Source organism: Rhabdothermincola sp. (assembly GCF_036846205.1).
In the GTDB taxonomy this organism is placed as follows: Bacteria; Actinomycetota; Acidimicrobiia; order Acidimicrobiales; family Acidimicrobilacustridaceae; genus Rhabdothermincola.
In genome coordinates this window covers 1-55,582 of sequence record NZ_DAIUCK010000004.1, presented here as the reverse complement: position 1 = coordinate 55,582, position 55,582 = coordinate 1, and the positions used below count along the sequence as shown (strand labels likewise).

Genomic DNA, 55,582 nt, shown 5'->3' with positions numbered 1-55,582 from the left:
ACCGGGTCCTCGGCGCACGGGCAGGGCCACGCCACGTCGTTCTCGATGATCGTGAGCCACCTCACCGGCATCCCGCTGGAGCGCATCGAGGTGGTCCACGGCGACACCGACCGGGTGGCCGAGGGGAGCGGCACCTTCGGGTCGCGCTCGCTGCAGGTCGGTGGCTCGGCGGTGCACGAGGCGACGGCCCGGCTCATCGATCGGGCCCGGCAGGTGGCCGGCGGCCTGCTCGGCGCCCCCGCCGCCGACATCTCGCTCGACACCCGCACCGGGCGGTTCCACGTCGGCGGCCTTCCCGAGGTGGACTGCAGCTGGGCGGACGTGGCTGCCGCCGCCGGGCTCGACGCTGCCGCTGCCGCCGGCCCCGTGACCGGTGCCGGGCTGGCCGAGATCGTGATGTACTCGACCACCAGCCCCACCTTCCCCTTCGGCGCCCATCTCGCGGTGGTGGAGGTCGACGTCGAGACCGGGCGGGTGGAGCTGGTGCGCATGGTCACCTGCGACGACGCCGGGCGCATCGTGAACCCGCTGATCGTCGAGGGCCAGCGCCACGGCGGCATTGCCCAGGGCGTCGCCCAGGCGCTGCTGGAAGAGGTCCGCTACGACCCCGACGGCAACCCCACCACCTCGAACCTGGCCGACTACGGGATGATCTCGTCCGCCGAGCTTCCCTCGTTCGAGCTGGTCACCCTCGAGACCCCTACCCCGGTCAACGCCCTCGGGGCCAAGGGCATCGGCGAGTCAGGAACGATCGGCGCCACCCCGGCCGTGCAGAGCGCGGTCATCGACGCGCTGGCGCACCTCGGGGTGCGGCACATCGACATGCCCCTCACCGCCGAGCGGGTCTGGCGGGCGGTCGAGGAGGCGACCCGAGCGACCCAACCGATGGAGGTGCGTTGATGTCCCCAGTGGTCGAAGCGGAGCGGCTGGTGCGCCGCTTCGGCAACCTCGTCGCGGTCGACGGGGTGGACCTCACCGTCGAGCAGGGCGAGATCTTCGGGTTCCTCGGCCCGAACGGGGCCGGCAAGTCGACCTGCGTGCGCATGCTCACCACGCTGCTGACCCCCACGAGCGGGACCGCCCGGGTGGCGGGCTTCGATGTCGTGGCCCAAGCGCCCGCGGTACGTCGTTCGATCGGCGTCGCCCTCCAGGACGCGGCCATCGACCCGCTGATGACCGGCAACGAGTTGCTACGCCTGCAGGCGACCTTGCATGGTCTCAGCCGGGGTGAGGCAAAGGCCCGCGGCGCCGAGCTGCTCGAGCGGGTGGGGCTCGCTGCTGCCGCCGACCGGCGGGTCGGCACCTATTCCGGGGGCATGCGCCGGCGCCTCGACCTCGCGCTGTCGCTGATCCACGAACCGGCGGTGCTCTTCCTCGACGAGCCGACCACCGGCCTCGACCCGATGAGCCGCATCAGCCTGTGGGACGAGGTGCGCAAGCTCAACCGCGACCAGGGCACCACCGTGTTCCTCACCACCCAGTACCTCGAGGAAGCCGACCAGCTCGCGGACCGGATCGCCATCATCGACCGAGGTCGGATCGTGCGTGAAGGCGAGCCCGCCAAGCTCAAGGAAGCCGTGGGCGCGCCGACGCTGACCCTCAAGATCGACCCCACGCACCACGAGATCGCCCGCCAGCAGCTCTGTGCCCGCTTCGGCGCCGAGCGCCCCGCTCTGCGAGCCGGTGAGCTGGCCATCGGTCTGGTCGGCGGAGCCCAGCAGATGACCGAGGTGGTGCGCCTCCTGGACGAGATCGGGGCCTCGGTCGAGCACATGGAGCTCTTGCAGCCGAGCCTCGACGACGTGTTCGCCGATGCCACGGGGCGGCGCCTGGAGGGCGCGGAGCCCGAGGAGGCGGTGGCGCCGTCGTGACCGCCGCGACCATCTCCCCGGGGGCGCGGCTTCCGATACCGGTCGCTGCTGCCCAGACGGCGGAGCTGGCCCGCCGGTCGATCGTCGGCACGGCCCGCCAGCCCACCATGTGGTTCCCGGCGATCATCTTCCCCCTGCTCATCGCCGCGGTGAACGCCGCGGCGTTCAACCGGGCGCCGCAGGCGCTGGCGTCGCTGGGCTTCCCGCCGGTGGTGTCCTTCCTGCAGTTCCTCCTGCCCGGCACCCTCACCCAGGGGGTGATGTTCGGCGGCATCATCGGGGGGTCCGACGTGGCCCTCGACATCGAGAACGGCTTCTTCGAGCGCCTGCTCGCCTCGCCCGTGGCCCGCACGTCGATCCTCGTGGGGCGTCTCGCCGGCTCGGCAGTGCTGGGTGCGTGCCAGGCGCTGATCTTCGTGGGCGTGTTCGTGGCCTTCGGCGCACCCATCGAGGGCGGGTTGGCGGCCGTGGTCGTGCTGGTGGTGACCGCCATGCTGCTCGCCCTGGCGGTGGGTGGGTTCGCGGCGGCGATCGGGTTGCGTTCCGGTTCCCAGGAGGCGGTGCAGAACGCGTTCCCGTTGCTGTTCGTGCTGGTGTTCGTCAGCTCGGCGTTCTTCCCCACCGCGCTCATGAAGGGCTGGTACCAGTCGGTCGCGGAGCGCAACCCGATCACGTGGATGATCGACGCCTTGCGGTCGCTGGTGGTGTACGGCTTCGACTGGACCGACGCGCTCACCGCGGTGGCTGTCGCGGCCGGGCTCGCGGCGGTGGCGGCGGTGATGGCCACCCGGCAGTTCCGCCGCCGGCTGAGGTCGGCGTGATGGTGGCGGTGGTGCGCCAGCTCGCGTGGCGGGGGGTGATCGGGCTGGTGCGGGTGCCGGTCACCGTGATCCCGGTGGTGGTCATGCCCGTGTTCTTCACCATCGCGTTCAGCGGTGCGTTCAGCGCCATCACCAACATCCCCGGTTTCCCGACCGGCAACATCCTCGACTGGATGGTGCCCTTCGCCGTGCTGCAGGGTGCCGCGTTCGCGGGGTTCGGCGCGGCGTTCGGCGCCGGGCGAGACCTCGAGAACGGCTTCTTCGATCGCCTGCTCGCCGCCCCCGTGGCTCGCCCCGCGCTGGTCGTCGGGCCCCTGCTGTTCACGATGCTGCGCTCGCTGCTCCCGCTGGCGATCGTTCTGCCGGTGGGCTACCTGGGTGGGGCTCGCATCCACGGTGGGCCGGCGGGGTTCGTGATGTTGCTGGTGGCCACGCTGGGGGTGGCCGTGCTGGCAGGGCTGTGGGGGCTCGGCGTGGTGTACCGGGCTCGATCGCAGCGAGCCGGTGCGCTGGTGCAGGCGGGGATCTTCGTGGCGATGTTCCTCTCGGTCGGCCAGGTGCCCTTGGAGGTCATGACCGGCTGGCTGCACTGGGTCGCGGCCCGGAACCCCTTCACCTACGTGCTCACGATGGCCCGGCAGGGCTTCCTCGGCGAGGTCACCTGGCACGACACGTGGCCGGGCCTCATCGCGCTCGCCGCCAGCGCCGTGCTCCTCGGTTGGTTCGCACAGCGGGGGTTCCGCCGTCTCGTCCCCTGACCCGGTGAGTGTGGTGGATCGGGCCTAGATTGGCTGTGCGGTTCGCTCGCCAGCACCGGGAGTAGCAGCTCGTGCAGAAGTCGGCCAAGTACGCCCTGATCGCCTGCGTCGCCGTGGTGCTGCTCGGCGGTTTCGCCTTCTGGTGGTTCGTGTTGCGCTCCGATGCCCCCGAGCGGGCGAGTGTGCCCGTGCGCACGGAGTCGACCGTCCCGACCGATCCGACCGACCCTGGCGGTGCACCGTCGCCGGACGGCACGTGGCGCATCGCCCCCGCCGACGACGTGTTCGCCGGCTATCGCATCCAGGAGCTCTTCGCCGGCGAGACCATCAAGAACACCGCCGTGGGACGCACTCCTGCGGTCACCGGTACGATGACCATCACCGGCGGATCGGTGACCGAGGCCAGCATCGACGTCGACCTCACGAAGCTGGCCAGCGACCAGAGCCGCCGGGACTCGTTCATCCGCGGCAACGCCCTGCAGACCGACTCCTTCCCGACCGCCACCTTCCGGCTCACCGAGCCGATCGCGCTGCCCTCGGGGATCGTGGTCGGCCAGTCCGTCGAGGTCACGGCGGTGGGCGAGCTCACCCTCCACGGGGTGACCAAGCAGGTGGAGCTGTCGCTGCGAGCCACGTGGAACGGCTCCACCATCAGCGTGGCCGGCGGTACCCAGGTGATCCTCGCCGACTACGGCATCGACCCGCCCCGCCTGCCGATCGTCACCGCCGACGATGTCGGTGAGCTCGAGGTGCAGCTGGTGTTCGAGCGAGCGTGACCACCATGGCCGGGGACGCGACACCGATCGACGTGCGGCGAGCCGGGGAGCGATTCCACACCGACCTGGGCTGGCTCGATTCCTGGCACAGCTTCAGCTTCGGCGGGCACTACGACCCGACCAACACTCACCACGGGCTGCTGCTGGTGCACAACGACGACGTGGTGGCCCCCGAGGCGGGGTTCCCCCCGCACTTCCACCGGGACATGGAGATCGTCACCTGGGTGCTCGACGGGGAGCTCGAGCACGGCGACACGCTCGGGAACCGCGGCGTCATCCGCCCGGGAGTCGCGCAGCGCATGAGCGCGGGCACCGGCATCCGCCACTCGGAGATGAACCCCAGCGCGGCGCTGGCGGTGCACTTCGTGCAGATGTGGGTGCTGCCCGACACCGAGGGCCTGGAGCCCTCCTACGAGCAGGTCGATGTCGAGGCCGACCTGGAACGGGGAGGGCTGGTGGCGGTGGCGTCGGGTCGACCGGGGCGGGGCGCGGTGACCATCAACCAACGTGACGCCACCTTGTTCGCCGGCCGGTTGGCGGCCGGCACCACCGTGGTCGTCCCCGACGCGCCGCATGTGCACGTCTTCGTGGCTGTAGGGGGTGGTGAGCTCGACGGCGCGGGACCGCTGGCGCAGGGTGACGCCGTCCGGCTCACCGCAGCCGGGACCCGCACCTTCACCGCAGGGCCGAACGGCGCGGAAGTGCTCATCTGGGAGACCGCGTGACCGGAGGGACGTGCCGGTGAAGGGCCTCACCGGCGAACTGGCCCGCTGGCGGGCCGAGGGCCTGCGGGCCGCCCTGGTCCGGGTGGTGGAGGTGGACGGTTCGGGGCCGCGGCTGCCGGGCGCGGCGATGGCAGTGAGCGAGCGAGGGGAGGTGGCCGGCGCCGTGAGCGGCGGCTGCGTGGAAGCGGCGGCGGTCGAGGAGGCCCGGCGGGTCCTGGAGGATGGGCAGCCGAGGCTGGTGTCGTTCGGCTACAGCGACGACGAGGCGTTCGCGGTGGGCCTGACCTGTGGGGGCACGATCCGTGTGTTCATCGAAGTGGTCGACTGGTCGCTGGTCGATCGCCTGGCTGGCGCGCTCCACCAGGGTGGGGCGGTCGCGGTGGTGACCGTCGTGGACGGTCGTGGTCGCGGTTCGTCGATCGTGGTCACCCCTGACGCCGTCCACGGATCGCTCGGCGATCCGGATCTCGACCGGGTGGTGGCCCGTGACGCCCGTGGTGAGCTGGCAGCCGGGCGCTCGGTGGTTCGCCACTACGGCGAGCACGGCGAGGCCCGGGAATCCGCGGTCACGGTGTTCATCGACGCGCACACGCCACCGCCGCGCATGGTCGTCATCGGTGCGGTTGACTTCACCGCCGCGCTGGTCGCGCAGGCGAAGCTGCTCGGTTACCACGTGACGGTGTGCGATCCCCGGGAGGTGTTCGCCACCCGAGCGAGGTTCCCCCAGGCGGACGACGTGGTGGTCGACTGGCCGGACCGGCTGCTCGACCGCCTCGGTGCTGAGCTCGGCCCCCGCGACGCGATCTGCGTGCTGACCCACGACCACAAGTTCGACGTGCCCGCCATCGTGGCCGCCCTGGGAACGGAGGTGGGCTACCTCGGCGCCATGGGCAGCCGGCGCACGCACGCCGAGCGGGTGGAACGGCTGCGAGCGGCCGGGGTGCGCGCGGAGGAGCTCTCCCGGCTGATGGCCCCCATCGGGCTGGATCTGGGGGCCCGCACACCGGAGGAGACGGCGGTGGCGATCTGTGCCGAGATCATCGCCGCCCGCACCGGCGCGGTGGTCCCCTCGCTGCGCGACGGCAACGGCCCCATCCACCGCTGAGCACCCCCTCGTCTCCGAACTGTTCACGGATTCGCGGTCTGCGACCGCGTGTGGGTGGACAGTTCGCTGGGTACTTCCGAACTGTTCATCGGAGCGCGGCGTGTGACCGCGTTCGGCTGAACGGAACGGGTGGAGGTGCCGAACTGTTCACCGGAGCGCGGCCATGAGCCGCGCCCGGATGAACAGAACCGCTGGAGAGAGGCGGCGTGATCAGTCGTCGGCGACGGCCCGTCGCGCCGCCTCCTGCAGGGCGCGCCGCACGAGTACCCGTGCCAGGTGCTCCCGGTAGGCCGCCGTGCCGTTGCCATCCGTCGGGGCCTCGGTACCCACCGCGGCCAGCGCCGCCGCCTCCTCCGGGCTGGCCCCGCCCTCCAGCGCCTCCACCACGGCGTTGGCGAGCAGCGGTGTGGTTCCCATGTTGACCAGGCCGACCCCGGTGTGCGACTCGGATCGCACGGCGGCCACCCCCACGATGGCCCAATCCTGCGCTCGGCGGGTGAACTTCTGGAACGACCACCCGGCGCCGGCCAGCTTCGGGATCCGGATCTCGACGAGCATCTCCGTCGGCTCGAGCACCGACTCCAGGAAGCCCCGGAAGAACCCGCTCGCAGGGATGAGTCGCTCGCCGCCCGGCCCCCGGGCCACGAGCGTCCCGCCCAACGCCAGCACCACCGCAGGCAGATCGGAGGCTGGGTCCGCGTGGGCGAGCGACCCGCCGATCGTCCCCCGGTGTCGCACCTGGGGGTCGCCGACGTGGCTGGCCGCGTGGGCCAGCAGCGGGGCGTGCTCCGCCAGCACCGGCGAGACCTCGAGGTCCCGATGTCGGGTGAGCGCACCGATGGCCAGATGGTCCCCCGCATCGCGGATGAACGACAGCCCGTCCACCCGACCGACGTCGACCAGCACCGCGGGCGCCGCCAGGCGCATCTTCATGAGCGGGATCAGCGAATGCCCGCCCGCGAGCAGCTTCGCCTCGTCGCCGTGTTCGGCGAGCAAGGTCAGCGCGCCGTCGACCGTGTCGACCCGCTCGTAGTCGAAGGCGGCGGGGATCACCGCTGCTCCTTCGCGGCGCGCAGCACCGCCGCCACGATGTTGTGATAGCCGGTGCAGCGGCAGAGGTTGCCCTCGAGCCCGCGGCGTACATCCTCCTCGGTGGGCTCGGGCGTCTCGCACAGCAGCGACACCGCGGCCATGATCATGCCGGGGGTGCAGAACCCGCACTGCAGGCCGTGCTCCTCGTGGAAAGCCCGTTGCACCGGGTGCAGCTGATCGCCGCAGGCCAGTCCCTCGATGGTGGTGACCGAGCACCCATCGGCCTGGACGGCCAGCACGGTGCACGACTTGACGGACTCGCCGTCGAGCAGCACCGTGCACGCCCCGCACGAAGACGTGTCACACCCCACGTTCGTGCCGGTGAGCCCCACCACGTCGCGCAGGTAGTGGACCAGCAGCAGCCGCGGTTCGACCTCGTCGGCGCGCGGTACCCCGTTGACCTGGATCTGCAGCGGGACCGTCATGCCTTCACCCCGAAGCTCGCCTGCCAGGTGGGCTCGCTGGTGCCGTCGATCGCCAGTCGCCACGTGTAGCGGTGTCCGGGCTGGACGGGCAGTGCGTGGAAGGTGATTCCGAGCGGCACCGGCAGCGGCGTGCCCACCGGCCAGCCGGGAGGCCGGCCGGCTTCGAACTGCCCTCCGATGAGGAACGGCATCTCGTTGTGCATGACGGGCATCCCATCTTCGTCGAGCAGCTCGAGCTGCCAGTCGTGGGTGATGTTCGCGCGATCCCATGGCACCTTGATGAGCAACGCGACCGCGAGCGGCTGGGGCTGTGGCCCGATCACCTGCACGCCTCCACCGAGCACGTAGAGCTTGCCGTCGGCGACCTGCGCCGCGTCCGCGAGCAAGAGGGTGACATCGACCAGCGGTCGTTCGAAGGGGAAGTCGCTCACCGAGCCCACGCTACCTACCCTCGTGGGCCATGACCGCACCTGCATCCGGCCCGGTCGTGGCGGTGGTCCTGGCCGCCGGAGCCGGTCACCGCTTCGGCGGCCAGGCTCCCAAGCTGCTCGCGCCCCTCGACGGCCGTCCGCTGGTCACCTGGGCGATCGACGCCGCGCTGGACGCCGGCATCGGGGAGGTGATGGTCGTGGAAGGCGCGGTCGATCTGGGCGGGGTGATCCCGGCCGGCGTGACCCGCGTACGCAACGAGCGGTGGGGGGATGGCGTGGCCACCTCGCTCGGTTCTGCGCTCGGGGCCGTGCGGGAGCGGGAGGTTGCCGCCATCGTGGTCGGCCTCGGTGACCAACCCCGGGTCCCGCCCATCGCGTGGCGGGCGGTGGCCGCGCGCACGGACCTGCCGATCGCGGTGGCGACCTACGGCGGCCGTCGCGGGCATCCGGTCCGCCTCGCCCGCGAGATCTGGGATCTCCTGCCCGCCCGCGGAGACGAGGGGGCTCGGGCCCTGATGCGGGCGAGGCCCGAGCTGGTGGCGGAGGTAGCGTGCGTCGGCGACCCGACAGATGTCGACACCTTGGAGGATCTGGGCCGGTGGAGCTGACGAACGAGTTCGAGGTGCGCGCACCCGTCGAGCAGGCCTGGTCGGTGCTCACCGATCTCGAGCGGATCGCCCCCTGCCTACCGGGCGCCAAGCTGGAGGGCGTCGAGGGCGAGGACTACCGCGGGGTGGTGAAGGTGAAGGTCGGTCCCATCACCGCCCAGTACAAGGGGACGGCCAGCTTCGCCGAGCGCGATGACTCCTCGTACCGGGCGGTGCTGCGGGCCGCGGGTCGGGACACCAGGGGTCAGGGCAACGCCAGCGCCACGATCACCGCCCAGCTCGTGCCGAACGGCGAGCGCACCCGGGTCGAGATCCGCACCGATCTCACCATCACCGGCAAGGTGGCCCAGTTCGGGCGAGGGGCGCTGGCCGAGGTGAGCGAGAAGCTGCTCGCGCAGTTCGTGGAGAACCTCGAGAGCACCGTCCTCGGTGATGCGTCCGAGGCCATGCCGCCCGAGCAGGCACCGATCGAACCGCCGCCGCTCGTCCCGCCGCCGCTCGAACCGGCACCGGAGTCCACGAGCCAGCAGGCCGCCGAGCCGGCTGAGCCGCCCGTGTCGGCAGAGGCGGGGGGCAGTGGCCCACTCCGGCTGGTTCAGCCGGAGCCGGAGCCGATCGACCTGCTCGGTGTGGCCGGTCCATCGCTCCTGAAGCGGATGCTGCCCCTGCTCGGGGTCGTGACCGCGGTCCTGGCGCTGGGCGCGGTCATCCGCCGGTCACGCCGGCGCCGGAGTTGAGCCTGAGCGGTTGACCCTCAGGGGTGAGGGACCACCAGGGGTGGTTCCGAAGTCAGCCCGTGAAGGTCGGGGTGGCGGTGACCGCTCGGGAGGCGGCGGTCGTCGTGGGTGAGGCGGGGGTGGAGGTCGTCGTGGTGACGGACTCGCCGGCGACCTGCAGGCTGCGTTTCCCGGACACGATGGGGCCGTCCTCGTAGCCGCAGTCGACCACGACCGACAGCGACGAGCCGGGGGGAACGTCCGCCGGCACCGTGAGCTCAACGAGGAACTCCCGGGCCTGGACTTGGGAGGTCTCGCCGTCCGTCACGGTGTAGGAGTCGAGAACGAGGTCGCCTTGGAGCAGCCGGGTGACGCCGACCGGGTACATGCAGCGGGCGACGTGCACGGTGATGGTCTGCCCCGGTTCGGGTGTCTCGTCATCGACGTCGACCGACATCAGCCGTCGCAACCCGTCCAGCGCGGTCTGGGGGCAGGTGCCGTAGTCGCCGTAGCAGGTGTCGAGCACTTCGTTGTTCCCGGCCGGGTCGCAGAGGTAGAGCACGAACCACTCGGCGGTGTTCGCTGCGTTCGGTGGGTTGGTACCGATCCAGGCGTAGCTGCCGATGATCGTGCGGTCGGGCTGGTCCGGCATGGGCATGCCGTAGGTGGAGAACGTCCCGCTGAAGCCGGAGAAGCTGCTGGACTGGATGAAGGAGTCGAGCAGGCCGTCGATGCCGGTCACGAAGCCGGCCTCGTGGGTCACCGTGCCCGCTTCCATCCCGATGTCCAGATGGGCGACGGAGCAGTTCGCTGCGCTGTTGAGCGAGACCGAGGTGGCGGTGATCACCGAGTTCGCGCTGGCAGGCAATGCCGTGGCGGTGATCGCCGCCACGACAATCGCCGCGCAGGACAACCGGCGCAAGAACGTACGGGACACGACAGACCTCCCAGCTAGGCGACTCAACACTCTAACCCGATGGCCCGTCGTGACCCGGGGCTCGTGCACCGGAGGTCACGGGTTGGGCGAGAATCAGGAAGGTGACCCACGGCGACGATGCACAGGTGGCGGAGCTGCTCGGCCGCCCTCCCCAGGGTGCGTACGAGGTGGTGGTGCGCGACCGTCAGGGCGCTCCGGTGGTCATCCGCAACGAGCCGTTCCTCGACGCTGGCACCCCCATGCCCACCCGGTACTGGCTGGTGAGCCCGGAGCTCCGGCGCCGGGTGGGGGAGCTCGAATCTGCCGGTGGGGTGCGTCGGGCCGAGTCCGAGGTCGACCCCGGTGAGCTGGCCGCAGCGCACCAGCGGTACGCCGCGGAACGCGACGCGGCCATCCCCCCCGATCACCCCGGTCCCCGGCCCTCGGGTGGGGTGGGTGGCACCCGCCGGGGGGTCAAGTGCCTCCATGCCCACTACGCCTGGTATCTCGCGGGGGGTGACGATCCGGTCGGCAGGTGGGTGGCGGCCCGGCTGGGAACGGCGGCCGAGCGCGTGGTGGCAGGTGGCGCGGGGGGAGGCGCCGGATGAGCGCGCCGGTGGCCGCCATCGACTGCGGGACCAACTCCGTGCGCCTCCTGGTGCGAGGCCCGGATGGCCGGGCGCTCGAGCGTCTGATGCGCATCACCCGGCTCGGGGAGGGCGTCGACCGCAACGGACGGCTCGAGGGCGCGGCGATCGAGCGGACGCTGGCGGTGCTGCGCGAGTACCGCACCGTCATCGACCGCCACGGGGTCGAGCGGTTGCGGGTCGGGGCCACCTCGGCCGCCCGCGACGCGGTGAACCGCGACGACTTCTTCGATGCGGTGGCCGAGATCGTCGGAGTCCGACCCGAGCTGCTCTCCGGCGAGGAGGAAGGCCGGCTCTCGTTCCTCGGTGCAACCGCCGAGCTCGACCCGGCGCGGGGACCGTTCCTGGTGGTCGACATCGGCGGCGGCTCGACCGAGTTCGCCTACGGCACCACCACCTGCGAGGCCACCATCTCGGTCGACATGGGTTGTGTGCGGATGACCGAGGCCTACCTGCACCATGACCCGCCACTGCCCGAGGAGCTCCTGGCGGCCATCTCGGTGGCCGACGTCCATCTCGACGACGTGCTGCGGGCCATCCCCGGCGCGGCCGGCGCGGCCACCTTCGTGGGGCTGGCCGGTACGGTCACCACCGCCGCGGCGGTCGAGATCGGCCTGGCCACCTACGACCGCGACCGGATCCACCATTTCGTGCTCACCAAGGACGCCGCCGAGGACGTCTTCCGCACGCTGGCCACCGAGCCGCTCGCGGACCGGGTCCACAACCCCGGCCTGGAGCCCGCCCGAGCCGACGTGATCGTCGGCGGCATGTGCGTGCTGGTGGCGATCATGCGCCGACTCGGCTTCGCCGAGTGCCTGGTCTCGGAGGCCGACATCCTCGACGGCTTGGCCATGAGCATCGCTGGCTAGGCTCGCCCGCGATGGCCCGCACCGACCGCATCCTCATGGGGCCCGGCCCGTGCAACCCGTACCCGGAGGTGGCGGAGGCCTTCGCCCGCCCGATGCTGGGTCACCTCGACCCGGAGTTCCTGGAGCTGCTGGACGAGACCGGCGACCGCCTCCGGCAGGTGTTCCGCACCGCCAACCCGCTCACCTTCCCGATCAGCGCCACGGGGTCCGCGGGTATGGAAGCCGCGTTCGTCAACGTCGTGGAACCCGGCGACGTGGCGGTCGTGGGCGTGAACGGGGTGTTCGGGGAGCGGATGTGCGACGTGGCGGCGCGCTGCGGGGCGGAGGTGGTCCGGGTCGAGGCGCCGTGGGGCCGGCCGCTCGACCCCCAAGCGCTGCTGGACGCCCACCCTTCGCCGAAGCTGATCGCGCTCGTGCACGCCGAGACCTCCACCGGGGTCCGCAACGACGTGGCCTGCGTGGGTGCGGCGAAGGGCGATGCCCTCCTCGTCGTGGATTGTGTGACCTCCCTCGGGGGGATCCCCGTGGAGATCGACGGCTGGCAGGTGGATCTCGCCTACAGCGGAACTCAGAAATGCCTCGGCGCGCCGCCGGGGTTGGCGCCGTTCACCGCCGGCCCCCGGGCGGTCGAGCGGCTGTTGGCCCGGCCGCAGTCGTGGTACCTGGACCTGAACATGATCGCCCGCTACGTCACCGGTGAGGGCGCTCGGGCCTACCACCACACCGCCCCGATCTCGATGGTCTTCGCGCTGCACGCGGCGCTCGGCGCGATCCTCGACGAGGGTCTCGACGCGGCCTGGGCCCGTCACCGCAGCTGCGGCGAGGCGTTGCAGGAGGGACTGGAGGCGCTCGGGTTGGAGCTCTTCGCGCCGGAGGGTCACCGGCTGCCCCAGCTCACCTCCGTGTGGGTGCCCCTCGATCGTCTCCCGGCCGGGGTGGACGAGCCGGCGGCCCGGCGATTGCTGCTCGACCGCTACGGCATCGAGATCGGCGCTGGCCTCGGCCCGTACGCCGGGACGGTGTGGCGGATCGGTTGCATGGGTCATACCGCCCGCATGCGCAACGTCACCCTCCTGCTCGGGGCACTCGAGGAGCTGCTGGGACGATGACCACGCTGTTCGGGCGCAGGGTCCTGTTGCGGCCGTTGACCGTGGCGGACTTCCCCTCTTGGCAGGAGGTTCGGCGGCGCAACGTCGACTGGCTCACCAAGTGGGAGCCGGCGCGGGTACCCGGCCAACCCGACGTGGTCGAGGATCGGGAGGCCTTCGCCGTGCGCTGCAGCGCCCGCCAGCGAGAGCGCCAGCTCGGCACCGGCTACGGCTTCGGGATCTTCGTCGACGGCGAGCTGGCAGGGGAGATCAACCTGTCGTCGGTGCAGCGGGGCCCGTTCCAGAGCGCGTACATCGGCTACTGGATCGACGAGAAGCGGGCCGGTAACGGCTACGTGCCCGAGGCCCTGGTGGTGCTGTTGCGCTTCGTGTTCGAGGAGCTGCACCTGCACCGGGTGCAGATCGCCATCATTCCCCGCAACGCCGCCAGCCGGCGGGTGGTGGAGAAGTTGGCGATCCGCGAAGAGGGCACCGCGCTGCGCTACCTCGAGATCAACGGAGTGTGGGAGGACCACGTCCGGTACGCCATGACCGCCGAGGAGTGGGTGGAGCGGCGGGAGGAGCTGCTCAGCGCGTGGGTCGACTGATGCGCCGGGTCAGCTCGGCCAGCCGGGAGGCGAACTCGGGCTGATCCATCGACCACAGCTGCGGTCGCAGCTCACGTTCGACGGCTGCGTCGTGGTCGGCGATGCCTGCCACGTCGCGCAGGGTCTGCTTGGTGCGTCTGGCCAGCTCTCGTGGCACCGCGGCGGCCCGACGGGCCAACACCCCGGCCTCCTCGAGGAGCGCGCCGTCCTCGACGCAGCGCCATGCCAGGCCGCAACGGGCCGCACCGTCGCCGTCGAGGACCTCGCCGCACAGCACTATCGCCGCCGCGGCCTGCTCGCCCACCAGCCGCCGGAGCATCCAGGTGTGCCCGCCGCCGGGGTGGATCCCGAGCTGCAGGAACCGGGTGTCGAAGCGAGCTGACCGGGCGGCGAGGCGCACGTCGCAGGCCAGGGCCAGGTTCATCCCTGCGCCGACGGCCGCACCGTTCACCGCGGCGATGGTCGGAACGGTCATGCGGGCCACCCGCAGGAAACCCTCGTAGATCCGCCGCAGGCCCTTCTCGCGGGAGGTTCCCAGCTCGGAGAGGTCGGCGCCGGCGCAGAACGCCGGGGGTGCACCGGTCACCACCACCGCCCCGACCTCGTCGGAGGCGTCCAGCGCGTCGAGGGTCGCCACCAGCTCTCCGGCGAGCGTGGTCGACAGCGCGTTCCGCCGTTCCGGGTCGTCGAGGGTCACCACCGCTACGCCGTCGTCGACGCGCAGGTGGACCGTCGGCATCGCTCAGCCCGCTCCGGTGTCGCGCACGATGGCCGGCGAGTGGCGGAAGAACTGCTCGACGTCGCGCTCGTAGCGGTAGGCCGGCTGGGTGCCCCCGACGGTCCGGCGCAACCGCAGCGCCTCCACGAAGGCCTCGACGGCACCGGCCGAGGTGTAGAGGTACTCGAAGCCCGCTCGCTTGAGGCGCCGGTTGTCCATACCCCGGCCGTAGCGCAGCAGGTCGAGCAGTTCCTCGGGCAGCGGCACCCCGATCCGACGAAGCGGCCAGGCGGCCAGCTCCGTGCCGACGGGAGGGAGGGGACAGGTGCGTTTGCCGCAGATCGCGGCCACCTCGCTCCAGGGGATCAGCCCGTCACCGGCGACGTTGTAGATGCCGGGCAGACGGCGCTCGAGCACGAACAGGATCGAGCGGATCACATCCTCCTCGTGCACGAACTGGATGCGGGGATCGAAGCCGAACACCGATGGCACCACCGGCAGCTCGAGGGCCCGGGTGATCGGGGTCTCGATGTCGGGACCGAGCACGTTCGAGAACCGCAGGAGGGTCACATTGACGTGGGGGTTGTCCTCGGCGAAGTCCCGCACGTAGCCCTCCACGGCCTCGAGGCTCTGCTCGATGGCGGTGCGCGGCGGATGGCTGCGGGGCGTCTCCTCCGTGAACCAGACGGGATCCTCGATGGCCGTGCCGTACACCCAGCCGGAGGACTTCACGACCACGTCCCGCACGGTGCTCCCCGGGGCCGACGCGGCGGCGAAGAGGTTCATCGTGCCGATCACGTTGATCTCGTGCATCGTGCGCCGGCTCATCTGCGTGGAGTCCACGACGAGGAAGGTGTGCACGATGGTGTCGATCCGGGCGGCTCGCACGATACGGGCCAGGATCGAGTAGTTCTCGTCGGTGCGCACGTATTCGGTGCGCTCGAGCTCGACCGACGGCTCCCGGGTGTCGAGCCCGATCAGCACGTCGACGGAGGAGTCCTCCTCGAGGTGCTTGGCGACCAGCCCACCCCAGAAGGTGGCCAGCCCGGTGATGAGCACCCGTCGCCCGCTCATCCGAACCACACCGATCGACGCTTGCGGAGCATGTCGTAGAGCGCGGCCTGGATGAGCTCGCGGATCTGCTCGCTCTCCTCCATCACCCGGCTGCGGGAGTAGCGATCCTGGTCGGGCGGCACGTCGAAGTGCACCGGCGGTAGGACCCGGAGCCGGAACTTGGCAGGGAAGTAACCGACGGTGCCGAGCACCGGCCCGAGGAGCAGCTGGTTGGCGGTGATCGGGAAGTAGGGGATGCCGAGCGCCTTGGCCAGCGTGGCCGACTTCCAGACGATCGGCATCGACTCCTCGGCTCCGACCACCGCGATCGGCACCACCGGCACGCCGGCTCGCATCGCGATCTCGACGAAGCCGCCTCGCCCGAAACGTCGTAGCCGGTAGCGCTGGCTGTAGTGCTTCGCCGGGCCTTTGCTGCCCTCGGGGAAGACCAGCACGAGTTGCTGCTGTTCGCGCAGGAGCCGGTAGGCGTTGTCCGGATGGGCAACCACGCCACCCAGCCGGGACCAGTACACCCCGATCACCGGGAGGCTCTTGAACAGGTGGTCGGCGAGCCCGTAGACGGGACGACCCAGCTCGGTCTCGATGCCGTGCATGATCACCGGCGCATCGCTCGGGATCGCCGCCGCGTGGTTGGCGACGAGCAGCGCGCCGCCCTCGGTCGGGATGTGCTCGAGGCCTTCCCACTCGGCTCGGAACCACTTCGAGTAGACGGGCTCGTAGAGCTTGCGTGCCAGCTCCCGCATGTGCTCGGAGCGGCCCCATTCGTCGACGTCGCTGCGCCGGGGGTCCTCGAGGCGTTCCCGGGCGTGGTCGACCGCGGGGACGGGGACCAGTGTGCTGCCGCTCGACGGGTCGGCTCGCCCCACGTCCCCGGCGAGCTCGGCCGTCTCCTGCAAGGTCTCGAGGGTCTCCGCCAACGTGGCCTCCAGGCGCTGCTCCGCCGCCGCGATGCGCTGCTCGTCGTTCATCGGTTCGCCGGGCGCCACCCCCTCATCGTAGGGGAGTGCCGGCGGTACGCTCAGCAGGTGTCGGACCCTCCGACCCGTCCAGGGCTGCGCGAGGCGCTCGCCGCGTTCCGCTACCGCAACTACACGCTGTTCTGGGTGGGAGCCCTGCTGTCGAACTCGGGGAGCTGGATCCAGAACGTCACCGTGCCTTACGTGGTGTTCCATCTCACCGGATCGGCGTTCTGGGTGGGGTTCGCAGGGTTCGTGCAGTTCCTGCCGGTCGTGGTGGTGGGACCGCTCGGTGGCTCCATCGCCGATCGCTTCCCTCGACGCCGCGTCCTGCTCGTCACCCAGAGCGCCCAGGCCGCAGCGGCAGCGGTGCTGGCGGTGGTGTGGGCGGCGGGGGTGCGCCAGGTGTGGGTGATCGTCGGGCTGGTGGCCCTGAGCGGGCTGGTCGGCGGCATCAACATCCCCTCGTGGCAGGCGTTCGTCAGCGAGCTGGTTCCCAGGGAGGCGTTGCTCAACGCCGTGACCCTCAACTCCACCCAGTTCAACGCCGCCCGGGCGTTCGGGCCGGCGCTTGGTGGCCTGGTGTTGGGCACCGCAGGGCCCGGTTGGGCGTTTCTGGCCAATGCGGCGTCGTTCCTGGCAGTGATCGGGGCGCTCCTGGCCATCGACGTGCCCAGCTCCTGGCGCGGACGGGTCGGCGGTGCCGGTGTGCGGCGCGAGTTCGCCCGGACCCTGCGCTACGTCCGCGGCTACCCGGGCATCCTGGCCTGCCTGGTCATCGTCACCGCGCTCGGCGCGCTCGGCAGCCCCGTCTTCCAGCTCCTGGTGGTGTTCGCCGACGACGTCTTCGGGGTGGGCGGCGTCGCCTACGGCCTGCTTGCCGCGGCGCTCGGGGTGGGCTCGGTGCTGGCTGCCCCGCTCGTCGCGGGTCCAGGTTCGGGGATCGCCCGGTCGGTGCTGGTCACCGCCGCGGTGGTGGTCTACGGCATCGCCATCACCGCGTTCGCGCTGGCTCCGGTGTACCTGCTCGGGCTGCTCGCGCTGGTCGTGGCCGGTGGCGGTTATCTCGCCCTCGCCTCCACCCTCAACACCACCATCCAGGTCCAGGTGGACGAGGACATGCGGGGCAAGGTGCTCGCCCTCTACATCATGTTGCTCACCGCTTCGTTGCCGGTCGGTGCACTCGTGCAGGGGTCGTTGGCTCACCTGGTCGGCCCGCGCCTCACCGTGGCGGCGGCCGGGATCGCGTTCCTGCTGATCTGCGGCTGGTTGCGCGCCGGCACGGGGTGGGTGGCGCGGATGGACGAGGAGGGTGCTGTCGCCCCGCGGGCGGGGCGGGCCCGCTGATCAGCCGCGGTCCTCGTCGAGGTGGACCCGGCCTTCGGCGCAGCCCTCGAGCGCGGGGCACCACCGGCACCGTGACCCGGGCTGGCGGTTCGCTACCGCGTGCCCGTGGAGAAGCTCCACGAGTCGCCGCACCCCGTCAGCGGTGCGTCGGGCCGCTGCGTGCAGCACGTCCGTGGAGACCGGCTCGACGTGCGCTCGACCGCTGTCGAGGTAGTAGGAGGCGAGCAGCCGAGGGGGGACGCCGAGCCGGATCGTGTCGAGCAGCGCGTAGAAGCGCAGGTCGTCGACGTGGCTGGGGTGGGCGCCCCCGGTCTTGAAATCGACCAGCACCTTGCTCGCCTGCGAGCCGCGAGGTCGGCCGAGGGTGAGGTCGACCTGCCCGGAGAGCACGATCCGCCCATCGACCAGTTCCACCCGCCATCGGGGCTCGAGGACCGGGTACCAGTCAGACTTGAGCGGCGGGAAGCACTCCATGAACGTCGTGACCCGCTGGGAGGCCTCGCTCCGCAACTCGGCGACATCGGCTTCGGGTCGGGTCTGGAGCCAGCCGGCCAGCCCGTCGACCCCTTCGGTGAGCCGGGCGATCGCCTCGTCGACCAGGTCGGCTGGGTTCGGCTTGCCCGGCCAGTTGAGCAGGAGCTCGATCGCCTTGTGTGCCACCTTGCCCCGGGCCCGGGGCACCGACCAGGCGAACGGCTCAGCCCGCTCTGCCAGGGCATGCGCCTCACAGGCGTGGATCTGGGTGAGGTGATGCTTGGAGACGAACAGCGGGTCGCCGTCGGGCACCAGAGCGGCGACCGGGGCCAGCTCGTCGACGAGGGCCTGCTGGAGCTCGGCTGCCAGCGACGACTCGAACACCGGCCGCTCGGCCGGCGCCGCGCCCAGCAGGGCCAACACCTCCCGCTGGGCGGGGTTCAGGTCGGGGTCATCGGTCGCCACGCGTTCGAGCGTACGCAGGGGCAGGGACACCCGCCGGCGGCAGTCAGACTGGTTCCAGTTCGTACACGAACTGGTAGCCGAACAGCGTCGGCCACAACGCGACCGCTGCCCGGTCCAGCGTCGGGAGCACACCGCGGGCCGCGCCGGCTGTCCGGCCGTCGGGGCTGCCCCGCGCGGTGACTTCGAAAGGGATGCCGGTGGCGGTGCGGCGCCGGATGCGGTAGCCGCATCCCGCCACCAGTCGTTCGAAGCTCGCCCGGGTGAAGAACCGCAGATGACCGCGGTCGAGGATGCCACGACGGTCGTAGTCGAAGCGCCCCGACAGCACGCGCAGGCGCGGGTACCAGTGCCCGAAGTTGGGCACGCTGGCGATGAGCACCCCGCGAGGGCTGAGCAGATCGCGGATCTGGGTGAGGAGGCGCTGTGGGTCGGGCAGGTGCTCGAGGACGTCGGCGGCGATGATCACGTCGAAGCCGTCACCCACCTCGGGTGGGATGCCCCCGGCCAGGTCGGCCTGGTGGAACTCGTCGACCCGCTCACCGACACCCTCACACTTGTCGATGTCCACGCCGATCACGTGGTGGCCCGCCTGGCGGAGCGCCTCCGCCAGGCGGCCGGTGGCGCAGCCGAGGTCCAGCACCTTGGCGGGCGGCCGGTTCGCCAGCCAGGACACGATCCGATCGTGCGAGGACCCGGGACTCAGCTTCATCTCGTAGTCGGTGTGCGCGAACGCCGACTCGCCGGTGCCGAACCCCATGCGGTGCAGGCGGTACCGCAGCGCGTCGACCGTGACGTCCCGGGCGTAACCGAGACCGTTGACGTGGCAGATCTCGTCGCCGTAGTAGGTGGGGATCGGGATCTCCCGGATCGACTTCCCGGCCTCGTGGAGCTGGATGATGATCTCCGTGTCGAAGTCGAAGCCGTCCGAGTTCCGTTCGAAGGGGATGTCCCGCAGCGCGCTCACGCTGTAGGCCCGGTAGCCGCTGTGCCATTCGCTGAGCTCCGTGCCGACGAGGGTGTTCTCGACCGTGGTGAGGATCCGGTTGCCCACGTACTTGTAGAGCGGCATACCCCCTCGCCTGGCGGCGCCTTTCACCATCATGCGAGAGCCGAACACGGCGTCGCACTCGTCCGCCTCCAGAGGCGCCACCATCTCGGGGAGCATCTCCGGTGCGTACTGGCCGTCGCCGTGGAGCAGCACCACGATGTCGAGCCCGTGGTCGATGGCCCAGCGGTAGCCGGCCTTCTGGTTGCCGCCGTAGCCCAGGTTGCGAGCGTGGCGGATCACGGTCAGCGGGAGGTCGGAGAGGGTCTGGTAGCCGAGCCCGACCAGGTAGGTGGCGTCCTGGCTGGCGTCGTCGCAGACCAGCACGTGCTCGACCCTGCGGGCGAAGTCTGCCGGGATCCGATCGAGGACTTCGTGGAGGGTGGACGCCGCGTTGTACGCGACGATGAGGATGCCGATCTTCTTGGTCATGGTGAAGGCTCCAGCCTGCCGCCCGGCGCTACCGATGGTAGATCCCGGCGGGGCACTCGCCGATCCTCGACGCTCGAGGCCTGGCCCGGACCCCGGTCGCGCACCAGGAGCGCGTCGAGCAGGGCGGCGGCGATGACCAGCAGGCCGATCCGCAGCAGGTGGGTGGCCGGCACGGCATGGCGGGCGATCTCGTAGGCCGAGGCCAACCACACCTGGAACAGGAACGCGCCGCTGGCGGCCACGACGACCGCTCCGGTGGCCACCAGGGGCCAGGAGGGGCGGGCCCGGCGGGCCGCGGCCACGACCGCCAGCGCGGCGGTGACCAGCACCCAGGCGGTGACGTCGGTTCGCAGGATCGACGTCGTCGAGCCCCGGAACCACAGCCGGTCGAGGGGTCCGGGCAGAACGTCGATCGGCTCGCCATAGGCGGGGTTCCACGGCGAGGTCAGCATCTCGGGCACCTGGTCGATGTACTGGCCCAGCACCCGCGTCGGGTGGGTGAGGCTGTAGCGGATGATCTCGCTCTGCCCCCGGTGTTCGAGCCAGTCGAGCCAGTCCGGTCGTCGGCGCAGCTCGGCGAAGAACTCCTTCCATGCCCAGTAGTCGTCGATCGTGGTGCCTGTGTACTGGCTGGGGGCGCTCATGCCCTCCCAGTCGGGCATGCCCCGCTCGGCGAACCACGACTCGGCCTCGGGGTCACCCAGGTAGCGCTTGTAGAAGTTCTGGCCGAACGCTTCCTGGAAGTAGGAGACCCCGTAGCCGTCCCGGGCCCGGTAGGCGTCGTTGATCCGGGGTGAGACGATCGTCGACCATCCGGCCACCGCCAGCAGGCCGGCGACCAGGCCGAGCTTGAGCCGCCGGTGGTCTCGACGCAGGGCCCACAGCCCGCAGACCGCGGCGAGCCCGAGGGCCAGGGTGTACTGGAACGGCCGGCTGATGATCCATAGGGCACTGGTCGTGAGGGCTGCGCCCGCCGCCGCGAGCGACGGTCGGGTGGCGACCCGGATCCACGCGGCGAGGGCCACCACCACGATCGACAGCGTCAGGGACTCCGACAGGATGGCCTGGTCCCAGCCCGCGACCTGGGGGGTGCTGCCCAGCAGGAGCACGGCCCCGAACGCTCCGTACCGGCAGATCGGGGATCGCATCGCACCGGCCAGTACCCCGGCCAGCACCAGCCACGCCCCGATGGACACTGCCACCTGGGCTGCCACCCTGGCCTGGTCGTTCGGGAACAGTGCGTAGAACGCCGGCACGACCCACGATCGGGGAGCGCCCCCGGTGAAGCTGAGAACCGGGTAAGGCCCGGGGGGCTCGGCAGCCCGGTAGGTGGCGGAGTCGGGGAACGTCATGGGCTGCACGCCCCACGCCGCCGCGATGCGCATCGCAGCCCAGCAGGCGGCGATGACCACGAACGGGGCAGCAGGGTGCGCGGCGAGGGCACGGAGCCGGCTGACGGCGGGGAGCCTCGTGGGCCGCTCGTCGGAGCTCCCGGTGGAGCCGGGATCGCTGGGGGAGACCACGCCGCCGGGCGAGGGTACTGACTGTCAGTGGGCGTCGGCAAGATGGTCGAGATGGAAGCCACCAGCCTCCGGTTCGCCGCTGCCGCCCGGGTGCTCGGGCACGCGGCTCGCGCCGATGGTCTGGTGGTGCCGGGTTTTCGCAGCCCGCCCCGGTTGCCGGGGGTCGAGCGGTCGTTGCGCCGGCGGCCCGGCGGCGCGGCGACGGTGTCGGTGCGCGTCAGGGGTCGGCCGTGGCTGGCCGTCCTGGCCGACATGATCGAGGGGGTCGTGGTCGCCAACGGGTTGTCGGGTGCCGATGCCGACCGGTGTCGCACCGTGCTGTGGGGCGCGGTCGAGCGTTGCCCCGATCTCATCGATCCCGCCGGGGCTACGGTGGCCACCGGGCCCGGGTGGCGAAATCGGCAGACGCAGGCGGCTTAAACCCGCCAGGTGGCTACCACCGTGTGGGTTCGACTCCCACCCCGGGCACCGCGGTGAGGGGAGAACGCCTGCTCTGAGTGCGCTCGAGGCTGAGGTTAGGCTCGACGGGTTCCCCACCCCGGGCCCTCGGCGCGCCGGGGACGTCCACACCAGAGAGCTGCGCCCTCCCCATGACCGAGACCATCGACGCCCCGGACCGCTCGGCGCACGTCGAGGACGACCTGGACGACTTCCCCGAAGGCGACGAGAGCGGGGGCGGTCGGCGCTACTACGCCGAGATCCTGCTCATGTGCTTCGCCTCGCTGCTGCTCGAGGTGAGCTACACCCGCATCGTCTCGTTCAAGCTCTACTACTACTACACGTTCCTCGTGATCGGGCTCTCGCTGCTCGGTCTCGGCACCGGCGGGGTCATCGTCGCCATCTCACGCCGTCTGCGGCGAACCCCCACCGACACCGTGATGACGGGTGGGCTGCTGTTCGCCGGGCTGAGCGTGCTCGTGGGCTTCGTGGTGGTGGCCCGCACCCCCATCGACAGCCTCGTCATCTGGGACTACGGCACCCGTGCCTCCGTCGGCAACCTCGTACTGCTGATCGTGATCTGCCTCGCGCTGTTCGCCTCGTTCGTGGCCATCGGGGTGATGATCTCCACCCTCTTCGGCCGCCGGGCGCGCGACGTCGGCCGGTTGTACTTCGCGGACCTCCTCGGCGCGGGCCTGGCCTGCGCGTCGGTGGTGTTCCTGCTGCTGTGGATCGGGCCGGTCACCACCATCCTGCTCGCCGGGTTGATCCTCTCGCTCACCGGGCTGCGCCTCGCGTGGCGGCGGGGGCTGGCACTGCGGATGGCCGGCATGACGCTGTCGGGGGTGCTCGCGCTCGGTGTGCTGGCGCCGTCGCTGGTGCCGAAGGTGCGTGCCGATTCCACCAAGGCCCACCACTACGAGTCGGATCTGTTCAGCCGCTGGGGAGCGATCTTCCGGGTCGACGCCTACGAGGTCAGCCCCGACGCCCGTCTCCTGCTGCACGACGGCATGCTCGGCTCGGCGGTCCACCGCTGGGACGGCGACCCGTCCACGCTCGGTCGCTTCGACCGCGACCCCCGGCGGTTCCCCTTCGCGACCAGTGGCCCCACCCGTGACAACGTCATGATCATCGGGGCCGCCGGGGGTAACGAGATCCTGGCCTCGCTGCACTTCGGGGCCGAGCAGATCGACGCCATCGAGCTCAATCCCGTCACCTACTCGCTGGTCACCGACGAGTTCGCGGACTACAGCGGTCACCTGGCCGAGAACCCGAAGGTCAACTACGTCAACGGCGACGGTCGGTCCTACCTCAAGCGGTCCTCGGGTGACTACGATCTCATCTGGTACCCGGCCCCCGACAGCTACGCCGCCACCAACGCCGCCTCCTCGGGCGCGTTCGTGCTGTCGGAGAGCTACCTGTACACCACCGAGACCATCGAGGAGTCGCTCGCGCACCTCACGCCGGATGGCATCGTGGCGGCGCAGTTCGGCGAGATCAACTTCGAGGCCAAGCCGAACCGCACGACCCGGTACGTGAGCACCGCCCGGCGAGCGCTCGAGAACATCGGTGTCGACGATCCCGGCCGGCACCTCATCGTCATCACCTCGCCGACGGAGGGCCCGGGCGCCCTCTCCACCATCCTGGTGAAACGGGAGCCGTTCAGTGACCAGGAGGTCGCCGACATCCTGGCGTCCATGGACGCGGTGCCGGGTGCGGTGCTGCGGTACGCGCCGGGCCATCCCGTCGAGGGCGAGACGGCCACGATCGTGGCCACCGCGAGTCCCACCGAGCTCGAGTCCTGGTACGCGAGCTACCCCTACGACATGCGGCCCATCAGTGACAACGGGCCGTTCTTCTGGCACTTCACGCCGTTCTCGACGGTGTTGAAGCACTTCGGCGATCCCATCAACCCCTACGACACGGAGGACTCGGTCGGTGAGCGGGTGCTGCTGCTGCTGCTCGCCATCGCGGTGCTGCTCGGAGCGGTGTTCCTCCTGCTGCCGTTCGTCACCGTCCGGCGGATCTGGTCCACCCTGCCTCGCAAGGGCACCTCGGCCGTGTACTTCCTCGCCCTCGGTATGGGCTTCATGTTCTTCGAGGTCTCGCTCATCCAGCGGCTGGTGCTCTTCCTCGGCTTCCCCACCTACTCGCTCACGGTCACGCTGGCGTCGATCCTGGTGTCCACTGGCGTCGGGGCCTTGCTCAGCGAGCGGGTCGCGGATAGGGCGCAGCGGATGGTCGTGCCATTGCTCGTCGCCCTCGGCGTGCTCACGGTGTTCTACCTGGTCGGTCTGCCGGCCATCACCGACGCGTTGCTGGGTTGGCCACTGGCCGGCCGGGTGCTGGTGGCGCTGGCGCTGCTCGCCCCGCTCGGCGTGTGCCTCGGCATGTTCATGCCCCTCGGCCTGCGAGCCGTGGCGGCCATGACCGATCACCCGCGGGAGTACGTGGCCTGGGGCTGGGCGGTGAACGGCTTCGCATCCGTGACCGGCGCGGTACTCACCACGATCCTGGGGATGATGTTCGGGTTCGACCTCGTGCTGGTGTTGGCCTTCGTGGTGTACGTGGGGGCATTGATGTCGCTCCGAGCGCTCACGGGAGCGGCGGGGGCGGCTGCCTGATCGGGTGCGGTCGGGCTGGTGGGGAGGTTTCTCCCTCCGATGCACGGCACCCGCCCCGTTCGGTCCTAGACTACCCCGCAGCGAGGAGGTCAGTACCGATCTGCTCGAGTTCATACAGGCGTTTTGCAAGGAGCAGATCAGCATCATGGCCACTGGCACCGTCAAGTTCTTCAACGCGGAGAAGGGCTACGGCTTCATCTCACGTGAGCAGGGCGACGACGTCTTCGTCCACTACTCGAACATCGAGGGGCAGGGGTACCGGACCCTCGAGCAGGGCCAGACCGTCGAGTTCGAGGTCGGCCCCGGTCGCAAGGGCGAGGAAGCCCGCAACGTCCGGGTCGTCTGACCCGGGTCTGGACGCCCTGGGTGGCGACCCGTCGCAGCAGCTTCGAGAAGCGCGAACGCGACAAGAACAAGAAGGCCCGAGCCGCCGCCAAGCGCGAGCGGCGCCAGGACCGCAGCGGCGCGGCGTCCGCCGAGCAGTCTGGTGTGTCACCGGCGACCCCGGTCGCCGGTGACCAGCAGGCGGTGCTGGATGCGCTGGCCGCGCTGCACACCGCCTACGACGACGGTCGGGTGACCTTCGAGGACTTCGAGGAGCAGCGAGCGGAACTGCTCAGCCGCCTCGACGTGTCCTGAACGCCGCGTCCAGCGCGGCCTCCACCGCTGCCGCCGGGCTCGCGGTCCGCACGATCGAGCCCTCGGCCGTCCCTCGACGGCGCAGTTCCCACGCGCCCAGCCCGACGACGGTCCGGCCGGCGACCAGCGCGTGGCCGATCTCCGACAGGGTGCCGAATCCTCCGTCGAGGGCGATGACCGCGTCGCCGTTCATCACCACGAGCGCGTTACGGGTCTCGCCCATGCCGGTGCACACCGCGACGGACACCCAGGGGTTGGCCTCGGCTCGGTCCGACCCGGGAAGAATGCCGACGGCCACCCCGCCGGCGAGCACCGCACCCTTCGACGCGGCCTCCGCCACCCCGCGCCGCCCACCGGTCACCACCACCGCGCCCTGCTCGGCAAGCAACCGCCCCACCTCCTGCGCCGCGGTCATGGTGGGCTGATCGACATCGGAACCACCGATGACCGAGACGTAGAGCGGCTCATGCCCGCCGCCGGCGTTCACGCCACCTTCGCGATCACGTCGTCGCCGAACCTGGCCAGCGCGGGACCGATCTCCTCCGGGTCGAAGGCCAGCGGCGGGATCACCACCCGGTGCACACCCAGGTCGTCCTCCAGCTCACGCAGCGCAGCCACCGGATCCGGAGCGAAGGCGGCCGCGCCGCCCGTGGTCAGCTCGATGGCCTCGGGATCACGGCCGGCTTCCAGCGCCGCGTCGCGCATGATGCCGAACAGCTCCCGCAGGCGTTCGTTCGAGCCCTTGCCGGGGAAGAAGCCGTCGCCGAGGCGGCCGGCACGCCGAGCGGCCGCGTTCGAGTGCCCGCCGACGATGACCGGAACCGTCCCGGCGACCGGCTTGGGTCGAGACACGGCGCGGCGGAACGAGGTGAACTCCCCTTCGAAGCTCGCTTCCTCCTGGCTCCACAGGGCCCGCATGGCCTCGATGCACTCGTCGAGTCGTCTGCCGCGCCCCTCGAAGGGCACGCCGAGCGCGTCAAACTCCTCTCGCAGCCAGCCCACCCCGACGCCGAGCAGCAGCCGTCCGCCCGAGAGCACGTCGAGGGTGGCCACCTCTTTGGCCAGCACGAGCGGGTTGCGCTGGTTGGCGATGACGATCCCCGTGCCGAGCTTCAAGGTGGTGGTGTGGGCGGCCACGTACGCCAGCCACACCAGCGGATCCGGGATGTCGGTGTGCTCACCGCCGGGCATCCGGCCGCTCTTGTCGTAGGGATACTCGGACTGGTAGCCGACCGGCACGACGACGTGCTCGACGGTCCAGATCGACTCGAACCCGGCCTGCTCCGCGGCCTGCGCCATGGCCGCCGCGCCCTCAGGCGTGGCGAAGGGCCCGGTGTTGGCGAACATCACTCCGAACTTCATGGGGTGAGCGTAGGCCGTCGGCCTGCACCGGCCGCTCGGCGACCCGCGGTGTAGCGACGGTTGGTCAGTCGGATTCGCCTGCGTAGGTACCGAAGGACCAGATGTTGCCCTCTCGGTCCCGCACCGAGAACACCGAGCCGCCAGGGTCGTAGTCCGCTGCCGCGGGCGGGCGGATCACCTCGAGACCGGCACCGGCGCACCGCTGCCACACCGAGTCCGGGTCAGCGGTGATCACATACAGGGACTGCTCCCCCGGGCGGAGGTTGTACACGTTGTCGGGGTCGTAGGTGCCGACCTGGACGACCCCCCCTTCCGGCCAGCGGAGCTGGCTGTGCACCACGCTGCGGCCGTCGGGGCCGGTCACGACGAGCTGTTCCTCGAAGCCGAACACCTCGACGAGGAAGCGGATGCCGGCGAGCGCATCGTGGTAGTACACGGCCGCCCAGATGCCCCCTCCGTTCCGGGAGCGCTCCTGCGTTCCGGAGCTCGCGCTGTTCGCCAGAGCGGAGGCGTCGGCGCTGGCGGCGGGCTGCAACAGAATCCACCGATGACCGAACGGGTCGACGAGCGAGGCTCGCCGGCTGCCGTCGCGCTGATCGGCCGGTTCGGCCAGGCCCGTGGCGCCGGCTGCCACCGCTCGGGTGTACAGCTCATCGACATCGGCAACCGTCGCGTGCAGCGTGACGGCGGTACCGCCGAGGCCCGTGGGCGTACGCACACCGCTGCCGGGGAGCTCACCGGTGAGCAGCAGGCGGGCCTTTCCGACGGCGAGCTCGACGTGTTCGAGCCGGCCGTCGTCATCGACTGCCCGCACCGCGCCGGCTGCGCCGAGGGCATCCGCGTACCACTCGAGAGCAGCCGCGGGGTCGGAGACGACCATGCAGGGGGTGACGGCGCTGATCGCGGGAGCTCGGGTGGGTACGTGTGTGCTGGCGGACATGGCATCCCTCCTGTCGGGGAGTTCGATGGTGGGGAACGCGTGCGGGTCGTCGAGGCCGAGTTCGGCGACGAGTCGGGCGCGCAGCTGGCGGGCGAAGCGCGGCCGGGGGGTCTGGGGCTCCACCGGGCGAGCCAGCGCGTCGAAGGGATCGGTCATCGGTCCTCCTCGTCGCGGGCGGTGGCGGCCTCGTACCGGGCTCGGAAGGCGGCCCTGGCCCGAACCAGGAGCACTTCAGTGGCACCGACCGTGCGGTCCAGGTGCCCGGCCACCTCCTTGACGGGCAGGCCGTCGACGTAGCGCAGGGTGAGCGCGGCTCGGTGGTGCCCGCCGAGGTCGGCGAGCACCTGGCGGGCCAGGATCGAATCGAGCCGGGCCTCCCAGTCATCGACACCCCGGTCACCATCGAGGTGATCTGCTGCGGCGCCCAGCGCGACGCTCTCACGGTCCTGCCTGCGCCAGTGGTCGACCATCTTGTGGCGGGCCACCCCGATGAGCCAGGCCACCGTCAGGTTGGGCACCCGGCCTCGCGTCACGGCGTCCGCGGCGGCGAGGAACGTCTCGGAGGTGAGATCCTCGGCGGTGGCCGCCGAACCGCATCGTGAGGCGAGGTAGCCGTACACCTCGGGCAACGCCGAGTCGTAGAGCGCGACCAGCGCGTGCCGCTGATCGGTGGGGTCGGGTCCGGTGACGCTCACCACCCGTCCCATCGTTCGAGCACCGTGAAGTCCTACACCCTCACGGCGAGATCCACTCCCGCGGGAGGGGTGCGGCTCGGGTCAGCCGCCGAGGATCCCCCGGACGAAGGTCTCGTCCTGCTCGCCGACGGCCTGCTTGTTGGCGAGGTCTTCCATCCACTCCCTGCCCGCGTCGAACTGCGCCTCGTCGACCATCCGCTTGGGGATGGCCTTCATGACGTAGTCGTCGGGCATCGGGGGCGGCGGGGCGGGCCGGCGGGCCAGGGCCGCCTCGATGATGGGGGCGAGACGCTCCGCCTTCTCGGCGCTGAGCCGCTCGTCGCGCTCCGCGAACTCGGGGAGGACCTCCCGCCCGAACAGCTCGATGCTCTCCATGATGTGCTCGTGACGGTTGCGACCCGCTTGCAGCACGAAGATCACCTGGTCCACGCCGGCCTCCTCGTACCGGCGGAGGAAGTCGCGGATCTGCTCGGGGGTGCCCACCGCCCCCCGCAGACCGGTGGTGTCGCCAGCCGCCACCTTGGCGCCGAGGGTCTCCTGTTTCTGAGCCAGCGCCGCTTCGGGGGAGTAGCCGTGTGCGTGGCGCCGCTCCTGGAACTCCTCCCACACGTTGGTCCTGCCCGGAACGTGCTCGCCGAAGACGTAGAAGTGGGCGAGGGAGTAGCCGAAGAAGTTGCCGCCCTCGAGCCCTCGGGCAATGGCGGTGTCCTCGTCGGGATGGCACATCATCGGGGTGACACACGCGATGGCCGGGTTGACGGCCAGCCCGACGGGCACGCAGCGTTCGGCCAGCGTGGCTTCGTAGTCACGCACCCACTGCTTCGCGTCCTCAGGGTCGATGAAGGCGAAGGCCAGCGCACCCATGCCCTTCTCGGCGGCGAGCAGGATCGTGTCGCGCCGGGAGCACGCCAGCCACAGTGGAGGGTGTGGCTTCTGCACCGGCTTGGGCACCACGTTACGGGGCGGCATCGAGACGTACCGGCCCTCGACTCCGGTGAAGGGGGTCTCGGTCATGCAGCGGATGGCGACTTCGAGGCCTTCGAGCCACTGCTCCCGCTTCTCGTCGTAGGCGATGCCGAACCCGCCGAGCTCGGCTTCCGACGACGACTCGCCGGAGCCGAAGTCGACCCGCCCGTTGGAGACCAGGTCCAAGGTGGCCACCCGCTCGGCGGTGCGGGCAGGGTGGTTGTAGTACGGCGCGGTCTGGATGATGCCGTGCCCCAGGCGGATCCGCGACGTGCGTTGGCTGGCCGCGGCGAGGAAGACCTCGGGAGCGCTGGAGTGCGAGTACTCCTCCAGGAAGTGGTGCTCGACCTCCCAGACGTAGTCGAAGCCCACCCGGTCGGCGAGCTCCACCTGGTCCAGCGCATCCTGGATGAGCTGGCGCTCGGAGTCCTCCGACCAGGGCCGGGGGAGCTGGTGCTCGTAGAACAGGCCGAACTTCACGCCGCCGGCTCCTCGGTGTCGACCACCGTGCCGTCGGGCAGTCGCCGCACCGTGCCCAGCGAGAGCATCTCGTCGAGCAGGTCGGCCGCGTCGGGGCGACCAGCCAAGGCGTGCTCGATCTCGTTCATGGTGACCCGCAGGTTGTCGGCACGCCGCAGGAGCAGGGAGTCCTCGAGCGCCTTGTCCCACAGCAACCCGATCATCTCCTCGCCCGGGTAGCGGTTGCCCCGCTGGCCGATCCACGTGCGGTCACGCATCTCGGAGAGGGCGGTGCGCAGGTACGACACGTGGGGCGTCTCGTCGGCTCGGATGTAGGACACCAGCCGGGCTGCCTCGCCGTCGCCCGCCACCAGGTCGGTGTCGGCGAGGACGCTCTCGGCCCAGCGGAAGGTGTGGAACGCCGCGATCTCGATGAACAGCAGGTTGATCATCCGGCCGACCAGGAACTCGAGTGTGGGGTCGATCTCCTCGGGCAGCACCCGGGCCACGTCGACCAGCGGCGCGGGTCTGCCGGGACCGCCCCTGATGCCCATCCGCTCCAGCATGAGCTCGGTCTCGTCGGCGGTGACCGGATTCTCGAACGCGATGTCGCGGGCCACGAACCACATCACGTCGTGGCCCGCCTCCTCCTCGAAGCCGGCCTCGTCGCGGGCGTGGGCCTCGATGAGCCCGCGGTCCAGGTGGGCGATCGCGGTGCCGGTGATGTCCTCCTCGAACAGCGGTCGCATGTCGGGCACCGGCACCAGCCGCAGCATCCCGCCGAAGCCCTCGACGGTACCGATGCGGGTGAGGGTGGCAATGATGGGCTCGGGCACGCCCCGTCGGATCAGCAGCTTCGACTGCTCGACGTTGGGGAAGTGCTCAGGCCACGAGTCGATCGGCACGTCGAGCACCGGGGTGCCGAACTGCTCCGCGCGCTGGTGCTCCCACGCCTCGATGGCCGGGCCTCGCATGCGGGTACGAGGTGAGACGTACCGACCTTGATCGTCGAAGCCGCCGTGGCAGCGGACCCCACCCGCGACGAGCGGCTCTGCGTAGTCATGCGAGAGCAGGAGCTCGTGCTCCGTGTACTCCACCTGTGCCGTGGTCATGGTTCGCTCCCCCCTGGGCCATCGGCATACCGCGCCAGCGGCACGGCGATGCCACTGGCCGGACCGGGATCGTCCCGGCACCTCAACTGTATACTCGTGTGTATACACTCGGCAAGATGGAAGCTGTGTGACATGGGTGACCGAGGCCAGGCCCGCCAACTCCTCCCGAAGCCCGAGCGCCAGGCGTCGATCCTGCGGGCCGCGGCCACCGCCTTCGCCAGAGGAGGCTTCGCCGACACGTCGATGGACGACGTGGCCGCCGAGGCGGGCGTGAGCCGCATCATCGTCTACCGGCACTTCGCCTCGAAGGAGGAGCTGTATCGGGCGGTGCTCGATCGGGTGAGCGATCGGCTGCGGGAGGAGTTCCTCGCCGGGGTGCAGGCCGCCGACCCGGAGGGCTTCACCACCCGGGCCCTGCTCACCGTGGCCCGCGAGGACCCCGACGGCTTCCGGCTCCTGGTGGTGCACGCGGCACGCGAGCCCCGGTTCGCGAGCGTGGCCGCCGAGCTACGGGGGCAGGCGGTGCAGGCTGCCGACGAGCTGATCGGCAACACGATCCGCGACCCCGCACTGCGCGGGTGGATCACCCACACCATCGTCGCCTACCTCTACGACAGCGTGCTGGCCTGGCTCGATCACGGCGACGAGGCCTACGACGGTGAGTTCCTCCGCCGGGCCACCGCGGGCCTGGTGGCGGTGTACGGAGCGATGGTCCAGTAGCCGGTGTCCGGTCAGCGCTGGAGGGGTAGCACCCGTTCGGCCAGCCAGCCCAGCTCGTCGTGCCAATCCGCGGGCTCGACGATGGGCAGCACCACGAACTTCGAGGCCCCGATCCCCACGAACCGCTCGAGATGCTCGGGCAGCGCGGCGCGCTCGGGGATCAGCTCTTCGGGATCGGCACCCGGCCGCCGCTGGCGTACGAAACGGGCCACGAGCTCGGGCAGCGGGCCGTGGCGGTAGGCGACGAGCGCCCCGACATGCTCGGGATCGATCGCTCGGCCATGGGTCGCGGCATGCTCGGTGATGGCGGCGATGCCGGCGCGCACCTCCTCCACGGTGCAGAACGATGGCAGCCACCCGTCGCCGAGGCGGCCGACCCGCCGCAGCTCTGACGGAGCGATGCCTCCCATCCACAGGTCGATGGGGTCCTGGATCGGTCGGGGGCGGACCGACACCCCCTTGCAGGAATAGAACTCGCCGTCGTGGTCGACCACCTCCTCGCTCCACAGCCGGCGCAGGAGCGGTAACGCCTCGTCGAAGCGTCGGGCCCGCTCCTCCCGGCGGACCCCGAACGCGGCCTGCTCGGTGGGGTCCGCCACGCCGAGGCCGAACGCCGGCAGCAGCCGACCGCCGGAGAGGCGGTCCAAGCTGGCCAGCTCCTTGGCCAGCACCACGGGGTTGCGCCCGGGCACCACCAGGACACTCGTGCCCAGCTTCAGCCTGGTGGTGCGGCCCGCGGCGAACGCCAGGCCCGCGATCGGGTCGGGACCCTCACCGGAGATCCGCTCGCTCAGCCACAGCGAGTCGAACCCGAGGCGCTCGAGCTCGTCCACCACCAACCCGAAGCGCTCGGCGTCGTTCGCCACCGTCCGGGTGCCGAGGCCGAAGCCGATGCGAACCTTCATCGCCGGCGACCGTACCGGCTGCGATCGCGCTCGTCCTAGGCTGCCCGGCCATGGCCGAGGTTCGGGTCGATGAGCTGTTCCGGCTCGACGGTCGGGTGGCCGTCGTGACCGGGGCGTCGAGTGGTCTCGGCGTCCGGTTCGCGCGGGTGCTTCACGCCGCGGGCGCCTCGGTCGTGCTCGCGGCTCGGCGCCGTGCCCGCATCGAGGATCTCGCGGCCGAGCTCCGGAGAGCGGTCGCGGTGCCGACGGACGTCAGCCTCCCGGCTGACCGGGAACGGTTGATCGCCCGCACCATCGAGACCTTCGGGCGGGTCGACGTGCTCGTCAACAACGCGGGGATCGGCGCACCAGCGCCCGCGGAGGACGAACCGGTCGAGCAGTTCGCGCAGGTCATGGACGTGAACGTCACCGCGGTCTTCGCCCTCAGCCAGCTCGCCGGCCGGCAGATGATCGAACAGGGTCGAGGCTCGATCATCAACATCACGTCCATCCTCGGCCTCGTCGCCTCCGCGCCCATCAAGCAGGCGAGCTACGCGGCCTCGAAGGGCGCGGTGGTGAACCTCACCCGGGAGCTCGCCGTGCAGTGGGCGCGGCGAGGGGTGCGGGTGAACGCCATCGCGCCGGGATGGTTCCCGAGCGAGATGACCGCCGAGATGTTCACCGACGAGGCCTCGATGGCCTACCTCCGTCGCAACGCGCCCATGGCCCGTGGCGGCCGAGAGCACGAGCTGGACGGGGCCGTGCTGTACCTCGCCAGCGAAGCCTCCTCCTACGTGACCGGCCAGGTGCTGGTGGTCGACGGCGGGTGGACGGCCCGCTGATCGGCCCCCGGAGCGACGACCGGCGCTGAACACCGCTCGCTAGGCTGCTGCCTCCATGTCGAAGGCGTGCCGGATGCACCTGTCGATGGTCGTGCTCGCCGCCCTGGCGCTGGTCGGTGCCGCCTGCGCCGATCCACCCGAACCACAGACCAGCCCGCCCGAGCAGGCCGAGCAGCCCGCGGCGAGCGGCCCCCGGAACGGCGGTCGGCTGGTGATGGCCGTCGAGCGCGACGCCGGCGACCTGCGTCCTACGGCGGGCCCCTGGGATTCGACCGCCCTGCAGGTGGGCCGGGCGGTGTTCGACCGGTTGGCCGACTACAGCGACACGTACCAGCTCGAACCGGCACTGGCCGAGTCCTTCACCCCCAACGCGGACTTCACCGAGTGGGCCATCACCCTGCGAGCGGACCTCGTCTTCCACGACGGCACACCGCTCGATGCCGAAGCACTGCGGGCCAACCTGGAGGCGCAGCGGACCAGCCCGGCGGCGGAAGCGCTGCTGCGACCGGTGCGAGCGGTGTTCGTCACCGGACCGCGGACCGTCAACGTGCGGCTCCGCGCTCCGTGGTCGACGTTCCCTCACGTGCTGACCACCCAGGTGGGCTTCGTCGCGTCGCCAGCGAGCCTGATGGCGGCCGACGGGGGGGCCCGGCCCGTGGGCAGCGGCCCGTTCCGGGTGCGGTCCCGGGACTCGGACGGGTCGTTCGTGCTCGGCAAGAGCCCCACCTACTGGCGGGACGGTCTACCCCGCCTCGACGAGATCGATGTGCGGGTGCTCCCCGAGGGCGCCGCTCGGGTGCGGGCGGTGGAGGAGGGCAAGGTGGATGTCGCCCTCGTCGACGATCCGGTGCTGCTGGCACTCGCCTCGGCGCGCGCTGCGGAGCGCCGCACGCAGGTCCTCGCCGATCTCGAAGGCGAGGCCCCGAAGCTCACCGTGGTGCTCAACGCCGGCCGGATGCCCTTCAGCGACTTCAGCGCCCGGCAGGCGCTGGGCTACGCCACCGATCGAGCCGAGATCGTCGGCGACGGGGACCGCGGCTTCGTGAAGTGGGCGAGGGGGCCGGTGGTCGACACCTCCCTGTGGTACAACGATCCGCCGGTCCTGCCCCACAGCCTGCCGGCTACCGAGACCGAGCTCGAGCGCTTCATCGATCGCTACGGGACGTCGCTCACGTTCGAGGTGCTGGTGCCCGACGACCCGGTGATTCGCCGGTTCACCACCCGGTGGGGCCAGCAGCTGCGTGATGCGGGCATCAGGGCTCGTTTCCGGGTGGTGCCCCTCACCGAGGTGCGGCAGGCCGTGGCCGTCGGTGGGTTCGACGCGGCCGTCCTGCCGCTGTTCGGATCCTGGCATCCCGACCTGTGGTACCCGCAGCTGCACCTGTCGGAGCTGACCCCGGTGGGTGCGCCGGGTCCGAACCTGGCTCGCCTCGGGTCACCGGCGATCGACGGCTCGTTCGACAGCGCACGGGCCACCTCCGAGCTGGCCCGGCAGGTGGACGCCTATCGGGCCATCCAGAACGATGTGGTCACCGGCGCGGCCTACCTCTTCCTGGTGCGTCTGCCGCAGGGCCTGGTGGCCGGCCGAGACGTGCGGGACCTCACGCAGCGGACCACCCCGCAGGGTTCGCCCGGCCTGGGCATGGAGCAGGGGACGGTGTCGCTCACCCAGGTGTGGCTGGATCGCGAGCCGCGCGACACCGAGTAGGACCTGTACGGGAGCGCGCCGTTTGCTCTGCCGGGCGGACCGTGTGGGACGCTGGCGCCATGAGCGAGTTCGCGTACGAGGAGCTGTTCCAGCTCGGCCCTGACCCCACCCCGTACCGGCTGATCACCACCGAGGGGGTGTCGGAGGTCGAGGCGGCGGGCCACCGCTTCGTGCGGGTCGAGCCGTCCGCGCTCACCCGGCTGACCCGGGAGGCGATGTGGGACATCGCCCACTATTTGCGCCCCGGGCACCTGGCGCAGCTCGCCGCGATCCTCGAGGACCCCGAGGCGTCCGGCAACGACCGGTTCGTGGCCCTGGACCTGCTCAAGAACGCGTGCATCTCGGCGGGCGGCGTGCTGCCCATGTGCCAGGACACGGGCACGGCCATCGTGAAAGCCCGCAAAGGGCAGTTCGTGCTCACCGGAGGCGGTGACGAGGCGGCCATCGCCCGAGGGGTGTACGAGACCTACCGGGACGCGAACCTGCGGTACTCGCAGATGGCCCCGTTGAGCATGTGGGAGGAGGTGAACACGAAGACCAACCTCCCCGCGGAGATCAAGATCGCCGCGGTCGACGGTGACACCTACAAGTTCCTGTTCATGGCCAAGGGTGGTGGCTCGGCCAACAAGAGCCTGCTGTTCCAGGAGACCAAGGCGCTGCTCACCCCCGCACGGCTCATGGCGTTCCTGGACGAGAAGCTGCGCGGCCTGGGCACCGCGGCCTGCCCGCCGTACCACCTGGCGGTGGTGGTCGGTGGGACGTCGGCGGAGATGGCCCTCGAGACTGCCAAGCTGGCCTCCGCCCGGTACCTGGACACCCTGCCCACCACGGGCGACGAGCGGGGTCGGGCGTTCCGAGACCTCGAGCTCGAAGCCCAGGTGCTCGCGCTCACCCAGAGCTTCGGCATCGGCGCGCAGTTCGGCGGCAAGTACTTCTGCCACGACGTGCGGGTCGTCCGGCTTCCCCGTCACGGCGCGTCCTGCCCGGTGGCGCTGGCGGTGTCGTGCTCGGCGGACCGGCAGGCACTGGGCAAGATCACCGCCGAGGGCGTGTTCCTCGAGCAGCTCGAGACCGATCCCGCCTCGTACCTGCCCGAGGTCGACGAGGACGAGCTGTCCGGGGAGGTGGTGCGCATCGACCTGACCCGGCCGATGGATGAGATCCGGGCCGAGCTGTCGAAGCTGCCGGTCAAGACCCGGGTGATGCTCACCGGCCCGATGGTGGTGGCCCGCGACATCGCCCACTCGAAGATCAAGGAGCGCCTCGACGCGGGTGAGCCGTTGCCCGACTACCTGCGGGATCACCCCGTCTACTACGCGGGGCCGGCGAAGACCCCGGAGGGGTACGCATCGGGATCGTTCGGCCCCACCACCGCGGGCCGGATGGATGCCTACGTCGACGAGTTCATGGCCGCGGGTGGCAGCCACGTGATGGTGGCGAAGGGGAACCGCTCCAAGCAGGTGACCGAGGCGTGCAAGCGCCACGGTGGGTTCTACCTGGGCTCCATCGGTGGCCCGGCCGCGCGCCTGGCCCAGGACTGCATCCGCAAGGTCGAGGTCCTCGAGTACCCCGAGCTCGGCATGGAGGCCGTGTGGATGATCGAGGTGGAGGACTTCCCGGCGTTCGTGGTGGTCGACGACAAGGGCAACGATTTCTTCGCGGAGGTCTCCCGGCCCGTCACCTTGCGCCGCTGACTGCGAGAATCGGGGGGTGAGCGAGTCCCAACACCTCCCCGCAGAGCTGCCGCACCGCGTCGAGCACGACTCGATGGGGGAGGTCCGGGTGCCCGCCGAGGCCAGGTGGGGCGCCCAGACCCAGCGGGCGGTGGAGAACTTCCCGATCTCCGGCCAGCGGCTCGAGCCCCGGCTGATACGCGCCCTCGCGCTGGTGAAGGGGCAGGCCGCGCTGGTCAACGCGTCGCTGAAGTCCGTCCCCCAGGTCGACCGCCGGATCGGCCGGGCGATCTTCGACGCCGCCGAGGAAGTGGCGGAGGGGTTCTGGGACGACCAGTTCCCGGTCGACGTGTTCCAGACCGGGTCGGGCACCTCCTCCAACATGAACATGAACGAGGTACTGGCCAACCTGGCCTCCGAGCGGCTCGGCGAGCCTGGGGCGGTCCACCCGAATGACCACGTCAACGCCTCCCAATCGTCCAACGACGTGTTCCCCAGCGCGATCCACATCGCGGTGGTCGAAGGGGTGTTACGCGACCTGGTGCCTGCGCTGGAGGTCCTCTACTTCGCGCTGCGACGCAAGGAGAAGGAGTTCCGCGACGTGGTCAAGGCCGGGCGGACCCATCTCATGGACGCCACTCCGGTCACGCTCGGCCAGGAGTTCGGCGGGTACGCCGCGCAGGTCCACGCGTCGATCGTGCGGCTGCAGGAGGCGTTGCCGCGCTGCGGTGAGCTCCCCTTGGGCGGCACCGCGGTGGGCACCGGTATCAACGCGCCGAAGCAGTTCGCTCCCAAGGTGATCGCCGCGCTGGCCGAGCGTCTCGCTCTCCCACTCACCGAGGCTCGCAACCACTTCGCTGCCCAGGGATCCCGCGACCCGCTGGTGGAGATGTCAGGCGAGATGCGCACCCTGGCGGTCGCACTGATCAAGATCGCCAACGACCTGCGCTGGATGGGCAGCGGCCCGCGCGCCGGGCTGGCGGAGGTCTTCCTTCCCGATCTGCAGCCGGGCTCGTCGATCATGCCGGGCAAGGTGAACCCGGTGATCCCCGAGGCGGTGACGCAAGTGGCGGTGCAGGTGATCGGCAACGACGCCGCGGTGGCATTCGCCGGTTCGCAGGGCAACTTCGAGCTGAACGTCTACATGCCGATGATGGCCCGCAACCTGATCGAGTCGATCCGCCTGCTCGCCAACGTGAGCGAGCTGTTCGCCAAGCGCTGCATCGACGGCATCCGCGCCAACGTCGATCGGCTCCGGCAGTACGCGGAGGCCTCACCCTCCATCGGCACCGCGCTCAACCCCTACATCGGCTACGAGCGGGCCGCGGAGATCATCAAGGAGTCGGTGCGTACGGGACGAAGCATCCGGGAGATCGTGCGTGAGCGAGGCTTGATGACCGACGAGGAGCTCGACCGGGCGCTCGATGTCATCGCCATGACCAGAGGGGGGATCATCTGACATGGTGCCCGCGGGTCGGCGAGGCCGGCGGTGGTTGCGCGTGCCGGGGCGCGACGCGGAGGTGATCGCCGAGGCGGACGTGGTGGTGTGCGGCGGCGGTCCCGCCGGGCTGGGCGCCGCGCTCGCCGCCGCTCGCCACGGTGCCCGGGTCGTGCTCCTCGAGCGCTACGGCTTCCTCGGGGGCAACTTCACGGTGGCCGCGGTGGGCACCATGTGCGGGCTGTACGTGCGCGAGGCGCCGGGTCGGTTCACGCACGTCACCGGCGGCCTGGCCCGGGAGTTCGCCGGTGAGCTGGTGGCCCGGGGGGCCGGGCTGGGGCCGTACCCGTTCAAGGACACCGCGGTGCTGCTGTACGTGCCCTGGGCGGCGAAGCGCCTCGCCGACCACCTGGTCACCGAAGGCCCGGGGTCGGAGCGCATCACCCTGCTGCTGCACGCGCTGGTCTCGGAGGTGGTGCTCGCCCCCGGCGCCGGCGCGCTGGAGGCGGTGGTGGTGGCGTCCAAGCAAGGCCCCCGGGCGATCGCGGGGCGGGTCTTCGTCGATGCCACCGGGGACGCGGATGTCGCCGTGGCATCCGGTGCGCCGTGGGAGATGGGAGGTCCCGGCCAGCGGCAGTTCGGTTCCATGCAGTTCTTCCTGCAGCACGCGGACATCGAGGCGGCCATGTCCGGCGGCTTGGCCGCCTTCTCTGAGGCGGTCGCGGCGCACGGCGGGCACCTGACCCGTGACGGCGGAGCGGTGATCCCCACCATGCGGCCGGGTGAGGCCATCGGTGCCATGGTCCGCTTGTCCCGGGACGGCGCGCCCCTGGATGCCACCGACCTGTTCGATCTCACCTGGGGGGAGCTGGAAGGCCGGCGCCGGGCAGAGGAAGCGGCCGCCTTCGTGCAGGCCCACGTGCCAGGCTTCGCGGGCGCGTTCCTCTCGGATACGGCCACCCAGCAGGGGGTGCGCGAGACCCGCCACGTGCTCGGGCAGCACACCCTCACCGGTGACGAGGTCGTAGGCGCGGCTCGGTTCCCCGACGCGGTGCTCGCAGCGGCCTGGCCGCAGGAGTACCACGTGTCCGGGCGCGGCACCGAGTACCGGTTCCTGCCCGACGGCGTGGCCTACCAGCTCCCGTACCGGTCGCTGGTACCGTCGGCGGGCCCCTCCAACCTGCTGGTCGCCGGCCGGTGCCTCTCCGCTGACCACCACGCGCTGGCCTCGTGCCGGGTGATGGCCCCGTGCTTCGCCTCGGGGGAGGCGGCCGGTCTGGCGGCGGCCATGCTGACTGTGGGCGGCGACGGTGACGGCGGCGCGGTCGACGTCTCCACCGTCGACACCACGGCCCTGCGCGACGAGCTGGTGGCCTCGGGCGCGATCCTCGACGTGTGACCGTGACGGTGGACGGTCAGCCCAGCGCCGGCGTGCCCGCGTAGGGGGCCGGATCGCCCGCCTCGGGGATGGTCGGGCGGCGCCAGCTCATGCGCTCGGCCAGGTTCTCGGCCACCGCCCGCCACTCGTCGGGGTGCCAGCCCTCGGCCTTCGCCTCGATCTGGTTGGCCTGGTTGATGTGCACGAAGGCCGGCAGGTGTTCGAGTCCGAGGTTCTTGACCGCCAGCCGGTCGGGGTCGGTGAAGACCAGGAACTCCCTGCCCCAGGGGCCGAGGAACGCCGATGCGTCGTCGTCGTCGCAGGTCACGACGAAGGCCGTGCGGCAGTCGGCCTCGGCGAAGTTCCGCAGGATCCGCCCGGCCGTGTCCAGCAGCCAGGCGCTCTCGTAGGTGTAAGGGTCGAGCACCACGAGGGCCAGGTGGAAGGTGGTGGTCCACTCCTCCAGCGGCCGGCTGTCTCCTCCGAGCCGCTTGAGCGGGGTGTCCGGCGGAACGTCGATGGGCACGGCGGAAGAACGTAGCGTTCGCGCCCCCGGCCGACCACTCGGCTAGCGTCGCCGATCGGAGAGAGGAGCGTTGGCCATGGGCACCGGTTCGTTCGCGTATCAGTTGTTCTTCCTGCTGCACCTGCTGGCGGTGATCGTGGGCTTCGGATCGTCGTTCGTCTGGCCGGTGCTGGCGGCCAAGGCCCGCCAGCAGGAGCCACCGGTGGCGTACGCGATGAGCAACGCGGGCTTCCAGGCCGCCAAGGTGCTCACCACCCCCTTCATCTGGGCTGCGGGCGCGTTCGGTGTCGTGCTCATCGTGCTGTCGGACGAGGCCTGGAAGTTCTCCGACACCTGGATCTCGATCGCGTTCCTGTTGTTCTTCGCCGCCGCGCTGTTCTCGCTGTTCGTGCACGTCCCGAATCTCCGGGCGATGCTCGCCCTGCAGGAGAAGCTCGTGTCAGGTCAGGTCACCCCGGGCCCCGGCGGGCCACCGGCCGAGGTGGCGGAGCTGCAGGCCCGGGGCAAGCGGGCAGGCATGTACACCGGCATCCTGCACCTGCTGTTCCTGCTGCTGATGATCGACATGATCTGGAAGCCCGGGACGTAGGAACCGGTAGAAAGGGGACGTGCACCCGATCGAGCGGCTCCGGTACGTGGCCCGGGCGTCGGGCGCGCCGGCCGAGGTACTGGTGCAGGAGACGGCCCGGGCGCTGGCGTCGTTCGATGATGACCCGCAGGGATTGGTGACCGCCTGCCGCAGGATCGTGTCCCGCCAGCCCGCGTCGGGCCCGCTGGTGTGGTTCGCGGCCCGGGTGCTCACCGCCAGCGATCCGCGCTCGGAGATCTGGGAAGCGGCCGGCGCGGTCGCGGCGGACCCGACGGCCGCGGAGCTGGCGCATGCCCTGCCCGACCGCGCCACGGTGGTGGTGCTGGGCTGGCCGAGCACCATCGACGACACGCTGGCCCGCCGGGGGGACCTGGAGGTGTTGGTGGTCGACGCGCTGGGCGAGGGATCGGGGCTCGTGCGTCGCCTGCTCAGCGCGGACGTCGAGGCCGTGGACGTCCCCCAAGCCGGCCTGGGCGCGGCGGTCGCGGCCGGTGACCTGGTGCTGCTGGAGGCCAGCGCGATCGGTCCGGGCGAAGCGCTGGCGGTCAGCGGCTCGCTGGCAGCCGCGGCCGTCGCCCGCCACCTGGGTGTGCCGGTGTGGCTGGTCGGGGGCGTGGGCCGGTTGCTCCCCCAGCGCATGTGGGAGGGCCTGCGGTCCAGGGCGGTGAGGGCGGCCGAGCCCTGGGACGCCGACGACGAGGTGCTTCCTCTGGAGCTGGTCGATCGCCTCGTGGGACCCTGCGGGCCGGAGCCCGTCGAGCAGGGCCTCCGGCGCACCGACTGCCCGGTGGCACCCGAGCTGTTCAAGGGCGACGTGTTCTGACGGCCGCCCACCGCGGGCGAGTGGATCGAGACGACGAGAAGGGAGAGGCCGATGCCGAAGCGGCGTGACGCGATCAGGATGACCGACGAGGAGGTGCGAGCGTTCCTGCGCGAGCGCCAGACGATGAACATCGCCACCATTGGTCCGGACGGCAACATCCACCTGGTGGCCATGTGGTACGGGTTCCTCGACGGGAACCCGGCGTTCGAGACCTTCGCCAAGAGCCAGAAGGTGCTCAACCTTCGGCGCGACCCACGCATCACCGCACTGGTGGAGGACGGCGACCAGTACGAGAACCTCCGTGGGGTGGAGATCGTCGGCAAGGCCGTCATCCACGACGATGCCGACACCCTGATGCGGGTGGCGAAGGACGTGGTGATGCGCTACTGGACGCCAGCCACCGAAGAGGAGGCGGAGGTGATGGCACACGCGCTGGCGAACAAGCGGGTGGCTGTCGAGATCGTGCCCGAGAAGATCGTCTCCTGGGACCACCGCAAGCTCGGCGGCACGTACTGATCCCGGCGCAGCACGCGAATCCTGGCGTCCTCGACCGCCCGAGGTGATGCTGGACGCAGCGGCGGCCTCCGGCACCTTTGATGGCAACCCGGCGGTGACGGGGACGGCGAACCCCACCTCGGGGGTCGGGGTCGTCGGCACCTCGACGAGCGGCACGGGCGTACAGGGGAACACCGGCGCGTTCAATGTCGGGGTTAGGGGGTCGGCGACCAGCAACGGCACCGGCGTGCGGGGGCATCCCAGTCCGGCTACGGGGTCCACGGCTCGGCGGTGAACGGGGTCGCGGTGGCCGCCAACTGCACGAGCGGGATCGCGCTCTACGGCTTCTCGTCCTCTGACACCGGCCTGGATGTGGGCTCGAACTCGGGGAGCGGAATCGACGCCTACGTCGACGAGGCCGCCGTCCACTTCAGGCTCGGGGGGGCGTCGCCACCACCATCGACCGCCTACGCTCGAATCGCCGGCTCCATCGTGTGCGACACCGACGGCGACCTCTGGTACTGCGTGGCCAGCGGGACCCCAGGCACGTGGCGCAAGGTGAGCGGCGCGGGCACTGCTGGCGCGTTGCACATTCTCCCGACCCCGGTGCGGGTCTACGACTCCCGCCCTTGCTACCTCCCGAACATCGGCACGAAGGCTCCGCTCCCCGGCAACACGCCGCGCCCCTGCGATCTCAAGGCCAACGGCTCGGGGGTGCCCGCGGGGGCCACGGCGGCGCTGATCAGTCTCACCGCCACCAACACCGCAGGATCGGGTGGCTTCCTGTCCGTGTACCGTGCCGGCATCGCCTGGCCAGGGACGTCGAATCTCAACTGGTCCCCCCCCCGAACCGGAACGTCGCGGTGACGACCGTGACCGCCCTGGACAGCGATGCGTTCTGCAGCCTCTGCGCCAACCTGAGCACCAACGTGGTCGTCGACGTCCTCGGGTACTTCCGCTGATCCTCCGACCCGGGACGCTGCCGGAGCCCCCGCAGCGCAGGCTCGCTGGGCGAGCGCTCTCAGCACATCCCTCCCCACCGTCGCCCGCACCTCTCCCGACGGACGGGAGGTAGGGTGCGCGTCCATGGGTGAGCTCATCGATTTCCCGAGCAACGGCCACACCTGTTCCGGCTACCTGGCGGTGCCCGCCAGCGGGAGCGGGCCGGGGGTGATCGTGATCCAGGAATGGTGGGGGCTCGTGCCCCACATCAAGGAGGTGTGTGACCGCTTCGCGGCCGAAGGCTTCGTGGCCCTGGCTCCCGACCTCTATCACGGCCGCCAGACCACCGAGCCCGACGAGGCCGGCAAGCTGATGATGGCCCTCAACCTCGAGCAGGCCGGCAGGGACCTCTCCGGGGCCATCGACCACCTGCGGTCGCTCGAGGCCGTCACCAGTGACGGGGTGGGGGTCGTCGGGTTCTGCATGGGTGGCGGGCTCGCCATGTTGGTCGGCACCATGCGACCGGACGCGGTGGTGGCCATAGCCCCGTTCTACGGGGTGATCCCCTGGGAGGCGGTCGAGCCGGACTGGTCCAAGCTCACCGCCAAGGTGCGGGGCCACTTCGCGAGCGAGGATGGCTTCTTCCCGCCGGACAAGGTGAAGGCCCTCGAAGAGCAGCTCACCGCGCTCGGCAAGGATGTCGAGCTGGTGGTGCATCCGGGTGTGGATCACGCGTTCTTCAATGACACCCGCCCCGAGGTCCACCACCCGGAGACCGCGGAAAAGGCTTGGCGGGAGACCATCTCGTTCTTCCGCGAGACGGTCCGCTGAACCAGCCCGATCCCGTCACCGGCTACCTGGAGCTGGGCCTGCGGCTCGGCCGCCACGTGGACGGCCTCGTGGATGCCTACTACGGGCCGGCCGAGCTCTCGGCCCGCGTCGCCGCGGAACCGCTCCACCCCCCGGCGGCACTGGCGGAGCGCGCCGGCGCGCTCATCGCCGCCCTCGACGGTGGGGCGGGCGGCGAGGACCTCGACCCCATCCGGCGCCGCTGGTTGCGAGCCCAGCTCGTCGGCCTGCACACCACCGCCCGGCGGTTGGCGGGCGAGATGATCCCCTACGCCGAGGAGGTCGAGCGCTGCTACGGCGTGCGACCCATCCCGCGACCCGAGGACGAGCTGGCCGCGGCCCACGCTCGCCTGGAGGAGTCGCTACCCGGCACGGGCCCGCTCCCCGAGCGCTACATCACCTGGCGGGAGAGCCACGCCATCGAACCCGGCGCGATCGAGCTCGCGGTGCGCTCCCTCGCCGAGGACTTCCGGGAGCGCACCGGGCGACGCTTCGGCCTCCCCGACGGTGAGCACGTCGACTGGGAGCTGGTGACCGACCGGCCCTGGTCCGGCTTCAACCACTACCTCGGCGGACTCCGGAGCCGGGTGGCGATCAACACCGACCTGCCGGTGCTGTCGCTCTCGCTCGGGCAGCTCGTCGCCCACGAGGCCTATCCGGGGCATCACACCGAGCACACCCGCAAGGAGGTGGGGCTGGTACGCCGCCGCGGTCACCTGGAGGAGACCATCTTCCTCGTGGGCACCCCCCAGTGCCTGCTCGCCGAGGGCCTGGCGGACCTGGGTCTCGAGGTGCTGCTGGGGGAGCGCCCCGAGCCGGTGCTGGCCGAGCACTTCCGGGCGCTCGGCATTCGCTACGACGCCGAGGTGGCCGCCGCCGTGGCCAGCGCCTCGGAGACACTGGCGGCGGTGCGAGCCAACGCGGCCTGGCTGCTGCACCAGGAGCATCAGCCCGCGGACGAGGTGGTGGCCTACCTGGAGCGATGGGCGTTGCTGCCTCGGGCGCGGGCCGAAAAGGCGGTGGCGTTTCTCACCGACCCGCTGTGGCGGTCCTACATCTCCTGCTACGTGGAGGGCCTGCCGCGCTGCCGGTGCTTCGTGGGTGGGGATCCTGCTCGCTTCGAGCGCTTGCTCACCGAGCAGCTCGTGCCCGCCGATCTCGAGGGCTGACCCGCAACGGGGGATTTCGCGGCCTCCGGGCTGCCGCCGTAGGGTCAGGGCATGCGGAACCCCAAGGACTTCTTCCGGCCGCTGGCGGTCGGCGCGCCCGAACCGCTGCGCGAGATCCCGGTGCGCCCCTCGCGGATGATCCACTTCTTCCCCCCCTCCAACCCGAAGATGGTGGCCAAGGTGCCGGAGCTGGTCCCGAAGGTCGATGTGCTGCTCGCCAACCTGGAAGACGGCGTCCCCGCGGCCGACAAGGAAGCCGCTCGGGCCGGGCTGATCGAGGTGGGCAGGACCGTCGAGTTCGGTGACACCCAGTTCTGGACCAGGGTCAACTCGCTCGACTCGCCCTGGTGCCTCGACGATCTCATCGCCGCGGTGACCGAGATCGGCGACCGGCTCGACGTGATCATGATCCCCAAGGTCGAAGGCCCCGAGGACATCCACTACGTCGACCGGCTCATCGCCCAGCTCGAGGCGCGTGCCGGGCTCACCCGGCCGATCATGCTCCACGCCATCCTCGAGACCGCCCGGGGCGTGGCGAACGTGGAAGAGATCTGCGGTGCCTCACCCCGGATGCAGGGGCTCTCGCTCGGCCCGGCGGACCTGGCCGCCAACCGGCGGATGAAGACCACCCGGGTCGGTGGGGGGCACCCCGGCTACCTGGTGCGTGAAGACCCCGAGGGGGACGACATCGAAGGGGACCGGGCCACCTTCCAACAGGACCTGTGGCACTACACCATCGCCCGCATGGTCGATGCCTGCGTGTCGAACGGCATCCTCCCGTACTACGGGCCCTTCGGGGACATCAAGGACACCGTGGCCTGCGAGGACCAGTTCCGCAACGCCTACCTGCTGGGTTGCGTCGGCGCGTGGAGCCTGCACCCCGTGCAGATCGACATCGCCAAGCGGGTGTTCTCACCCGACCCGGCCGACGTGGCCCACGCCCGCCGGGTGATCGAGGCCATGGGCGACGGCACCGGGGCCATCATGCTCGACGGCAAGATGGAGGACGACGCCTCGGTCAAGCAGTGCAAGGTGATCATGGAGCTGGCCGAGCAGCTCGCGGCGCGCGATCCCGAGCTGGCATCGGCCTACGGGTTCTAGGGGGTTCTCGATGTCGGACGACCTGCGGCCACGCCGCTCCGTGCTCTACATGCCGGGGGCCAACGAGCGCGCCCTGGAGAAGGCCAAGACCCTTCCCGCCGACGGGCTGATCCTGGATCTCGAGGACGCCGTCGCGCCCGATGCGAAAGCCGAGGCTCGCGACCGGGTGTGCGCGGCGGCGGCTTCCGGGGAGTACGGCTCGCGCGAGATCACGATCCGGGTCAACGGGCTCGACACCCGCTGGCATGCCGACGACGTGCGGGCGGCCGCGCAGGCGGGCCCGGACGCGGTGGTGGTGCCGAAGATCAACTCCGCCGCCGACGTGGCCGCGGTCGAGAAGGCGCTCGAGGCCGCCGGTGCGCCCGACCGCACCCGGATCTGGGCCATGGTGGAGACCCCCGTGGCCATGCTCCATGCGGAGGAGATCGCGGCGGCTTCCGAGCGCCTCGCCGTGCTGGTGATGGGCACCAACGACCTGGCGAAGGAACTGCACGCCGAGCACGTGCCCGGGCGGCAACCGTTGCTGACCGGCCTCGGGCTGTGCCTGCTCGCGGCCCGGGCGGCGGGCAAGGCCATCCTCGACGGTGTCTACAACGACATCGGCAACGAGGAGGGCTTCGCGGCCGAGTGCCGGCAGGGGCGCCAGATGGGCTTCGACGGCAAGACGCTCATCCACCCCTCTCAGCTCGAGCCCTGCAACCGGATCTTCGCCCCGAGCGACGACGAGATCACCGCGGCTCGCGAGATCATCGCCGCGTTCGAGGAAGCCCAGCGTGAGGGACGCGGGGTGGTGACCGTGAACGGTCGCATGGTGGAGAACCTCCACGTGGAGCAGGCCCGCCGCACCCTGGCGGTGGCGGACGCCATCGCGGCCATGGGCTGACACCCCCGGCTTGTAAGCCCTCAGCCCCGGATCACCTCGACCCGGCAGTCGATGCCGGTGGCGTTGGCCAGTCGGCTGTCGAGCGTGACCAGGGTGGCGTCGAGCACCTCGGCCAGCGCAACGTACATCGCGTCCCAACCGCGCACGTTGGCTCGCAGGTCCCACGCCCGGTCCAGCAGGCTGCGGTGCCCGTAGCGCTCACCCGGCCAGGTGCGTAGCGCGTCGACCGCCAGGGAGGCGGCGGTCCGGTCGAGCGCGCCGCGGAGGTGGTCACGGCGGATGATGCCGAGCACCTCCACGTCGATCACGTGGGGCGCAGCCTGCTCCTCGTCGGCGGCCAGCCGCGCTCGCACCGGTCCGGCCGCGGCGGTGGCGGCGACGACGGCATAGAGGCAGGAGGCGTCAACGACGATCATCCGGCCAGGAGCCGCGCGTCTCGTCGAGGGCCTCGATGATGTCGTCTGCGGTCACCTCACTGGGCTGGCGATGGATGCGGGCCAGCCACTCCGAGACCGTGGGGCGGGCCGCGAGCCGGGTGGCCTCCCGCCGGAGCAGTTCGGGCACGCTGGTACCCGCTTCGGCGGCCCGCCGGCTCAGCGCCGCGTAGACCTCGTCGTCGAGGTCCCGGATCTGCACGGTGCGAGGCACGTTCGCATCATAACATGCAAGTCTGCATGAAGAACGGCCGCAGCCGCATCCGCCGGTCGTGGGTCAGGCGCGATCCCTCACCAGCGATCGCTCACGAGACGGCGTCGACCAGGCGCCGGGCGATCACCTTCAGGCACAGCGTCTCGTCCGCGCCCTCGAAGATCGACAGCACCCGGGCATCCACGAAGTACCGGCTCACGTCGTACTCCTCCGCGTAGCCGAACCCACCGTGGATCTGCATCGCCTCCCGGGTCACCCACTCGGCGGCCTTGCACACGTAGGCCTTCACCATCGACGCCTCGAGCTGGCCCTCGCCTCGGGCCATCAGCCTGGCCACCTGGTAGGCGAACTGGCGGCCGGCTTGGATCATGAACGCCATGCGGCCGAGCTTGGCCCGGGTGAGCTGGTAGTCGGCGATGGGCTGGCCGAAGACCACCCGGTCCTTCGCGTACTGCAACGCGGCCTCGTAGGCGGCCTGCATCACCCCGACGGCGCGGGCCGCGGTCTGCAGGCGGCCGTTCTCGAAGCCGGCCATCTGGTAGTAGAAGCCCTTGCCGAGTCCGGCCTCCAGCCCGACCTGGTGGCGGGCCTCGACGAACCAGCCGTCGAACGCGATCTCGTAGGAGTGCATCCCCCGGTAGCCGATGGTGTCGATCGGGCGGCCCTCCATCTTGCCGCCGCCCTCCTGCTCGAACACGAAGCCGTGCCCGTCGCCGACCGGTTTGGGCACCACGAACATCGACAGGCCCCGGTGGGTCTTGGAGCGGTCGGGATCGGTGCGGGCCAGCAGCATCAGCACGTTGGCCCGGGCCCCGAAGGTGCACCACGTCTTCACCCCGTTGATGAGCCACCCGTCGCGATCGGGGCCCTCGTTGACCCGGGTGGCGGTCACCTTGATGCCGGCCACGTCGGAGCCGTAGTCGGGCTCGGTCACCGCCACCGCCGCCATCGCCTCGGCGGTGGCCAGCTTGGGCAGCCACTCGCGCTTCTGCTCCTCGGTGCCGCCGGCGAGCAGGGCGCGGGTGAGGATCTCCGGGCGGGTGATCAGCGACCCGCCGGCGCCGAGCGAACCGCGCGACAGCTCTTCGGTCGCCACCACCATCCCGATGTACTCGCTCTCGCCGCCCATCGAGTAGCCGCCGTACTCCTCGGGGATCGACAGGCCGAAGCCGCCCATCTCGGCGAGGCCCTCGATGATCTCCTCGGGGATGTCCGCGTTCTGCCGGTGGATGTGCTCGGCGATGGGGCGCAGCTTGTCCTCCGCGAAGCGCCGGAACGTGTCCTGGACCAGCTCGAAGTCAGGATCGAGGTGGCGCGGCCCGGGCTCCTCCGCCAGGGACGCCACGAACGCCGGGTCCCGGTAGGCACGCAGGAAGTCCCGGGTGTCGTCGAGGGCCGCCGGTGAGGTCCCCCATTCGTCCTCACGGCCGAGGACCTTGGCCCCGATCTCGGCCACCGCGTCGGCGATGTACGCGCAGGCCAGGCGGGCCTCCACGTCTCCCCGGGCGCCGTAGTCGAGCATGGCCCGACCGGTCTCGACGGCCGCGGCGGCGTGCGCCAGGTCGTAGGCGACGACCTGGTGGTCGTCGATCGAGCTGGTGGCCAGGTGGCGGGTGGCCTGCTCCACCAGCTCGCTGGCGGCGTCGATCACGGCCTTGGCCGCGGTGAGGTCAGCAGCAGCGGTCATGGGCGCAGGTTACCCGTGGGTAAGTCGGCCCTCCCATTCCGGTCCCGGTACCCGGGCACCGGTGTCGGACCCGGGGCGCCGGGCGATCGCTCGAGCGGGGAGTTCGGGGAGGGGTTCCGAAGGCCGCCGGCAAGTGAGGAGGACAGGATGGGGGTGTGCCGTACCCACCCGGGGGCGCACAGCACCGGCACGTGCCGGTCGTGCCTGGGTGAGTTCTGCGGGGTCTGCCTGGTCTACAGCTACGGCAGCTCCAAAGCCCCGTTCTGCATCCGCTGCGCGCTGCGCGCGGCCGCCGTCGCGGATGGATCCGGCAGGATCCCGGCCAGCCCGGCGCGCTCAGCGCGTGACGCTGCTCGGCGGCAGGTCGTCGGCCGCGAGCGAGCTGCGGAGCTGGGTCTGCAGGTCCCCTCGCGCCGCTGGGTCACGTAGCCAGCGTTCGAGGTCGTCCGCGGGGACCGGTCGGCTCACGACGTAGCCCTGGGCCCGATCGCAACCGAGATCGGCCAGCATCCCCAACGCGGTGCGATCCTCCACTCCTTCGGCCACCACCAGCAGACCCAGGTTGTGGCTGAGGTCGATCGTCGAGCGCACGATGGTGAGATCGCTCTCGTCGCGAGCCATGGTGCCCACGAACGAGCGGTCGATCTTGAGCTGGTCGATCGGCAGGTTCTTCAGGTAGGCGAGCGATGAGTATCCCGTGCCGAAGTCGTCGATGCTGGTGGTGGAGCCGAGCGCTTTGATCCGCCCGAGCACCTCCATCGCCAGCAGCGGATCGTCCATGAGCTCGCTCTCGGTGATCTCCAGCTGGAGCCGGTCGGCGGCGAGGCCGGTGGTGGTGAGCAGATCCGACAGCCACGGCACCAGATCGGGGTCGTAGAGGTTGCGCACCGACAGGTTGACCGCCACGGACAGGTCGAGACCCGCGCCGGCCCAGGACTGTGCCTGGCGCACGGCGTGCTCGAGCACCCAGCGGGTGAGCGCGTGGATGGTGCCTGACACCTCGGCCAGCTCGATGAACTCGCCGGGGGGCATGAGGCCGAACTCCGGGTGCTGCCAGCGCACGAGTGCCTCGGCACTGCGCACCTCTCCCGTGCGCAGATCGACGACCGGTTGGTAGTGGAGGACCAGCTCGTCGTCGTCGATCGCCCGGCGTAGCTCGCCGAGCAGCGCGAGGCGCCGGATGCTCGACTGGTCGTGCTCGGGTGCGTACATGGCGATGCCGCCACCTCCCCGTTTGGCGGTGTACATCGCCACGTCGGCCCGCTGCGCGAGCGTCTCGGCGTCGGTGCCGTGCTGGGGCGCCAACGCGATCCCGATGCTGGCACTGGTCTGCACGCTGATCCCGCCGAGCCGGAAGGGGCGCTCCAGCGCCTCCCGGATGCGCTGCGCGACCCCGATGGCGCCCTGCTCGCTGGCGCCGAACGTCATCAGCACCGCGAACTCGTCACCGCCGAGCCGGGCGATCGTGTCGACGTCGCGCAGCACCCCTTGGAGTCGCCGGCTCATCTCGATGAGCAGCCGGTCCCCGTGGTCGTGCCCGAGTGCGTCGTTCACCTCCTTGAACTGGTCGAGGTCCATCATGAGCAGCGCGACCGGCTCACCGCTCACCTCGGCGTGCTGGAGCGCCTGGCGGAGACGGTCGTTGAGCAACGTGCGGTTCGGCAGCCCGGTCAGGCCGTCGTGGAGCGCCTGGCGGCGGAGCACCTCGGCGGCCATCGCCCGCTCGGTCACGTCCTGCAGGGTCAGACCCACCGCGTGGCCCGGCAGGGGGAAGGCGTGGGCCGCGTACACCTTCTTGGAGGTGCCGAGCTTGAAGTCGCGACCATCCAACCTTCGTCGAGGCGGATCACGTCGAGCAGGTTGTCCATCAGCACGTCGGCGTCCGGCAGCCGGATCACCTCGCGGAACCGCCGACCGACAGATGCTGTGGGGTGGATCCCGGTGATCATCGAGGCCTCGGGGTTCACGGCGATCAGGGTGAGCGACTCATCGTCATCAGGGTCCGCCAGCCGGAACACGAACAGCGCCAGCCGGATGCGCTCCACGAGGTTCATGAGCTGGTCGACCTGCTCCTGGGCCTCTTTCCGATCGGTGACGTCCAGCAGCACCCCGCGCACGTGCACCGCGCGCCCCTCACCGTCGGTCTCGACCCGCATGCGGTCGTGGACGTGGACCACCCGGCCGTCGGCCGCGATCATCCGGTATTCCAGTTCGCGGTTCTGGCCCTTGCGGATGGCCTCCCGGTAGGCCTTGGCGGCCTCGAAGCGGTCGTCGGGATGGACCGTCCGGCCCCAGAACCCGGGGCGCCGCCAGTCGCTGACCGGGTAGCCGAAGATCTCCTCTGCCCGGCGGTTCACGTACAACCTGGAGGGGTTCCGGCTGACCTGCTCCCAGACCACCGCGTCGATGCCCCCCATGAGCTCCGCGTACCGGTGACGCACCCGTCGCTCGACCTCCGACACGCTGCCGACGACGATGATGATGAAGGCGCCGGCGACGAGGTAGATGAGGTAGACGGGCACCGCGTCCTCGGGCTGCGCGATGGTCATCACCACGCCGGTGCCGATGGCGCCGACGAGCGCCGCCTGGGCGGCCACCCGCCGGCCGAAGGCCACGGCGCTGGTGGCGGCCACCGCCAGCAGGACCACGAGCAGGGGGACCGTGAGCTCGGGGGCGAAGGCGATGATGCCGACGGCGACGACCTGGTCGGTGTAGGCGACGGTGTTCGGCAGCACCCCCCGGCGCCGGAGGAGCACGTCGTACACGGCGTTGTAGGGGATGACCAGGAAGATGGCGATGGCGGCCAGCCACCAGTGCTTGGGGCCCGCGGCCGGGGTGGTCGCCAGCAGGGCGGCGGCGGCGACCGCCGCGTAGCGGGCACGGATCACCATGCGCCACAGCTCGATCTGGCGGTCACGGGCCTCGAAGAAGGCCGTGTCGGACGACCATCCCTCCTCGCTCGCCGCTCCGCCCATCCTCCTTCTCATCGGCACGACCAGCAGGCTGCTGAACGAAATGGGAGACGAGACGAGGGCCACGAGCCGCAATGGCCCGCGGCCGGAGACGTGCCTTACGCTCGGGCGTCCCGAACCGACCGTCCGATCCGCCGAGGTGACATCCGTGACCGTGCTCGATCGCCCATTCGGCCGCTACTTCGAGGAGTTCGAGGTCGGTGACGTCTACCGGCACTGGCCCGGCAAGACGATCACCGAGTACGACGACCACCTCTTCTGCATGCTCACGATGAACCACCACCCGCTGCACACCAACGAGTGGTTCGCCGAGCACGAGACGGTGCACGGGCGCAACGTGGTGGTGGGCAACCTCGTCTACTCCCTGGTGCTCGGGATGAGCGTCCCGGACGTGAGCGGGTCAGCGGTGGCGAACCTCGAGATCGAGACCCTGAAGCATGCCAAGCCGACGTTCCACGGTGACACCATCTACGCGGTGACCCGGGTCCTCGAGAAGAAGGAGACCTCGGACGGCAAGCGTGGTGTGGTCAAGGTGGAGACCAAGGGCATCAACCAGCGTGGTGAAGAGGTCTGCTACTTCATCCGCAAGGTGATGGTCTGGAAGCAGGCATTCGCACCTCCCCGGAAGCTGCCCTACGACGACACCGTCTTCGAGTGACCCCGCGCATCGGGTGGTGCACCCGGAGTTGACCGCGAGCCCGCTCCCGGCGCCGGCGCGCCGGCGCCTGCTGCGCTGGGGTGATCGGTGGCGCCGTGACCTGCCCTGGCGCCGCACCCGCGATCCGTGGGCGGTCCTGGTGTCGGAGCTGATGCTGCAGCAGACACAGGTCTCCCGTGTCATCCCCCGCTACGAGGCGTTCCTGTCGCGGTTCCCCACCGCTGGGGCGTGCGCGGCGGCCGAGGTGGGCGAGGTCGTGCGGGCGTGGGCCGGGCTCGGGTACAACCGCCGAGCGGTCAGCGTGCATCGCGCCGCCACCATCGTCGAGCACGAGCACGGCGGTGAGGTTCCCGACCGCCTCGAGGCCCTCCTCGGGCTGCCCGGTGTCGGCCCCTACACCGCCAGGGCGGTGATGGCGTTCGCGTTCGAACGTGACGTCGGCGTGGTGGACACGAACGTGGCCCGGGTCCTGGCCCGGCTGGCCGGTCGGCCGCTCGACCGGGCCGAGGTCCAGCACCTCGCGGACCGGGCGGTGCCCCGCGGGGCGGGGTGGCGATGGAACCAGGCGATGCTCGACCTCGGTGCCACCGTGTGCACCAGCCGCCGCCCTCGCTGCGACGCCTGCCCGGTTCGAGCCGCCTGCTCCTGGCAGGCTCGTGGAGGCCTCCCGCCCGACCCGGCGAGGGGGTCCGCCGGGGTGTCGGTGCCGCAGTCCCGCTTCGAGGGCTCGGACCGTCAGGGCCGCGGCCGGCTGGTCCGGGCGCTGCGCGAGCAGGGGGTGGTGGAGCCGTCCGATGTCGCCGCGGTCGCGGGGTGGCCCGGCGACCACCAGCGCGCGGCGCGGGTGGTGGCGTCGCTCGTGCGCGACGGGCTGGCGGTGGTGGACTCCGCCGGACGCGTACGGCTGCCGTCCGTCCAGCCCGTGACCGGCGGGCCTACGCGGTGAGGAACTCCACGATCGCCCGGTTGACCCGCTGGGGTGCCTCGTACTGGAGGAAGTGGCCGGCGCCTTGGACCAGCTCCACCCGGGAACCCTCCCCGGGCAGCGCGGCCGCGAGGGTCGAGACCTCTGGGCAGGGCATGCAGCCGTCGTCGGTGCCGTGCAGGTACAGCACCGGGATGCTGGGCGTCTGGAAGGTGGCGGCCTGGACGTCGGCGATGGCCGGGTCCTGACCGATACCGCCGAGCGTCTGGCGGTAGTAGGAGAGCGCGGCGGTGAGATTGGCCGGCTCTCGCAGCGCGTCCTTCACTCGCGGGAGGTGCGGCCCGGCGTCCAGTCCGGGCGACCAGTCGGCCCACAGGCGCTCGATGAAGGCCAGGTCGTTCATGGCCACCGCCACGTCCGACAGGGGGTTGCAGAAGAAGAACTGGTACCAGAACCGGTGCTTGAGGTTGTCGTAGTCGAGCAGGGCGGGCCCCATGACCGAGGCGGGCGGCACGCTCGCCGCGACGGCCCGCCGCCATCGGCCGGGCTCGTGGACGGTAGCTCCGTAGGTGGCCAGAGCTCCCCAGTCGTGCCCGATGAGCACGGCCGTGTCGTCACCGCCGAGGGCCTCGTGCAGGGCGATGGCGTCGAGGGCCAGCACGCCCGTCTGGTAGCGGCCGTCGGCCGCGACGGAGCTGGGCGCGTACCCGCGCATGAACGGCGCCACCGCCCGGAAGCCGGCCGCGGCCAGGTCCGCGAGCAGCGGCTCCCATCCCCACGCGGTGTCGGGGAAGCCGTGGAGGCACAGGGCGAGCGGCCCGTCACCGGCTTCGAGATGGACGAAGTCGATGCCGTTGGCCCGGACCCGTCCCTGGATGATCTCGGTCATGATCCGGTGACCCTACCGGCTGTTCAGACCGTGTTGAGAAACATGTCACTTTTCGGGACGGCCGTAGGGGTCGATGACTAGCGTGAGTGGCACTTTCTTCAGAGGGGTCTTCGCTGCGTCGGTACCGGGGGGGTGAACCGTCGTTGAACGTGACGTTCCACGGCGTGCGTGGCTCGACACCGTGCTCGTGTGAGGCGAACCGGCGCCACGGGGGCAACACGGCGTGCGTCGCGCTGGAGACCGCCGACAGCGACCCCATCGTCTTCGATCTGGGTACGGGCTTCCGCTTCTTCGGCGAGACCCAGACGGATGACGGCTCGTTCCGAGCGCACGCCCTCGTCACTCACCTGCACTGGGACCACGTGCAGGGGCTGCCGTTCTGCGTCCCCCTCAACCGCCCCGGGGCCCGGCTCGACGTCTACGGTCCTCCGCAGGAGGGGGTCTCCGTCGCCGAGGCCTTCGAGGAGTTCATGCGGCCCCCGTACTTCCCGGTGCGGGTCGGGGACCTCATCGGCGACATCGAGTTCCACACCATCGACGCCGACGACCTGGCGATCGGCGACGCCAAGGTGCGGGCGCGCTACGTGCCGCACATCGGTCCCACGTTCGGTTACCGGGTGGAGCTCGCCGGTGCGACCGTCGCCTATCTCAGTGACCACCAGCAGCCGCTCGACGGCAGCTTCGAGGTCGCGCCGGAGGTGCTGGAGCTGGCCGACGGGGTCGATCTGCTCATCCACGATGCCCAGTACACCGACGAGGAGTGGGCGCTGAAGTCCCACTGGGGCCACTGCACCATCGACTACGCGCTCCACGTGGCCCACGAGGCGGGGGTGCGGCGGCTGGCGCTGTTCCACCACGACCCCGCGCACTCCGACGAGGTGATCGACGGGTTCATGCCCGCGGTGCGCGAGCAGGCCGATCGCCTCGGGATCGAGGAGGTCCTCGCGGCCTCGGAGGGTCTCACCATCACGCTGGGGCGGGTCACCGCCGCCGCTCGGTGACCCGCCCGGTGTCGGATCCCCCGAGCCCCCTCACCGCGCAGGCCCCTCGCCGAGCAG

General features: G+C 70.9%; 59 protein-coding genes and 1 tRNA gene (1 of these 60 cut by a window edge). 36 read left to right on the top strand and 24 right to left on the bottom strand.

Annotated features, from left to right (window positions below; all coding sequences use genetic code 11):
- The 7 genes from V7004_RS01370 to V7004_RS01340 all read left to right on the top strand — a co-directional run.
- Positions 1-900, top strand: the final stretch of a protein-coding gene (locus V7004_RS01370; protein WP_334141370.1) for a xanthine dehydrogenase family protein molybdopterin-binding subunit. The gene continues 1,431 nt to the left of window position 1, outside the view; 900 of the gene's 2,331 nt are visible here — the last part of the coding sequence; its start codon lies beyond the left edge, outside the window; the stop codon is at positions 898-900.
- Positions 900-1,871 (top strand): ATP-binding cassette domain-containing protein, encoded by a 972-nt coding sequence (locus tag V7004_RS01365; protein ID WP_334141368.1) that lies wholly within the window; start codon positions 900-902, stop codon positions 1,869-1,871. Before V7004_RS01370 ends, V7004_RS01365 begins: the two co-directional genes overlap by 1 nt.
- Positions 1,868-2,692 carry an ABC transporter permease gene (locus tag V7004_RS01360; protein WP_334141367.1) on the top strand — a complete coding sequence of 275 codons (825 nt, stop codon included), beginning with the start codon at positions 1,868-1,870 and terminating at the stop codon, positions 2,690-2,692. The genes V7004_RS01365 and V7004_RS01360 overlap by 4 nt, the downstream gene beginning before the upstream one ends.
- Entirely contained in the window at positions 2,692-3,450 is a 759-nt protein-coding gene (locus V7004_RS01355) for an ABC transporter permease (RefSeq protein WP_334141365.1), read from the top strand. The genes V7004_RS01360 and V7004_RS01355 overlap by 1 nt, the downstream gene beginning before the upstream one ends.
- A gap of 71 nt (positions 3,451-3,521) precedes the next feature.
- On the top strand, positions 3,522-4,226 hold the full coding sequence (locus V7004_RS01350) for a YceI family protein (protein WP_334141363.1): 705 nt from the start codon (positions 3,522-3,524) through the stop codon (positions 4,224-4,226).
- 5 nt (positions 4,227-4,231) lie between these two features.
- Entirely contained in the window at positions 4,232-4,951 is a 720-nt protein-coding gene (locus V7004_RS01345; protein ID WP_334141361.1) for a pirin family protein, read from the top strand.
- 16 nt (positions 4,952-4,967) lie between these two features.
- The gene (locus V7004_RS01340) at positions 4,968-6,056 is read left to right on the top strand and encodes an XdhC family protein (RefSeq protein ID WP_334141360.1); all 1,089 of its coding nucleotides are present in this window, start codon (positions 4,968-4,970) and stop codon (positions 6,054-6,056) included.
- Between the two features lie 210 nt (positions 6,057-6,266).
- On the opposite strand, the gene V7004_RS01335 is transcribed toward V7004_RS01340, so the two are convergent.
- From V7004_RS01335 to V7004_RS01325, 3 genes are read right to left on the bottom strand one after another with little or no spacing between them, the layout of a single operon-like run.
- Complete coding sequence (locus V7004_RS01335) at positions 6,267-7,109, bottom strand: FAD binding domain-containing protein (RefSeq protein WP_334141358.1); 843 nt, start codon at positions 7,107-7,109, stop codon at positions 6,267-6,269.
- Complete coding sequence (locus tag V7004_RS01330) at positions 7,106-7,573, bottom strand: (2Fe-2S)-binding protein (RefSeq protein ID WP_334141356.1); 468 nt, start codon at positions 7,571-7,573, stop codon at positions 7,106-7,108. Before V7004_RS01330 ends, V7004_RS01335 begins: the two co-directional genes overlap by 4 nt.
- Positions 7,570-8,004 (bottom strand): DUF6941 family protein, encoded by a 435-nt coding sequence (locus V7004_RS01325; protein ID WP_334141355.1) that lies wholly within the window; start codon positions 8,002-8,004, stop codon positions 7,570-7,572. The genes V7004_RS01330 and V7004_RS01325 overlap by 4 nt, the downstream gene beginning before the upstream one ends.
- Positions 8,005-8,033: 29 nt before the next feature.
- Here V7004_RS01325 and V7004_RS01320 point away from each other — a divergent pair, with 29 nt between their 5' ends.
- Entirely contained in the window at positions 8,034-8,612 is a 579-nt protein-coding gene (locus V7004_RS01320; RefSeq protein WP_334141353.1) for a nucleotidyltransferase family protein, read from the top strand.
- Entirely contained in the window at positions 8,603-9,349 is a 747-nt protein-coding gene (locus V7004_RS01315; protein ID WP_334141350.1) for an SRPBCC family protein, read from the top strand. Before V7004_RS01320 ends, V7004_RS01315 begins: the two co-directional genes overlap by 10 nt.
- A gap of 52 nt (positions 9,350-9,401) precedes the next feature.
- Here V7004_RS01315 and V7004_RS01310 read toward each other — a convergent pair whose 3' ends face one another.
- Positions 9,402-10,265, bottom strand: coding sequence for a hypothetical protein (locus V7004_RS01310; RefSeq protein ID WP_334141349.1), 864 nt, complete (start codon positions 10,263-10,265; stop codon positions 9,402-9,404).
- A 101-nt stretch (positions 10,266-10,366) separates the two neighbouring features.
- Between V7004_RS01310 and V7004_RS01305 the strand changes: the two genes are divergently transcribed.
- Genes V7004_RS01305 through V7004_RS01290 form a run of 4 tightly spaced genes read left to right on the top strand, consistent with a single transcriptional unit; the run spans position 10,367 to position 13,456 of the window.
- Positions 10,367-10,852, top strand: coding sequence for a DUF501 domain-containing protein (locus V7004_RS01305; protein WP_334141347.1), 486 nt, complete (start codon positions 10,367-10,369; stop codon positions 10,850-10,852).
- Entirely contained in the window at positions 10,849-11,760 is a 912-nt protein-coding gene (locus V7004_RS01300; RefSeq protein ID WP_334141345.1) for a Ppx/GppA phosphatase family protein, read from the top strand. Before V7004_RS01305 ends, V7004_RS01300 begins: the two co-directional genes overlap by 4 nt.
- 11 nt (positions 11,761-11,771) lie before the next feature.
- Complete coding sequence (locus V7004_RS01295; protein WP_334141343.1) at positions 11,772-12,869, top strand: pyridoxal-phosphate-dependent aminotransferase family protein; 1,098 nt, start codon at positions 11,772-11,774, stop codon at positions 12,867-12,869.
- Positions 12,866-13,456 carry a GNAT family N-acetyltransferase gene (locus V7004_RS01290; protein ID WP_334141341.1) on the top strand — a complete coding sequence of 197 codons (591 nt, stop codon included), beginning with the start codon at positions 12,866-12,868 and terminating at the stop codon, positions 13,454-13,456. The genes V7004_RS01295 and V7004_RS01290 overlap by 4 nt, the downstream gene beginning before the upstream one ends.
- Here V7004_RS01290 and V7004_RS01285 read toward each other — a convergent pair.
- Genes V7004_RS01285 through V7004_RS01275 form a run of 3 tightly spaced genes read right to left on the bottom strand, consistent with a single transcriptional unit; the run spans position 13,437 to position 16,234 of the window.
- Positions 13,437-14,195, bottom strand: coding sequence for an enoyl-CoA hydratase (locus tag V7004_RS01285; protein ID WP_334141339.1), 759 nt, complete (start codon positions 14,193-14,195; stop codon positions 13,437-13,439). The genes V7004_RS01290 and V7004_RS01285 overlap by 20 nt on opposite strands.
- Before the next feature lie 3 nt (positions 14,196-14,198).
- Positions 14,199-15,248 carry an NAD-dependent epimerase/dehydratase family protein gene (locus V7004_RS01280; RefSeq protein ID WP_334141337.1) on the bottom strand — a complete coding sequence of 350 codons (1,050 nt, stop codon included), beginning with the start codon at positions 15,246-15,248 and terminating at the stop codon, positions 14,199-14,201.
- Entirely contained in the window at positions 15,245-16,234 is a 990-nt protein-coding gene (locus tag V7004_RS01275) for a lysophospholipid acyltransferase family protein (RefSeq protein ID WP_334141333.1), read from the bottom strand. The genes V7004_RS01280 and V7004_RS01275 overlap by 4 nt, the downstream gene beginning before the upstream one ends.
- 39 nt (positions 16,235-16,273) lie before the next feature.
- Between V7004_RS01275 and V7004_RS01270 the strand changes: the two genes are divergently transcribed.
- The gene (locus V7004_RS01270; RefSeq protein ID WP_334141331.1) at positions 16,274-17,551 is read left to right on the top strand and encodes an MFS transporter; all 1,278 of its coding nucleotides are present in this window, start codon (positions 16,274-16,276) and stop codon (positions 17,549-17,551) included.
- Here the strand turns inward: V7004_RS01270 and V7004_RS01265 are convergent, their stop codons facing one another.
- The 3 genes from V7004_RS01265 to V7004_RS01255 are packed head-to-tail and all read right to left on the bottom strand — an operon-like array spanning position 17,552 to position 21,490.
- A complete protein-coding gene (locus V7004_RS01265; RefSeq protein ID WP_334141330.1) occupies positions 17,552-18,490 on the bottom strand; it encodes a PD-(D/E)XK nuclease family protein in 939 nt (312 codons plus the stop codon). It abuts the gene before it with no gap.
- Between the two features lie 43 nt (positions 18,491-18,533).
- Positions 18,534-19,967 (bottom strand): bifunctional glycosyltransferase/class I SAM-dependent methyltransferase, encoded by a 1,434-nt coding sequence (locus tag V7004_RS01260; protein WP_334141327.1) that lies wholly within the window; start codon positions 19,965-19,967, stop codon positions 18,534-18,536.
- Positions 19,964-21,490, bottom strand: coding sequence for a hypothetical protein (locus V7004_RS01255; RefSeq protein WP_334141325.1), 1,527 nt, complete (start codon positions 21,488-21,490; stop codon positions 19,964-19,966). Before V7004_RS01255 ends, V7004_RS01260 begins: the two co-directional genes overlap by 4 nt.
- A 51-nt stretch (positions 21,491-21,541) precedes the next feature.
- On the opposite strand from V7004_RS01255, the gene V7004_RS01250 reads away from it, so the two are divergent.
- From V7004_RS01250 to V7004_RS01230, 5 genes are all read left to right on the top strand, one after another.
- Entirely contained in the window at positions 21,542-21,910 is a 369-nt protein-coding gene (locus V7004_RS01250; RefSeq protein ID WP_334141324.1) for a hypothetical protein, read from the top strand.
- A tRNA-Leu gene (locus V7004_RS01245) sits at positions 21,874-21,958 on the top strand. The genes V7004_RS01250 and V7004_RS01245 overlap by 37 nt, the downstream gene beginning before the upstream one ends.
- A 122-nt stretch (positions 21,959-22,080) precedes the next feature.
- Positions 22,081-24,552 (top strand): hypothetical protein, encoded by a 2,472-nt coding sequence (locus tag V7004_RS01240; RefSeq protein ID WP_334141323.1) that lies wholly within the window; start codon positions 22,081-22,083, stop codon positions 24,550-24,552.
- Between the two features lie 145 nt (positions 24,553-24,697).
- A complete protein-coding gene (locus V7004_RS01235; protein ID WP_208027339.1) occupies positions 24,698-24,898 on the top strand; it encodes a cold-shock protein in 201 nt (66 codons plus the stop codon).
- A gap of 20 nt (positions 24,899-24,918) precedes the next feature.
- Complete coding sequence (locus tag V7004_RS01230) at positions 24,919-25,191, top strand: gas vesicle protein GvpG (RefSeq protein ID WP_208027338.1); 273 nt, start codon at positions 24,919-24,921, stop codon at positions 25,189-25,191.
- Here the strand turns inward: V7004_RS01230 and V7004_RS01225 are convergent.
- The 6 genes from V7004_RS01225 to V7004_RS01200 form a co-directional block, all read right to left on the bottom strand.
- Entirely contained in the window at positions 25,169-25,678 is a 510-nt protein-coding gene (locus V7004_RS01225) for a TIGR00725 family protein (RefSeq protein ID WP_334141321.1), read from the bottom strand. The two genes, V7004_RS01230 and V7004_RS01225, sit on opposite strands and share 23 nt — an antisense overlap.
- Positions 25,675-26,553 (bottom strand): LLM class F420-dependent oxidoreductase, encoded by an 879-nt coding sequence (locus tag V7004_RS01220; RefSeq protein ID WP_334141319.1) that lies wholly within the window; start codon positions 26,551-26,553, stop codon positions 25,675-25,677. The genes V7004_RS01225 and V7004_RS01220 overlap by 4 nt, the downstream gene beginning before the upstream one ends.
- A gap of 64 nt (positions 26,554-26,617) precedes the next feature.
- Positions 26,618-27,649: a VOC family protein gene (locus V7004_RS01215; RefSeq protein WP_334141317.1), complete on the bottom strand. Its 1,032-nt coding sequence runs from the start codon at positions 27,647-27,649 to the stop codon at positions 26,618-26,620.
- Positions 27,646-28,200 carry an RNA polymerase sigma factor gene (locus tag V7004_RS01210; RefSeq protein ID WP_334141315.1) on the bottom strand — a complete coding sequence of 185 codons (555 nt, stop codon included), beginning with the start codon at positions 28,198-28,200 and terminating at the stop codon, positions 27,646-27,648. Before V7004_RS01210 ends, V7004_RS01215 begins: the two co-directional genes overlap by 4 nt.
- A 69-nt stretch (positions 28,201-28,269) precedes the next feature.
- Entirely contained in the window at positions 28,270-29,634 is a 1,365-nt protein-coding gene (locus V7004_RS01205; protein WP_334141314.1) for an LLM class flavin-dependent oxidoreductase, read from the bottom strand.
- Positions 29,631-30,725 carry a hypothetical protein gene (locus V7004_RS01200; RefSeq protein WP_334141312.1) on the bottom strand — a complete coding sequence of 365 codons (1,095 nt, stop codon included), beginning with the start codon at positions 30,723-30,725 and terminating at the stop codon, positions 29,631-29,633. The genes V7004_RS01205 and V7004_RS01200 overlap by 4 nt, the downstream gene beginning before the upstream one ends.
- 132 nt (positions 30,726-30,857) lie before the next feature.
- On the opposite strand from V7004_RS01200, the gene V7004_RS01195 reads away from it, so the two are divergent.
- On the top strand, positions 30,858-31,445 hold the full coding sequence (locus V7004_RS01195; RefSeq protein ID WP_334141310.1) for a TetR/AcrR family transcriptional regulator: 588 nt from the start codon (positions 30,858-30,860) through the stop codon (positions 31,443-31,445).
- 11 nt (positions 31,446-31,456) lie between these two features.
- On the opposite strand, the gene V7004_RS01190 is transcribed toward V7004_RS01195, so the two are convergent.
- A complete protein-coding gene (locus V7004_RS01190; RefSeq protein WP_334141309.1) occupies positions 31,457-32,350 on the bottom strand; it encodes an LLM class flavin-dependent oxidoreductase in 894 nt (297 codons plus the stop codon).
- 50 nt (positions 32,351-32,400) lie between these two features.
- Here V7004_RS01190 and V7004_RS01185 point away from each other — a divergent pair, with 50 nt between their 5' ends.
- From V7004_RS01185 to V7004_RS01165, 5 genes are read left to right on the top strand one after another with little or no spacing between them, the layout of a single operon-like run.
- Positions 32,401-33,171, top strand: coding sequence for an SDR family NAD(P)-dependent oxidoreductase (locus V7004_RS01185; RefSeq protein WP_334141307.1), 771 nt, complete (start codon positions 32,401-32,403; stop codon positions 33,169-33,171).
- Positions 33,172-33,226: 55 nt separating this feature from the next.
- Positions 33,227-34,879 carry an ABC transporter substrate-binding protein gene (locus V7004_RS01180; protein ID WP_334141306.1) on the top strand — a complete coding sequence of 551 codons (1,653 nt, stop codon included), beginning with the start codon at positions 33,227-33,229 and terminating at the stop codon, positions 34,877-34,879.
- Positions 34,880-34,938: 59 nt separating this feature from the next.
- Entirely contained in the window at positions 34,939-36,573 is a 1,635-nt protein-coding gene (locus tag V7004_RS01175) for a fumarate hydratase (protein WP_334141304.1), read from the top strand.
- Between the two features lie 16 nt (positions 36,574-36,589).
- Positions 36,590-38,011 carry a class II fumarate hydratase gene (locus tag V7004_RS01170; protein WP_334141303.1) on the top strand — a complete coding sequence of 474 codons (1,422 nt, stop codon included), beginning with the start codon at positions 36,590-36,592 and terminating at the stop codon, positions 38,009-38,011.
- A gap of 1 nt (position 38,012) precedes the next feature.
- On the top strand, positions 38,013-39,389 hold the full coding sequence (locus V7004_RS01165; protein ID WP_334141302.1) for an FAD-dependent oxidoreductase: 1,377 nt from the start codon (positions 38,013-38,015) through the stop codon (positions 39,387-39,389).
- Between the two features lie 16 nt (positions 39,390-39,405).
- On the opposite strand, the gene V7004_RS01160 is transcribed toward V7004_RS01165, so the two are convergent.
- Positions 39,406-39,894, bottom strand: a complete 489-nt coding sequence (locus V7004_RS01160) for a hypothetical protein (protein WP_334141301.1) — start codon at positions 39,892-39,894, stop codon at positions 39,406-39,408.
- A 76-nt stretch (positions 39,895-39,970) separates the two neighbouring features.
- Between V7004_RS01160 and V7004_RS01155 the strand changes: the two genes are divergently transcribed.
- From V7004_RS01155 to V7004_RS01120, 8 genes are all read left to right on the top strand, one after another.
- On the top strand, positions 39,971-40,483 hold the full coding sequence (locus tag V7004_RS01155; RefSeq protein ID WP_334141299.1) for a DUF2269 family protein: 513 nt from the start codon (positions 39,971-39,973) through the stop codon (positions 40,481-40,483).
- Positions 40,484-40,502: 19 nt separating this feature from the next.
- Positions 40,503-41,306, top strand: a complete 804-nt coding sequence (locus V7004_RS01150) for a hypothetical protein (protein WP_334141297.1) — start codon at positions 40,503-40,505, stop codon at positions 41,304-41,306.
- A gap of 51 nt (positions 41,307-41,357) precedes the next feature.
- The gene (locus V7004_RS01145) at positions 41,358-41,822 is read left to right on the top strand and encodes a PPOX class F420-dependent oxidoreductase (RefSeq protein WP_334141296.1); all 465 of its coding nucleotides are present in this window, start codon (positions 41,358-41,360) and stop codon (positions 41,820-41,822) included.
- A 270-nt stretch (positions 41,823-42,092) separates the two neighbouring features.
- Positions 42,093-42,668, top strand: coding sequence for a hypothetical protein (locus V7004_RS01140; protein WP_334141295.1), 576 nt, complete (start codon positions 42,093-42,095; stop codon positions 42,666-42,668).
- A gap of 219 nt (positions 42,669-42,887) precedes the next feature.
- The gene (locus V7004_RS01135; RefSeq protein WP_334141293.1) at positions 42,888-43,574 is read left to right on the top strand and encodes a dienelactone hydrolase family protein; all 687 of its coding nucleotides are present in this window, start codon (positions 42,888-42,890) and stop codon (positions 43,572-43,574) included.
- On the top strand, positions 43,532-44,761 hold the full coding sequence (locus tag V7004_RS01130) for a hypothetical protein (RefSeq protein ID WP_334141291.1): 1,230 nt from the start codon (positions 43,532-43,534) through the stop codon (positions 44,759-44,761). The genes V7004_RS01135 and V7004_RS01130 overlap by 43 nt, the downstream gene beginning before the upstream one ends.
- A 51-nt stretch (positions 44,762-44,812) precedes the next feature.
- Positions 44,813-45,862, top strand: coding sequence for an HpcH/HpaI aldolase/citrate lyase family protein (locus V7004_RS01125; RefSeq protein ID WP_334141289.1), 1,050 nt, complete (start codon positions 44,813-44,815; stop codon positions 45,860-45,862).
- A gap of 10 nt (positions 45,863-45,872) precedes the next feature.
- Positions 45,873-46,745 carry an HpcH/HpaI aldolase/citrate lyase family protein gene (locus tag V7004_RS01120; RefSeq protein WP_334141287.1) on the top strand — a complete coding sequence of 291 codons (873 nt, stop codon included), beginning with the start codon at positions 45,873-45,875 and terminating at the stop codon, positions 46,743-46,745.
- A 20-nt stretch (positions 46,746-46,765) separates the two neighbouring features.
- Here the strand turns inward: V7004_RS01120 and V7004_RS01115 are convergent, their stop codons facing one another.
- From V7004_RS01115 to V7004_RS01095, 5 genes are all read right to left on the bottom strand, one after another.
- Complete coding sequence (locus tag V7004_RS01115) at positions 46,766-47,161, bottom strand: type II toxin-antitoxin system VapC family toxin (RefSeq protein WP_334141285.1); 396 nt, start codon at positions 47,159-47,161, stop codon at positions 46,766-46,768.
- Complete coding sequence (locus V7004_RS01110) at positions 47,148-47,393, bottom strand: FitA-like ribbon-helix-helix domain-containing protein (protein WP_334141283.1); 246 nt, start codon at positions 47,391-47,393, stop codon at positions 47,148-47,150. Before V7004_RS01110 ends, V7004_RS01115 begins: the two co-directional genes overlap by 14 nt.
- A 91-nt stretch (positions 47,394-47,484) precedes the next feature.
- On the bottom strand, positions 47,485-49,080 hold the full coding sequence (locus V7004_RS01105; RefSeq protein ID WP_334141282.1) for an acyl-CoA dehydrogenase family protein: 1,596 nt from the start codon (positions 49,078-49,080) through the stop codon (positions 47,485-47,487).
- Positions 49,081-49,416: 336 nt separating this feature from the next.
- On the bottom strand, positions 49,417-50,910 hold the full coding sequence (locus V7004_RS01100) for a putative bifunctional diguanylate cyclase/phosphodiesterase (RefSeq protein ID WP_334141280.1): 1,494 nt from the start codon (positions 50,908-50,910) through the stop codon (positions 49,417-49,419).
- A complete protein-coding gene (locus V7004_RS01095) occupies positions 50,823-52,055 on the bottom strand; it encodes a PAS domain-containing protein (RefSeq protein ID WP_334141278.1) in 1,233 nt (410 codons plus the stop codon). Before V7004_RS01095 ends, V7004_RS01100 begins: the two co-directional genes overlap by 88 nt.
- Positions 52,056-52,200: 145 nt before the next feature.
- Between V7004_RS01095 and V7004_RS01090 the strand changes: the two genes are divergently transcribed.
- Both V7004_RS01090 and V7004_RS01085 read left to right on the top strand, forming a co-directional pair.
- Complete coding sequence (locus V7004_RS01090; protein ID WP_208027313.1) at positions 52,201-52,710, top strand: MaoC family dehydratase; 510 nt, start codon at positions 52,201-52,203, stop codon at positions 52,708-52,710.
- 16 nt (positions 52,711-52,726) lie between these two features.
- Entirely contained in the window at positions 52,727-53,656 is a 930-nt protein-coding gene (locus V7004_RS01085) for an A/G-specific adenine glycosylase (RefSeq protein ID WP_334141274.1), read from the top strand.
- Here V7004_RS01085 and V7004_RS01080 read toward each other — a convergent pair.
- Entirely contained in the window at positions 53,646-54,524 is an 879-nt protein-coding gene (locus V7004_RS01080) for an alpha/beta fold hydrolase (protein ID WP_334141272.1), read from the bottom strand. The two genes, V7004_RS01085 and V7004_RS01080, sit on opposite strands and share 11 nt — an antisense overlap.
- Before the next feature lie 149 nt (positions 54,525-54,673).
- On the opposite strand from V7004_RS01080, the gene V7004_RS01075 reads away from it, so the two are divergent.
- Positions 54,674-55,525: an MBL fold metallo-hydrolase gene (locus tag V7004_RS01075; RefSeq protein WP_334141271.1), complete on the top strand. Its 852-nt coding sequence runs from the start codon at positions 54,674-54,676 to the stop codon at positions 55,523-55,525.
- Positions 55,526-55,582: the final 57 nt, after the last annotated feature.

Coding starts and splice junctions, on each gene's coding strand:
- V7004_RS01365 (WP_334141368.1), top strand. CDS start 900: ATGTCCCCAGTGGTCGAAGCGGAGCGGCTGGTGCGCCGCTTCGGCAAC.
- V7004_RS01355 (WP_334141365.1), top strand. CDS start 2,692: ATGGTGGCGGTGGTGCGCCAGCTCGCGTGGCGGGGGGTGATCGGGCTG.
- V7004_RS01345 (WP_334141361.1), top strand. CDS start 4,232: ATGGCCGGGGACGCGACACCGATCGACGTGCGGCGAGCCGGGGAGCGA.
- V7004_RS01330 (WP_334141356.1), bottom strand. CDS start 7,573: ATGACGGTCCCGCTGCAGATCCAGGTCAACGGGGTACCGCGCGCCGAC.
- V7004_RS01320 (WP_334141353.1), top strand. CDS start 8,034: ATGACCGCACCTGCATCCGGCCCGGTCGTGGCGGTGGTCCTGGCCGCC.
- V7004_RS01300 (WP_334141345.1), top strand. CDS start 10,849: ATGAGCGCGCCGGTGGCCGCCATCGACTGCGGGACCAACTCCGTGCGC.
- V7004_RS01295 (WP_334141343.1), top strand. CDS start 11,772: ATGGCCCGCACCGACCGCATCCTCATGGGGCCCGGCCCGTGCAACCCG.
- V7004_RS01290 (WP_334141341.1), top strand. CDS start 12,866: ATGACCACGCTGTTCGGGCGCAGGGTCCTGTTGCGGCCGTTGACCGTG.
- V7004_RS01285 (WP_334141339.1), bottom strand. CDS start 14,195: ATGCCGACGGTCCACCTGCGCGTCGACGACGGCGTAGCGGTGGTGACC.
- V7004_RS01280 (WP_334141337.1), bottom strand. CDS start 15,248: ATGAGCGGGCGACGGGTGCTCATCACCGGGCTGGCCACCTTCTGGGGT.
- V7004_RS01260 (WP_334141327.1), bottom strand. CDS start 19,967: ATGACCAAGAAGATCGGCATCCTCATCGTCGCGTACAACGCGGCGTCC.
- V7004_RS01250 (WP_334141324.1), top strand. CDS start 21,542: ATGGAAGCCACCAGCCTCCGGTTCGCCGCTGCCGCCCGGGTGCTCGGG.
- V7004_RS01240 (WP_334141323.1), top strand. CDS start 22,081: ATGACCGAGACCATCGACGCCCCGGACCGCTCGGCGCACGTCGAGGAC.
- V7004_RS01235 (WP_208027339.1), top strand. CDS start 24,698: ATGGCCACTGGCACCGTCAAGTTCTTCAACGCGGAGAAGGGCTACGGC.
- V7004_RS01220 (WP_334141319.1), bottom strand. CDS start 26,553: ATGAAGTTCGGAGTGATGTTCGCCAACACCGGGCCCTTCGCCACGCCT.
- V7004_RS01215 (WP_334141317.1), bottom strand. CDS start 27,649: ATGACCGATCCCTTCGACGCGCTGGCTCGCCCGGTGGAGCCCCAGACC.
- V7004_RS01210 (WP_334141315.1), bottom strand. CDS start 28,200: ATGGGACGGGTGGTGAGCGTCACCGGACCCGACCCCACCGATCAGCGG.
- V7004_RS01200 (WP_334141312.1), bottom strand. CDS start 30,725: ATGACCACGGCACAGGTGGAGTACACGGAGCACGAGCTCCTGCTCTCG.
- V7004_RS01195 (WP_334141310.1), top strand. CDS start 30,858: ATGGGTGACCGAGGCCAGGCCCGCCAACTCCTCCCGAAGCCCGAGCGC.
- V7004_RS01190 (WP_334141309.1), bottom strand. CDS start 32,350: ATGAAGGTTCGCATCGGCTTCGGCCTCGGCACCCGGACGGTGGCGAAC.
- V7004_RS01185 (WP_334141307.1), top strand. CDS start 32,401: ATGGCCGAGGTTCGGGTCGATGAGCTGTTCCGGCTCGACGGTCGGGTG.
- V7004_RS01180 (WP_334141306.1), top strand. CDS start 33,227: ATGTCGAAGGCGTGCCGGATGCACCTGTCGATGGTCGTGCTCGCCGCC.
- V7004_RS01175 (WP_334141304.1), top strand. CDS start 34,939: ATGAGCGAGTTCGCGTACGAGGAGCTGTTCCAGCTCGGCCCTGACCCC.
- V7004_RS01165 (WP_334141302.1), top strand. CDS start 38,013: ATGGTGCCCGCGGGTCGGCGAGGCCGGCGGTGGTTGCGCGTGCCGGGG.
- V7004_RS01155 (WP_334141299.1), top strand. CDS start 39,971: ATGGGCACCGGTTCGTTCGCGTATCAGTTGTTCTTCCTGCTGCACCTG.
- V7004_RS01145 (WP_334141296.1), top strand. CDS start 41,358: ATGCCGAAGCGGCGTGACGCGATCAGGATGACCGACGAGGAGGTGCGA.
- V7004_RS01135 (WP_334141293.1), top strand. CDS start 42,888: ATGGGTGAGCTCATCGATTTCCCGAGCAACGGCCACACCTGTTCCGGC.
- V7004_RS01125 (WP_334141289.1), top strand. CDS start 44,813: ATGCGGAACCCCAAGGACTTCTTCCGGCCGCTGGCGGTCGGCGCGCCC.
- V7004_RS01120 (WP_334141287.1), top strand. CDS start 45,873: ATGTCGGACGACCTGCGGCCACGCCGCTCCGTGCTCTACATGCCGGGG.
- V7004_RS01115 (WP_334141285.1), bottom strand. CDS start 47,161: ATGATCGTCGTTGACGCCTCCTGCCTCTATGCCGTCGTCGCCGCCACC.
- V7004_RS01105 (WP_334141282.1), bottom strand. CDS start 49,080: ATGACCGCTGCTGCTGACCTCACCGCGGCCAAGGCCGTGATCGACGCC.
- V7004_RS01095 (WP_334141278.1), bottom strand. CDS start 52,055: ATGGGCGGAGCGGCGAGCGAGGAGGGATGGTCGTCCGACACGGCCTTC.
- V7004_RS01080 (WP_334141272.1), bottom strand. CDS start 54,524: ATGACCGAGATCATCCAGGGACGGGTCCGGGCCAACGGCATCGACTTC.